Annotated in this window: 50 protein-coding genes (2 of these 50 only partly in view); 16 read left to right on the top strand and 34 right to left on the bottom strand. The window is 72.7% G+C overall.

The window, feature by feature from the left end; genetic code table 11:
* The 4 genes from ACZ6Z8_RS09320 to ACZ6Z8_RS09335 all read left to right on the top strand — a co-directional run.
* On the top strand, positions 1 to 30 hold the 3' end of the coding sequence (locus ACZ6Z8_RS09320; protein WP_465607803.1) for a hypothetical protein. The gene continues 510 nt to the left of window position 1, outside the view; 30 of the gene's 540 nt are visible here — the last part of the coding sequence; its start codon lies beyond the left edge, outside the window; it ends in the stop codon at positions 28 to 30.
* Between the two features lie 129 nt (positions 31 to 159).
* The gene (locus tag ACZ6Z8_RS09325; protein ID WP_465607805.1) at positions 160 to 1,446 is read left to right on the top strand and encodes a magnesium transporter MgtE N-terminal domain-containing protein; all 1,287 of its coding nucleotides are present in this window, start codon (positions 160 to 162) and stop codon (positions 1,444 to 1,446) included.
* A 49-nt stretch (positions 1,447 to 1,495) separates the two neighbouring features.
* The gene (locus ACZ6Z8_RS09330; RefSeq protein ID WP_465608421.1) at positions 1,496 to 2,074 is read left to right on the top strand and encodes a DUF1003 domain-containing protein; all 579 of its coding nucleotides are present in this window, start codon (positions 1,496 to 1,498) and stop codon (positions 2,072 to 2,074) included.
* 56 nt (positions 2,075 to 2,130) lie between these two features.
* On the top strand, positions 2,131 to 3,291 hold the full coding sequence (locus tag ACZ6Z8_RS09335; protein ID WP_465607807.1) for an Mrp/NBP35 family ATP-binding protein: 1,161 nt from the start codon (positions 2,131 to 2,133) through the stop codon (positions 3,289 to 3,291).
* Positions 3,292 to 3,369: 78 nt separating this feature from the next.
* Here ACZ6Z8_RS09335 and ACZ6Z8_RS09340 read toward each other — a convergent pair whose 3' ends face one another.
* The 4 genes from ACZ6Z8_RS09340 to sigE all read right to left on the bottom strand — a co-directional run bounded on the left by ACZ6Z8_RS09340 (position 3,370) and on the right by sigE (position 6,667).
* Complete coding sequence (locus ACZ6Z8_RS09340; protein WP_465607809.1) at positions 3,370 to 4,044, bottom strand: hypothetical protein; 675 nt, start codon at positions 4,042 to 4,044, stop codon at positions 3,370 to 3,372.
* A gap of 213 nt (positions 4,045 to 4,257) precedes the next feature.
* Positions 4,258 to 4,692, bottom strand: a complete 435-nt coding sequence (locus tag ACZ6Z8_RS09345) for a sec-independent translocase (protein WP_465607810.1) — start codon at positions 4,690 to 4,692, stop codon at positions 4,258 to 4,260.
* A gap of 122 nt (positions 4,693 to 4,814) precedes the next feature.
* Positions 4,815 to 5,828 carry a zf-HC2 domain-containing protein gene (locus ACZ6Z8_RS09350; RefSeq protein WP_465607812.1) on the bottom strand — a complete coding sequence of 338 codons (1,014 nt, stop codon included), beginning with the start codon at positions 5,826 to 5,828 and terminating at the stop codon, positions 4,815 to 4,817.
* Complete coding sequence (gene sigE, locus ACZ6Z8_RS09355; protein WP_223886262.1) at positions 5,825 to 6,667, bottom strand: RNA polymerase sigma factor SigE; 843 nt, start codon at positions 6,665 to 6,667, stop codon at positions 5,825 to 5,827. The genes ACZ6Z8_RS09350 and sigE overlap by 4 nt, the downstream gene beginning before the upstream one ends.
* A 174-nt stretch (positions 6,668 to 6,841) precedes the next feature.
* On the opposite strand from sigE, the gene ACZ6Z8_RS09360 reads away from it, so the two are divergent.
* The gene (locus ACZ6Z8_RS09360) at positions 6,842 to 7,474 is read left to right on the top strand and encodes an O-methyltransferase (protein ID WP_207809516.1); all 633 of its coding nucleotides are present in this window, start codon (positions 6,842 to 6,844) and stop codon (positions 7,472 to 7,474) included.
* A gap of 106 nt (positions 7,475 to 7,580) precedes the next feature.
* Here ACZ6Z8_RS09360 and ACZ6Z8_RS09365 read toward each other — a convergent pair whose 3' ends face one another.
* On the bottom strand, positions 7,581 to 7,748 hold the full coding sequence (locus ACZ6Z8_RS09365) for a DUF3117 domain-containing protein (RefSeq protein WP_070043274.1): 168 nt from the start codon (positions 7,746 to 7,748) through the stop codon (positions 7,581 to 7,583).
* A gap of 296 nt (positions 7,749 to 8,044) precedes the next feature.
* On the opposite strand from ACZ6Z8_RS09365, the gene ACZ6Z8_RS09370 reads away from it, so the two are divergent.
* Positions 8,045 to 8,845, top strand: a complete 801-nt coding sequence (locus ACZ6Z8_RS09370; RefSeq protein WP_465607813.1) for an enoyl-CoA hydratase-related protein — start codon at positions 8,045 to 8,047, stop codon at positions 8,843 to 8,845.
* Between the two features lie 24 nt (positions 8,846 to 8,869).
* Here the strand turns inward: ACZ6Z8_RS09370 and ACZ6Z8_RS09375 are convergent, their stop codons facing one another.
* Entirely contained in the window at positions 8,870 to 9,466 is a 597-nt protein-coding gene (locus ACZ6Z8_RS09375) for a DNA-3-methyladenine glycosylase I (RefSeq protein ID WP_465607815.1), read from the bottom strand.
* Positions 9,463 to 9,891, bottom strand: coding sequence for a DivIVA domain-containing protein (locus ACZ6Z8_RS09380; protein ID WP_465607816.1), 429 nt, complete (start codon positions 9,889 to 9,891; stop codon positions 9,463 to 9,465). The genes ACZ6Z8_RS09375 and ACZ6Z8_RS09380 overlap by 4 nt, the downstream gene beginning before the upstream one ends.
* Before the next feature lie 180 nt (positions 9,892 to 10,071).
* On the opposite strand from ACZ6Z8_RS09380, the gene folP reads away from it, so the two are divergent.
* On the top strand, positions 10,072 to 10,884 hold the full coding sequence (gene folP, locus ACZ6Z8_RS09385) for a dihydropteroate synthase (protein WP_465608424.1): 813 nt from the start codon (positions 10,072 to 10,074) through the stop codon (positions 10,882 to 10,884).
* 44 nt (positions 10,885 to 10,928) lie between these two features.
* On the opposite strand, the gene ACZ6Z8_RS09390 is transcribed toward folP, so the two are convergent.
* Both ACZ6Z8_RS09390 and dapE read right to left on the bottom strand, forming a co-directional pair.
* Positions 10,929 to 11,738 (bottom strand): LOG family protein, encoded by an 810-nt coding sequence (locus ACZ6Z8_RS09390; RefSeq protein WP_465607818.1) that lies wholly within the window; start codon positions 11,736 to 11,738, stop codon positions 10,929 to 10,931.
* A 112-nt stretch (positions 11,739 to 11,850) separates the two neighbouring features.
* Positions 11,851 to 12,927 (bottom strand): succinyl-diaminopimelate desuccinylase, encoded by a 1,077-nt coding sequence (gene dapE / locus ACZ6Z8_RS09395; protein ID WP_402812305.1) that lies wholly within the window; start codon positions 12,925 to 12,927, stop codon positions 11,851 to 11,853.
* A 145-nt stretch (positions 12,928 to 13,072) separates the two neighbouring features.
* On the opposite strand from dapE, the gene ACZ6Z8_RS09400 reads away from it, so the two are divergent.
* Positions 13,073 to 14,140: a VldE C-terminal domain-containing protein gene (locus ACZ6Z8_RS09400; RefSeq protein ID WP_465607820.1), complete on the top strand. Its 1,068-nt coding sequence runs from the start codon at positions 13,073 to 13,075 to the stop codon at positions 14,138 to 14,140.
* A 309-nt stretch (positions 14,141 to 14,449) separates the two neighbouring features.
* The gene (locus ACZ6Z8_RS09405) at positions 14,450 to 15,256 is read left to right on the top strand and encodes a hypothetical protein (protein ID WP_465607822.1); all 807 of its coding nucleotides are present in this window, start codon (positions 14,450 to 14,452) and stop codon (positions 15,254 to 15,256) included.
* A 56-nt stretch (positions 15,257 to 15,312) separates the two neighbouring features.
* Here the strand turns inward: ACZ6Z8_RS09405 and dapC are convergent, their stop codons facing one another.
* Entirely contained in the window at positions 15,313 to 16,461 is a 1,149-nt protein-coding gene (gene dapC, locus ACZ6Z8_RS09410; RefSeq protein WP_465607824.1) for a succinyldiaminopimelate transaminase, read from the bottom strand.
* A gap of 20 nt (positions 16,462 to 16,481) precedes the next feature.
* The gene (fdxA, locus tag ACZ6Z8_RS09415) at positions 16,482 to 16,808 is read right to left on the bottom strand and encodes a ferredoxin (RefSeq protein WP_030287402.1); all 327 of its coding nucleotides are present in this window, start codon (positions 16,806 to 16,808) and stop codon (positions 16,482 to 16,484) included.
* A gap of 133 nt (positions 16,809 to 16,941) precedes the next feature.
* On the opposite strand from fdxA, the gene ACZ6Z8_RS09420 reads away from it, so the two are divergent.
* Together ACZ6Z8_RS09420 and ACZ6Z8_RS09425 are read left to right on the top strand one after the other, a co-directional pair.
* Positions 16,942 to 17,952 carry a GNAT family N-acetyltransferase gene (locus ACZ6Z8_RS09420; RefSeq protein ID WP_465607826.1) on the top strand — a complete coding sequence of 337 codons (1,011 nt, stop codon included), beginning with the start codon at positions 16,942 to 16,944 and terminating at the stop codon, positions 17,950 to 17,952.
* A gap of 31 nt (positions 17,953 to 17,983) precedes the next feature.
* Positions 17,984 to 18,892: a SirB1 family protein gene (locus ACZ6Z8_RS09425; protein ID WP_465607828.1), complete on the top strand. Its 909-nt coding sequence runs from the start codon at positions 17,984 to 17,986 to the stop codon at positions 18,890 to 18,892.
* Positions 18,893 to 18,903: 11 nt separating this feature from the next.
* On the opposite strand, the gene ACZ6Z8_RS09430 is transcribed toward ACZ6Z8_RS09425, so the two are convergent.
* From ACZ6Z8_RS09430 to ACZ6Z8_RS09450, 5 genes are all read right to left on the bottom strand, one after another.
* Positions 18,904 to 19,533, bottom strand: a complete 630-nt coding sequence (locus ACZ6Z8_RS09430; protein WP_465607830.1) for a response regulator — start codon at positions 19,531 to 19,533, stop codon at positions 18,904 to 18,906.
* Between the two features lie 92 nt (positions 19,534 to 19,625).
* Positions 19,626 to 20,885 carry a sensor histidine kinase gene (locus ACZ6Z8_RS09435; protein ID WP_465607832.1) on the bottom strand — a complete coding sequence of 420 codons (1,260 nt, stop codon included), beginning with the start codon at positions 20,883 to 20,885 and terminating at the stop codon, positions 19,626 to 19,628.
* Positions 20,886 to 20,893: 8 nt separating this feature from the next.
* On the bottom strand, positions 20,894 to 21,616 hold the full coding sequence (locus ACZ6Z8_RS09440) for an ABC transporter permease (RefSeq protein ID WP_465607834.1): 723 nt from the start codon (positions 21,614 to 21,616) through the stop codon (positions 20,894 to 20,896).
* Entirely contained in the window at positions 21,613 to 22,575 is a 963-nt protein-coding gene (locus tag ACZ6Z8_RS09445) for an ABC transporter ATP-binding protein (protein WP_465607836.1), read from the bottom strand. Before ACZ6Z8_RS09445 ends, ACZ6Z8_RS09440 begins: the two co-directional genes overlap by 4 nt.
* Positions 22,576 to 22,758: 183 nt before the next feature.
* A complete protein-coding gene (locus ACZ6Z8_RS09450) occupies positions 22,759 to 24,912 on the bottom strand; it encodes a S9 family peptidase (RefSeq protein WP_465607838.1) in 2,154 nt (717 codons plus the stop codon).
* A gap of 313 nt (positions 24,913 to 25,225) precedes the next feature.
* Between ACZ6Z8_RS09450 and ACZ6Z8_RS09455 the strand changes: the two genes are divergently transcribed.
* The 5 genes from ACZ6Z8_RS09455 (at position 25,226) to ACZ6Z8_RS09475 (ending at position 31,350) form a co-directional block, all read left to right on the top strand.
* Positions 25,226 to 25,420: a DUF2304 domain-containing protein gene (locus tag ACZ6Z8_RS09455; protein WP_465607839.1), complete on the top strand. Its 195-nt coding sequence runs from the start codon at positions 25,226 to 25,228 to the stop codon at positions 25,418 to 25,420.
* Positions 25,421 to 25,451: 31 nt separating this feature from the next.
* Positions 25,452 to 26,363, top strand: coding sequence for an N-acetyl-1-D-myo-inositol-2-amino-2-deoxy-alpha-D-glucopyranoside deacetylase (mshB, locus tag ACZ6Z8_RS09460; protein WP_465607840.1), 912 nt, complete (start codon positions 25,452 to 25,454; stop codon positions 26,361 to 26,363).
* Positions 26,360 to 26,818 carry a DUF6113 family protein gene (locus ACZ6Z8_RS09465; RefSeq protein ID WP_465607842.1) on the top strand — a complete coding sequence of 153 codons (459 nt, stop codon included), beginning with the start codon at positions 26,360 to 26,362 and terminating at the stop codon, positions 26,816 to 26,818. Before mshB ends, ACZ6Z8_RS09465 begins: the two co-directional genes overlap by 4 nt.
* A gap of 239 nt (positions 26,819 to 27,057) precedes the next feature.
* The gene (locus tag ACZ6Z8_RS09470; RefSeq protein WP_465607844.1) at positions 27,058 to 29,493 is read left to right on the top strand and encodes a peptidoglycan binding domain-containing protein; all 2,436 of its coding nucleotides are present in this window, start codon (positions 27,058 to 27,060) and stop codon (positions 29,491 to 29,493) included.
* 135 nt (positions 29,494 to 29,628) lie between these two features.
* Positions 29,629 to 31,350, top strand: coding sequence for an ABC transporter family substrate-binding protein (locus ACZ6Z8_RS09475; protein ID WP_465607846.1), 1,722 nt, complete (start codon positions 29,629 to 29,631; stop codon positions 31,348 to 31,350).
* A gap of 37 nt (positions 31,351 to 31,387) precedes the next feature.
* Here ACZ6Z8_RS09475 and ACZ6Z8_RS09480 read toward each other — a convergent pair whose 3' ends face one another.
* The 18 genes from ACZ6Z8_RS09480 to ACZ6Z8_RS09565 form a co-directional block, all read right to left on the bottom strand.
* On the bottom strand, positions 31,388 to 32,437 hold the full coding sequence (locus ACZ6Z8_RS09480; RefSeq protein ID WP_465607848.1) for an ABC transporter ATP-binding protein: 1,050 nt from the start codon (positions 32,435 to 32,437) through the stop codon (positions 31,388 to 31,390).
* A 152-nt stretch (positions 32,438 to 32,589) separates the two neighbouring features.
* A complete protein-coding gene (locus ACZ6Z8_RS09485) occupies positions 32,590 to 33,693 on the bottom strand; it encodes an ABC transporter ATP-binding protein (protein ID WP_465607850.1) in 1,104 nt (367 codons plus the stop codon).
* Positions 33,683 to 34,735, bottom strand: coding sequence for an ABC transporter ATP-binding protein (locus ACZ6Z8_RS09490; RefSeq protein ID WP_465607852.1), 1,053 nt, complete (start codon positions 34,733 to 34,735; stop codon positions 33,683 to 33,685). The genes ACZ6Z8_RS09485 and ACZ6Z8_RS09490 overlap by 11 nt, the downstream gene beginning before the upstream one ends.
* A gap of 16 nt (positions 34,736 to 34,751) precedes the next feature.
* A complete protein-coding gene (locus ACZ6Z8_RS09495) occupies positions 34,752 to 35,666 on the bottom strand; it encodes an ABC transporter permease (RefSeq protein ID WP_465608426.1) in 915 nt (304 codons plus the stop codon).
* Positions 35,667 to 35,742: 76 nt separating this feature from the next.
* The gene (locus ACZ6Z8_RS09500) at positions 35,743 to 36,669 is read right to left on the bottom strand and encodes an ABC transporter permease (protein WP_465607854.1); all 927 of its coding nucleotides are present in this window, start codon (positions 36,667 to 36,669) and stop codon (positions 35,743 to 35,745) included.
* Positions 36,670 to 36,802: 133 nt separating this feature from the next.
* A complete protein-coding gene (locus tag ACZ6Z8_RS09505; RefSeq protein WP_465607857.1) occupies positions 36,803 to 38,428 on the bottom strand; it encodes a peptide ABC transporter substrate-binding protein in 1,626 nt (541 codons plus the stop codon).
* A 189-nt stretch (positions 38,429 to 38,617) separates the two neighbouring features.
* Complete coding sequence (locus ACZ6Z8_RS09510; RefSeq protein WP_465607858.1) at positions 38,618 to 39,634, bottom strand: ABC transporter ATP-binding protein; 1,017 nt, start codon at positions 39,632 to 39,634, stop codon at positions 38,618 to 38,620.
* Complete coding sequence (locus tag ACZ6Z8_RS09515; RefSeq protein ID WP_465607860.1) at positions 39,627 to 40,679, bottom strand: ABC transporter ATP-binding protein; 1,053 nt, start codon at positions 40,677 to 40,679, stop codon at positions 39,627 to 39,629. Before ACZ6Z8_RS09515 ends, ACZ6Z8_RS09510 begins: the two co-directional genes overlap by 8 nt.
* Positions 40,680 to 40,698: 19 nt before the next feature.
* Positions 40,699 to 41,634, bottom strand: a complete 936-nt coding sequence (locus tag ACZ6Z8_RS09520; RefSeq protein ID WP_465607862.1) for an ABC transporter permease — start codon at positions 41,632 to 41,634, stop codon at positions 40,699 to 40,701.
* Complete coding sequence (locus ACZ6Z8_RS09525; RefSeq protein ID WP_465607864.1) at positions 41,627 to 42,553, bottom strand: ABC transporter permease; 927 nt, start codon at positions 42,551 to 42,553, stop codon at positions 41,627 to 41,629. Before ACZ6Z8_RS09525 ends, ACZ6Z8_RS09520 begins: the two co-directional genes overlap by 8 nt.
* A gap of 141 nt (positions 42,554 to 42,694) precedes the next feature.
* On the bottom strand, positions 42,695 to 44,338 hold the full coding sequence (locus ACZ6Z8_RS09530; protein ID WP_465607866.1) for a peptide ABC transporter substrate-binding protein: 1,644 nt from the start codon (positions 44,336 to 44,338) through the stop codon (positions 42,695 to 42,697).
* Between the two features lie 431 nt (positions 44,339 to 44,769).
* Positions 44,770 to 46,674, bottom strand: coding sequence for a translational GTPase TypA (gene typA, locus ACZ6Z8_RS09535; protein ID WP_465607867.1), 1,905 nt, complete (start codon positions 46,672 to 46,674; stop codon positions 44,770 to 44,772).
* 298 nt (positions 46,675 to 46,972) lie between these two features.
* The gene (locus ACZ6Z8_RS09540) at positions 46,973 to 48,787 is read right to left on the bottom strand and encodes an ABC transporter family substrate-binding protein (protein WP_465607869.1); all 1,815 of its coding nucleotides are present in this window, start codon (positions 48,785 to 48,787) and stop codon (positions 46,973 to 46,975) included.
* Positions 48,788 to 48,881: 94 nt separating this feature from the next.
* Positions 48,882 to 51,497: a SpoIIE family protein phosphatase gene (locus ACZ6Z8_RS09545; RefSeq protein ID WP_465607871.1), complete on the bottom strand. Its 2,616-nt coding sequence runs from the start codon at positions 51,495 to 51,497 to the stop codon at positions 48,882 to 48,884.
* Positions 51,498 to 51,729: 232 nt separating this feature from the next.
* Positions 51,730 to 54,471: a SpoIIE family protein phosphatase gene (locus ACZ6Z8_RS09550; protein WP_465607873.1), complete on the bottom strand. Its 2,742-nt coding sequence runs from the start codon at positions 54,469 to 54,471 to the stop codon at positions 51,730 to 51,732.
* 138 nt (positions 54,472 to 54,609) lie between these two features.
* On the bottom strand, positions 54,610 to 55,056 hold the full coding sequence (locus tag ACZ6Z8_RS09555; protein ID WP_402812237.1) for an NUDIX domain-containing protein: 447 nt from the start codon (positions 55,054 to 55,056) through the stop codon (positions 54,610 to 54,612).
* A 9-nt stretch (positions 55,057 to 55,065) separates the two neighbouring features.
* Positions 55,066 to 55,230 (bottom strand): SPOR domain-containing protein, encoded by a 165-nt coding sequence (locus tag ACZ6Z8_RS09560; RefSeq protein ID WP_402812235.1) that lies wholly within the window; start codon positions 55,228 to 55,230, stop codon positions 55,066 to 55,068.
* Between the two features lie 177 nt (positions 55,231 to 55,407).
* Positions 55,408 to 56,110, bottom strand: partial view of a DUF4190 domain-containing protein gene (locus ACZ6Z8_RS09565; RefSeq protein ID WP_465607875.1) — the final stretch only. Its footprint extends 734 nt past the window's final position; only the last 703 of its 1,437 coding nucleotides appear in the window; the start codon falls outside the window, past its right edge; its stop codon occupies positions 55,408 to 55,410.

Here is a 56,110-nt window from a genome sequence, read left to right on the forward strand (position 1 = left end):
CTGCCCAAACTGCTCTTCAAGCGCCGCTAAAGGTTCACGCCCGGGACGCCTGCCGCCGCTAACGTGCCCCACCGGGCCGGGAGTACCCCGCGCGGGTAGCCTTGGCCGAACGTGCGCCCCGGCGCATGCCGGACGGAGTCGAGCGAGTCGAGGGAGTTCATGGCAGGGCCAGGCACCCGGGTCTTCATCTCCCATCTCTCCGCCGTCGCGGTCTTCGACCCGAACGGCGACCAGGTGGGGCGGGTCCGGGACGTGGTCGTCTCGCTGCGCCTGGGCGGGCGCCCGCCGCGGGTGCTCGGTCTGGTGGTCGAGGTCGTCGGCCGGCGCCGGATCTTCCTGCCGATGACCAGGGTGACCAGCCTGGAGTCCGGTCAGGTGCTCACCACCGGCCTGATCAACCTGCGCCGCTTCGAGCAGCGCCCGTCCGAGACCCTGGTGCTGGCGGAGCTGCTGGACCGCACCGTCACCTGGACCAAGACCGGCGAGGACGTCACCGTGCTGGACGTCGGCATGGTGCAGACCCGGCTGCGCGAGTGGGAGGTCAGCAAGGTCTTCGTCCAGGTCGGCCGGGCCTCCCGGCTGCGCAAGGGCAAGGGCGAGCGGCTCACCCTCGACTGGCAGGACGTCACCGGCTTCTCGCTGCCCGAGCAGGACCAGGGCGCGGCCAACCTCCTCGCCACCTTCGAACAGCTGCGCCCGGCCGACCTCGCCAGCGTGATGCACCACCTGTCCGCCAAGCGCCGCGCCGAGGTGGCCGCCGCGCTGCCCGACGAGCGGCTCGCGGACGTCCTGGAGGAGCTGCCCGAGGACGACCAGGTCGAGATCATCGGCAAGCTCCAGGAGGAGCGGGCGGCGGACGTCCTGGAGGCGATGGACCCGGACGACGCCGCCGACCTGCTCTCCGAGCTGCCCGGCGACGAGGCCGAGCGGCTGCTCGGGCTGATGGAGCCCGAGGAGGCCGCGCCGGTCCGCCGCCTGCTGTCCTACGAGGAGGACACCGCCGGCGGTCTGATGACCACCGAGCCGATCGTCCTGGAGCCGGACGCGACGGTCGCCGAGGCGCTGGCCCGGATCCGGATCCGCGACCACAAGCCCGCGCTGGCCGCCCAGGTGTACGTCTGCCGGCCGCCGAACGAGACCCCGACCGGCAAGTACCTGGGCGCGGTGCACTTCCAGCGGCTGCTGCGCGAGCCCCCGTACGTCCTGGTCGGCGAGCTGGTGGACGACGACCTGGACGCGCTGCCGCCGGACACCCCGCTGTCGCTGGTCACCAGCTACCTGGCGACGTACAACCTGGTGGCCGCGCCGGTCGTGGACGAGGCCGACCACCTGCTCGGCGCGGTGACCGTCGACGACGTGCTCGACCACCTGCTGCCCGACGACTGGCGCGACGCCGCGCTGCAGGCCGGGGACGACGACGGAGAGGAGCTGCACGGTGGACGGTGACCGCAACGCACGGCCGAGCGACTCCGCGCGCCGGCGCCTGCAGGGCGAACTGCGGGAGCTGCGCCAGCTGCGCGAACTGCGCGCCCGCGAGCGCGGCGGCGGCCGGGACCGCCTGGAGACCTCCCCCATCACCGGCTCCAACCGCGCCCGGCTCGACCAGCCGCGCACCGCCCGCCCCGGCCTGATCACCCTGCCGTCCTACGACCCCGAGGCCTTCGGCGTGCTGTCGGAGCGGATCGCCCGCTTCCTCGGCACCGGGCGGTTCATCGTCTGGATGACGGTGTTCGTCGTCGTCTGGATAGGGTGGAACACCCTGCTGCCGGCCGGTGTGCGCTTCGACGAGTACCCGTTCATCTTCCTCACCCTGGCGCTGTCGCTGCAGGCCTCGTACGCGGCGCCGCTGATCCTGCTGGCGCAGAACCGGCAGGACAACCGGGACCGCGTCAACATGGAGCAGGACCGGGCCCGCAGCGACCGCAACATCGCCGACACCGAGTACCTGGCTCGCGAGGTCGCCGCCCTGCGGCACGGGCTCGGCGAGGTGGCGACCCGCGACTTCATCCGCTCCGAGCTCCAGTCGCTGCTCAAGGAGATCGACGAACGACGGGACGCCTCCGAGTCCTTGTGACCGGCGGCACGCTACCGACCGGTTAAGCAGTTCGCCCGGCGCCGTACCATCAAGGCATGGCCAACGAGACAGAGGTCGCGGCCGGCGTCACGGAGGACTCCGTACGCCAGGCGCTGGCGACCGTCAACGACCCGGAGATCAACCGCCCGATCACCGAGATCGGCATGGTGAAATCGGTCGAGATCGCCGAGGACGGCGCGGTGCGCGTCGCGGTCTACCTGACCGTCTCCGGCTGTCCGATGCGCGACACCATCGTCACCCGGGTCCGCGAGGCGGTCGGCAAGGTCGCCGGCGTGACCGGCGTCGAGGTCGAACTCGACGTGATGAGCGACGAGCAGCGCAAGGAGCTCTCCCAGCTGCTGCGCGGCGGCGCCCCCGAGCGGGAGATCCCGTTCGCCAAGCCGGGCACGCTGACCCGGGTCTACGCCGTCGCCTCCGGCAAGGGCGGTGTCGGCAAGTCCTCGGTGACGGTCAACCTGGCGGCCGCGATGGCCGCGGACGGGCTGAAGGTCGCCGTCGTGGACGCCGACATCTACGGCCACAGCGTGCCCCGCATGCTGGGCGTCGAGGGCCGGCCCACCCAGGTCCAGGACATGATCATGCCGCCGCAGGCGAACGGCGTGAAGGTCATCTCGATCGGCATGTTCACCCCGGGCAACGCCCCGGTGGTCTGGCGCGGCCCGATGCTGCACCGCGCGCTCCAGCAGTTCCTCGCCGACGTGTGGTGGGGCGACCTGGACGTGCTGCTGCTGGACCTGCCGCCCGGCACCGGCGACATCGCGATCTCGGTGGCGCAGCTGGTCCCCAACGCGGAGATCCTGATCGTCACCACCCCGCAGATGGCCGCCGCCGAGGTGGCCGAGCGGGCCGGCACCATCGCGGTGCAGACCCACCAGAAGATCGTCGGCGTGATCGAGAACATGTCCGGCATGCCGTGCCCGCACTGCGACGAGATGATCGACGTGTTCGGCACCGGCGGCGGCCAGACCGTCGCGGACGCGCTGACCCGCACCGTCGGCGCGACCGTGCCGGTGCTCGGCTCGATCCCGATCGACGTCCGGCTGCGCGAGGGCGGCGACGACGGCCGTCCGGTCGTGCTCGCCGCCCCGGACTCCCCGGCCGGCGCCGCCCTGCGCGCCGTGGCCGGCAAGCTCGGCGGCCGCCAGCGCGGGCTGTCGGGGATGTCGCTCGGGCTGACGCCCAAGAACAAGTTCTGACGGACGCGCCGAGGGGCCGGGTGGTGACCACCCGGCCCCTCGGCGCGTCCGCAGGCGGCAGGGCGCGTCGGGCACGCCCTACGGCCGGGTGTAGCCGCCCAGGTCCGGGACGGTGGAGAAGCCGATGCCGTAGGCGCTGACGCCCCGGCCGTAGGCACCGAGCAGCACGCCGGGGGCCTCGCCCGCGAGCACCCAGCCGTACTCGGACTCGCGGTAGCGGAAGGGCTGCGGCAGGCCGTTGACCGGCAGGCTGAGGGTGGACCAGCCGGGGCCGGCCAGGTCGTCCGCGAGGTCCCACGCGAGGGTGCTCTGCTGGTCCAGCCAGTCCTGGCGCAGCGTCCGGTCCAGTTGGCCGGGCCAGGTCGCGGCGAGCAGGCCGGAGCCGGCCAGCCAGGCGGCGGAGGAGGCGGAGGTCGCCTCCAGGGTGCCGGTGTTGTCGGCGCTGCGGCGGCTGTCCCGGCGGGCCACGGTGACCACGACGGCGAACTTCCGCACGTCGCGCGGCTCGAACTGCTTGGCCGGCTCGTCGCCGTGGCCGAGGGTGCCGTAGTCGACGCCGGCCGCCCCGGCGCGGGGGCCGCCGACGCCGGCCTGCATCAGGAAGCGGCGGCCGGTCCAGCCCTCGTCCAGTCCGTACCAGGGGAAATCGGCGGACAGGTAGGGCAGCAGCGGGTCCGCCGGGCCGGCCTGCCCGCCGACCACCGGGCCGCCGGCCGTGGCCGTCGCCCCTCCCGCCTGACTCGTCGCGTCCATCCCCGGGCCTCCTCAAACGCACGTGTGCCTGCCGTGGCGCGCTCCCATGGTGGCGCACCTCGGCGTTCCCGGGGGCCGTTCCTGGTCCGCGCGGACGCGGATGTGACGGACGGCTCAGCGGGAACAATCAGCACAATAGCGGCGCACACGCCGCCGCCCCGCTCAGCCGGGCGGCCGGGCGGGGCGGCGGCGTCGGGTGCGCACCCGGTGCGCTCAGGTGGCGTCGGGATCGAACGGGGGCCGCTCGCCGGGCTGGAGGGGGGCGCCGGCGGAGGCGGGCGCCGGGGCGGCCTTGTCGAAACTCACGCTGCCCGCACGGCCGTTCACCGGCGCCGCGGGCTTGTCGTCCAGGACGGAGCGGATGTCGAGCGACTCCTTCATGCCCTTCAGGCCCAGCGGGTCCTGCTCGTCACCCATCAGCTGCTTGCGAACGAAGGTCTTGGGGTTGAGGTCCTCGAACTCGAAGTCCTTGAACTCCGGGCCCAGCTCGCTGCGGATGTCCTCCTTCGCGTTGTCGGCGAAGGAACGGACCTTCCGGATGAAGCCCATGGTGTCCTGGATCAGCTTCGGCAGCTTGTCGGGGCCGAAGATGATGATCGCCATCACGATCAGGGTCAGGATCTCCAGCCCACCTACATCGCTGAACAACCTCTGCTCCCTAGCTCGTCGGACGACGGTTCCTACAGGGTAATGGCCACCGGCGGGTCCCTGGTCCACGGCGGGATGAAACCGTGGTAAAGACCGGCCGATGGCCCGGGGCGGAAGCTGTTCTAGCGGATCTGCTGGCGCAGGGCGGCGACCTCGCCCGGGAAGCGCTCCGGCGAGGAGGACGGGTTCGCCGCGCGGGTGGCGGCCACCGGACGGGCCGGGAAGTCCACCGGGATCGGCGCGGTCATCGGGACCAGGCCGGCGCGGCCGCTGGTGCCGCTGCCGCCGACCGGGCTGACCGTGGTGCCGTGCTGCTCCTCGCCCTGGGTGAGGCCGCCGACGCCGCCGAGGGTCACCGCGGCGACCGAGAAGGCGCCCGCGGCGGCGAACACCAGCCGGCGCCCGCGGGCCGCCGAGGGGCGGACGGCGGCCACGGCGGGCTGCGGCCGCGCCGTGGCCTCGGGACGGGCGGTGCGCCGCCCCATCAGCGGCCGCAGCACCGAGCCGCGGCCGAAGGCGCGCGGGTCCACCCCGGGCACCGGGGCGTCGGCGCCGAGCGCGCCCGCGCCGAACGAGGCGCCGGCCCCGCGGCCGAAGGAGCCGCCGGTGAGCCGGCTGCCGCCGAAGGTGCCGGCGGAGGGGACCCCGCCGCCGGGCAGGTCGTCGTCGTCGCGGCCGCGCCGGGGCGGCCAGCCGGCGTCCGCCGGGGCGTCCTCGGGCAGGTTGCCGACGGCCATCAGCCGGGCCATCAGCGCGGAGGAGGGGCCGGGGGTCTCGGTGCGGGTCAGCAGGTGCTTGACGGACCGGCCCTCGTCGGCCTCGGCCTTGCACTGCGGACAGGTCGCCAGGTGGGCCAGCACCCGCTCGCGGGAGTCGTGGCCGAGTTCGCCGTCCAGGAAGGAGGACAGCCGGTCGCCGAGGTGGTGCTCCTCGGCCGGGGGTTCGGCGGGCCGTACGGGCACCGGGCGCAGTGCCGTGTCGGCGGGCAGCGGGACGGCGGGCAGCACGGGGTCACCGGGTTCACCGTCCGCCGGTTCCCCGGCGCCGCGGCGGCCCGGCAGGGCCCAGCCCCGCCAGGTCGAGGACCGTTCGGACGCATCCGAACGGTCCGGACCGGACCGGCTGGTTCCGCTCACGATCGCCTCCGTCCGCGCCCGCCCGGTGCGGCCGCGACCTCGGCGACGGCGCCCACCGGCACCGGCTCCTCCGAGCCGCCGCGGCGCTCGCGGCCCGGCGCCGAGCCGGGGGCCCGGTGCTTGAGCGCGGCGCGCAGGTGGGAGCGGCCGCGGTGGATGCGGCTGCGGACGGTGCCGAGCTTGACGCCCAGCGTGGCGGCGATCTCCTCGTAGGACAGGCCCTCGATGTCGCAGAGCACCACGGCGGCGCGGAACTCCGGGGCGAGGGTGTCCAGGGCCTGCTGCACGTCGGCGTCGAAGTGGGTGTCGCTGAAGTGCTGGGCCGGGCTGGGCTCGCGGGAGGCGAGCCGCTCGGCCGCGTCCTCGCCGAGCGCGTCGAAGCGGATGCGCTGGCGGCGGCGGACCATGTCCAGGAACAGGTTGGTGGTGATCCGGTGCAGCCAGCCCTCGAACGTGCCGGGGGTGTAGGTGGACAGCGAACGGAACACCCGGACGAAGACCTCCTGGGTGAGGTCCTCGGCGTCGTGCTGATTGCCCGTCAGTCGGTAGGCGAGGCGGTAGACGCGGGCGCTGTGGGCCTCGACGATCTCCTCCCACGTGGGAGGGGTCCAGGTCTGCGCGTCGGGACCCTCGGCGAAGGTCGCGAGGACAGGGGCCTCGGTGGTACCGGCGGCCGGCGTCTCGGCGGCGGGCTGGTCCAGGTCGGAGTGCGCAGGCTGGTTCATCACGGGCTTCGGCGTACGGGCCGACGAGGTGCCGCGGAAGTGCCGCCGCACAGGGACGTCGCCCTCGGCCACACCTCCTCGGTCGGCTCTTCTGCCCAGCAGGGCCACCACCATATCCACCTCACCCGTCAAGCCCGGATAAAAGTGCCCGGGAGGCCTTGTGCACCCGGTCCTCAGTGACAACGGCCCGCCGCCGTACGCGGTTCCCGCCCGGCCAGTAATCTGTGGCAGGAAATATCGACATCCCTCCGCGCCGGGCCGCCGCCCGGGGCTCCGAAAGAGGCAGCCATCAGCGAGTTCGGGCCCGCGCGCGCGGCCCTCGCCGACACCTACGTGGGCGAGGACGCGGTGCTGACCTACGCCCGGGCGCAGTCCGCGCGCACCGGCATACGGGCCATCGGGCCGAGCGGCGGGGCGTGCCTGCGGCTGCTGGCCGCGGCGCTGGACGCCAAGGCGGTGGCCGAGATCGGCACCGGCACCGGGGTGTCCGGGGTCTACCTGCTGCGCGGGATGCGGCCCGACGGCGTGCTCACCACGGTGGACTCGGAGCCGGTGCGCCAGCAGCTGGCCCGCGAGGCGTACCAGGCGGCCGGGTTCGCGGCCAACCGCTCGCGGTTCATACCGGGCCGGGCCCTGGAGGTGCTCCCCCGGCTCGCCGACGGCCAGTACGACCTGGTGTTCTGCGACGGGGACCCGGCCGAGTCCCGCGAGTACCTGCTGGAGTCGCTGCGGCTGCTGCGGCCCGGCGGGATGGTCTGCTTCGAGGGGGTCTTCCAGGAGGGCCGCCTCGCCGAGCCGGAGCTGCAGGACCCGCAGACCGGCGCCGTGCGGGACCTGGTCCGGGACGTGCGGGAGAGCGAGGCGCTGCTGCCCGCGCTGCTGCCGGTCTCGGACGGGCTGCTCTGCGCCGTCAAGCGCTAGGACAGGCCCTGGCCGCACCGTCCGCGGAGAACGCGCGGGCCCGGGCCGACATGACGTCGTACCCGGGCCCGGCGGTACGTCTCCAGGAGACGAGCACCCGCTGCGGTCAGCCGGTGACCTCCATCAGGGCATCGCCCAGGGCTTTGGCCTCGTCAGGCGTGAGCTCCACCACGAGGCGTCCGCCGCCTTCGAGCGGAACGCGCATGATGATGCCCCGCCCCTCTTTGGTGACTTCGAGCGGGCCGTCACCCGTCCGCGGCTTCATGGCCGCCATGCTCGTTCCCCTTCCTGCAACCGCTCAGCTACGCACCGGCAGTCCGTCCACCGCCGGTATCGAACGCATTGATCGGAAGCCATTATCCCGCATGCCACGGCCTGATGACCAACATCACTCTCGGTGCAACCACGGCCGGACCGGCCGCAACCACCGCAATTGGCGTCATAAGCCCCGGCGTGGCGGCGGTCCGGGCGAGGCCGGAGGGTGCGATACCTCACACTCCCCACGCCGCCCCGGACTCCGGCATCCTGGCACCACCACCCACGCGACGATCACCGAGGGAGCCCTCGCGCATGTCGGATTCCGTGCTGTACGAGCTGGACGGCGGCCTGGCCGTCATCACCATCAACCGACCGGAGGCGATGAACGCCCTCGACGTCGCCACCAAGGTGGCGCTGCGCGACACCGTGATCGAGGCGGCCGGGGACCCGGCGGTGCGCGCGGTGCTGCTGACCGGCGCGGGCGAGCGGGCCTTCTGCGTCGGGCAGGACCTCAACGAGCACCTGGCGCTGCTGAAGCGCTTCGAGGAGACCGGCGAGGGCGCGCTGCGCACGGTCGCCGAGCACTACAACCCGCTGACCCGCGCGCTGGCCGGGATGCGCAAGCCGACCGTCGCCGCGGTCGGCGGGGTGGCGGCCGGGGCGGGCGCCTCGCTCGCCTTCGCCTGCGACTTCCGGATCCTCTCCGACCGGGCCGGCTTCAACACCGCCTTCACCGGCATCGGCCTGACCGCCGACTCGGGCGCGTCCTGGACGCTGCCCCGGCTGGTCGGGCACGCCAAGGCCACCGAGCTGCTGATGCTGCCCCGGACGGTCAAGGCCGTCGAGGCGATGGAGCTGGGCCTGGCCACCAAGGTCGTGCCGGCCGACGAACTCGCCGCCACCGCACGGGCCTTCGCCCGCGAGCTGGCCGAGGGCCCGACGGTGGCCTACGGCGCCGTCAAGGAGTCGCTGGCGTACGGCGCTTCGCACTCGCTGGACGAACTGCTCGACAAGGAGGACGAGTTGCAGACCCTGGCCGGGGAGAGCGAGGACCACCGGATCGCGGTGCGCGCCTTCATCGCCAAGGAGAAGCCGAAGTACGTCGGGCGCTGACGCCGCCCCGGCGCCCGGCGCCTCCTACCGCTTCCCGCCGCCGGTGCGGACGTGGCAGTCCGCCAGGTGGTCGTCGACCAGGCCGCAGGCCTGCATCAGGGCGTACGCGGTGGTCGGGCCGACGAAGCGGAAGCCCGCCTTCTTCAGCTCCTTCGCGAGCGCCGTCGACTCGGGGGTGACGGCCGGCACCTCGCCCAGCGTGCGCGGGGCCGGCCGGTCCGGGTCGGCGGCGAACCGCCAGATCAGCGCGTCCAGTCCGCCGTCCAGGTCGCGGGCGGCCCTGGCGTTGGCGATCGCCGCCTCGATCTTGGCCCGGTTGCGGATGATGCCGGTGTCGGCGAGCAGCCGCTCCTTGTCGGCCTCGCCGAACTCGGCGACCTCGCCGATCTCGAAGCCGGCGAACGCGGCCCGGAAGCCCTCCCGGCGGCGCAGGATGGTCAGCCAGGACAGGCCGGACTGGAAGGCCTCCAGGCAGACCCGCTCGAACAGGGCGTCGTCGCCGTGCACCGGGCGGCCCCACTCGGTGTCGTGGTAGACGCGGTAGTCGTCGGTGGAGTCGCCCCAGCCGCAGCGGCGCAGGCCGTCCGCGCCGAGCACGGCGCCTCCGGGGGCCTCGGTCACCGGTCCTCCACCGGCTTCGCGTCCTCGGGGGCCGGCTCCTTGCCGAGCACCACGGTCGGCTTGACCACCTCGGCGAAGGACTCCAGGCCGGGCAGCGGTTCGGCGGCCGGGTCGGGGGCGGTGGTGGCCTCGACCGCGCCGCGCAGGTGGGCGGCGGCCTCCAGCTCGGCGATCCGCGAGTCGCGGTAGGCGAGCTCGGCGCCGAGGCGGTCCAGGACGTCGTCCACCTCGTCCATCCGGTAGCCGCGCACCGCCATCGGCAGGCGCAGCTCGTCGACGTCCGCCTTGTTCAGCGGGCGGTCCTGCGGCAGCCGCGCGGCGATGCGGTCCGGCACCGCCTCCGGCATCGAGCCGCCCCCGCCGAGCGCCACCAGCGCGGCGCCGCCGACCACCACGGCCATGGCGACCACGATCACCCAGAACACGAGCTGTCCTCCCGAACTCCCGGTCGGCCTCCTCCGAGGTGCCAGGGAACCGGGCCGATCATGACAGCATGGTCCCTGGTGAGGCCGGGGGCCATCATCGCACCCGTAGGAGCTGTGGAGGAGACATCGGTGGCACTGCGCCTGGGACCGCGGGAATTCGGTGACGACGAGCTGGTGATCATGGCGATCGTGAACCGGACCCCGGACTCGTTCTTCGACCGGGGCGCGACCTTCGCCGACGAGGCCGCGTTCGCCGCCGCCGACCGCGCGATGGCCGAGGGCGCGGCGATCCTGGACATCGGCGGGGTGAAGGCCGGCCCGGGCGACGAGGTCACGGTCGAGGAGGAGCTGCGGCGCACCGTGCCCTTCGTGGCCGAGCTGCGCAAGCGCCACCCCGAGGCGGTGATCAGCGTGGACACCTGGCGGCACGAGGTCGGCGAGGCGGTCTGCGAGGTGGGCGCGGACCTGCTGAACGACGCCTGGGGCGGGGTGGACCCGAAGCTCGCCGAGGTGGCCGCCCGCCACGGCGTCGGGCTGGTCTGCACCCACGCGGGCGGCGCCGAGCCGCGCACCCGGCCGCACCGGGCCGGGTACGAGGACGTGATGGCGGACATCCTGCGGGTCACCGTGGGGCTCGCCGAGCGGGCGGTGGAGCTGGGCGTCCGCCGGGACGCGGTGATCATCGACCCGGGGCACGACTTCGGCAAGAACACCCGGCACTCGTTGGAGGCCACCCGGCGGCTGCCGGAGATGACCGCGACCGGCTTCCCGGTGCTGGTCTCGCTCTCCAACAAGGACTTCGTCGGCGAGACCCTGGACCGCCCGGTGGACGAGCGGCTGCTCGGCACCCTGGCCACCACCGCGGTCTCGGCCTGGCTGGGCGCCCGGGTCTACCGGGTGCACCAGGTCGAAGAGACCCGCCAGGTGCTGGACATGGTCGCCTCGATCCGGGGCACCCGCCCCCCGGCGGTCGCCCGCCGGGGGCTGGCGTAGCGCGCGCCTCCCGACGGCGCTCGGCCCGCCCCCGGGGCGCCCGGCTAGATCCCGTTCGCGGGCCGGCGGGCTTCGGCGAGGATCTTCAGGACCTCGTCGATCTCGTCGGTGATGTGGAACAGTTCCAGGTCGTGCGCGGCCGCTTTGCCCTGCGCGACGAGGGTGTTCTTCAGCCACTCGTAGAGGCCGCCCCAGTAGGCGCTGCCGTAGAGGATCACCGGGAAGCGGGTGACCTTCTTCGTCTGCACCAGGGTGAGCGCCTCGAACAGCTCGTCCAGCGTGCCGAGTCCGCCGGGCAGGACGACGAAGCCCTGCGCGTACTTGACGAACATCGTCTTGCGGACGAAGAAGTAACGGAAGTTCAGCCCGAGGTCGACGAACTCGTTGAGGCCCTGTTCGAAGGGCAGCTCGATGCCGAGTCCGACGCTGAGGCCGCCGGCCTCCGAGGCGCCCCGGTTGGCGGCCTCCATCGCGCCCGGGCCGCCGCCGGTGATCACCGCGTAGCCGGCCTCGGCGAGGGCCCGGCCGATGGCGGTCCCGGCCTCGTACTCGGGGGAGCCGACCGGGGTCCGGGCCGAGCCGAAGACGCTGATCGCGGGCGGGAGTTCGGCGAGGGCGCCGAAGCCCTCGACGAACTCGGAGGTGATCCGCAGCACCCGCCAGGGATCGGTGTGCAGCCAGTCGGTGGGGCCCGTGGTGTCCAGCAGGCGCTGGTCCGTGGTGCTGGTTCCGACCTGGTCCCGGCGCACCAGCACCGGGCCCTTCTGCTTCTCGGGCCAGGCCTTCTTCTTCCGCGGCACGCCGACCTGCTCGGGGCCGTGTCCGTAGTGCTTGTCGTCTCCTGTGCCTGTCATGACGAAACCCTACGCCCGCCTTCCCCCGTTTTCAGGCAACGGGGGAAGGTCGGTCTGGCAACCGGAAGGTGGAGTTCGACCGCCGGTTCGACCGGCCCTGAACGTCCCCGACTCAGCTGGTCAGCCAGGCGCGCAGCCGGTCCTCGGTCTCGGCGATGGCGGTCAGCGAGCAGTGCTCGTCCCGCTTGTGGGCGAAGTTCGGGTCGCCGGGGCCGTAGTTGACCGCCGGGATGCCGAGGGCGCTGAACCGGGCGACGTCGGTCCAGCCGAACTTGGCGCGGGCCCGGCCGCCGGTGGCCGCCAGGAAGGCCTTGGCGGCGGGCTGGGAGAGGCCGGGGAGGGCGCCGGGGGCGAAGTCGGTGACGGTCAGCTCGAAGCCGTCGAAGACCTCGCGGACGTGCTTCTCCGCGTCGGCCTCGCTGCGGTCGGGCGCGTAGCGGAAGTTGACGGTGATCACGCACTCGTCCGGGATCACGTTGCCGGCCACGCCGCCGTCGATCCGCACCGCGTTGAGGCCCTCCCGGTACTCCAGGCCGTCGATCTCCACCCGGCGGGGCTCGTACGCCGCGAGCCGGGTGAGCACCTCGGCGGCGCGGTGGATGGCGTTGTCGCCGAGCCAGCTGCGGGCCGCGTGGGCGCGCACGCCGGTGAGTCGGATCTGCGCCCGCAGGGTGCCCTGGCAGCCGCCCTCGACCATGGCGTCGCTGGGCTCCATCAGCACCGCGAAGTCGGCGGCCAGCCACTCCGGGCGGTCCTTGGCGAGGTGGCCGAGGCCGTTGCGGTGGGCCTCCACCTCCTCGCAGTCGTAGAACACGTAGGTGAGGTCGCGGTTGGGCTCGGTCAGGGTGGCGGCGAGCCGCAGCGCGACGGCCACGCCGGACTTCATGTCCGAGGTGCCGCAGCCGTAGAGCAGGTCACCCTCGACGTACGACGGCAGGTTGTCGGCGATCGGTACGGTGTCCAGGTGCCCGGCCAGTACGACGCGCTCGGCGCGGCCCAGGTTCGTCCGGGCCACCACGTTGTTGCCGTAGCGGTCCACGGTCAGGTGCGGGTAGCCGCGCAGGGCGGCCTCGACGGCGTCGGCGAGCGCCTGCTCGTCGCCGCTCACCGAGGGGAAGTCGACGAGGCGGGCGGTCAGCGCGCCACCGTCGAGGGTCAGGTCCAGGGGCGTCGGGTTCGGGCTGCTCATGGCGTCAGCCTAGCCGGGCGGCCGTGTGCCCTGGGTGGTCGCGCTGTGACAGGGAACGCCTCCGGTTCGGCAACCGGAGTGCGCCGTACACCCGTCCGAGTGGGTACGGTGTCGGATCAAGACGGCGGGCGCGAGAGGGGCGAGGGTGGCCAGGAGAAGGCGCGGCGAGGAGCTGGGCGAGGAGCAGGGCGACGAAGTGGCGCCCCGCCGCCGCGGTCCGGTGCGCGCGCTGCTGCTCGTACTGGTCGGACTGCTCGGTCTGGCGATGGTCGCGGGCCTGGCGGTGGTCGGGATCTGGTGGTTCGGGTTCCGGCAGGGCGCCTCGGAGGAGTGCACGGTGAAGACCGCGGCGGGCAGCGGCACGCTGGAGCTGCCGCAGGCCGCCAACGCCGCGACGATCGCCGCGGTGGCGCGCTCGCGCGGGCTGCCGGACCGGGCGACCGCGATCTCGCTGGCGACCGCGATGCAGGAGTCCAAGCTGCGCAACCTCGCGGGCGGCGACCGGGACTCGATCGGCCTGTTCCAGCAGCGGCCCTCGATGGGCTGGGGCACCCCGGAGCAGATCGCGGACCCGGTGTACGCGACCAACAAGTTCCTGGACGGCCTGGTCAAGGTCCCGGGCTACACCCGGATGCCGCTGACCGACGCGGCCCAGTCGGTGCAGAAGAGCGGCTACCCGCAGGCGTACGCCAAGCACGAGACCAAGGCGACGCTGCTCACCTCGGCGCTGGCCGGCCGTGAGCCCGCCTCGTTCAGCTGCGTGGTGCACGACTACGCCAAGCCGGACCCGGCCGACTCGCCGTCGCCGACCGCGGGCGCCTCGGCGACCCCGGTCGCGCTGCCGGACCGCACCCAGGTGCTGTCGGACCGGGTGCGCCGGGAGTTCGGCCGGACCGTCACCCCGGCCGCCGGCTACGCCTCGACGATCAAGGGCGCCGAGAACGCCGTCGCGCTGACCCCGGACCCGGCCACCGCCGCACTGACCTCCTCGGCGGACTCCGGGTCCGACGCCGGGGCGAGCGCCGAGCGGGCCAGCGGCTGGGAGGTGGCCCACTGGGCGGTCGCCCAGGCGCAGCAGCTGGGCATCGCGACGGTCGCCTACGACGGGAAGATCTGGCGCAAGTCCGAGTCCGAGGACGGCTGGCAGACCCAGACCTCGGGGACGTCGACCAAGCTCGTCCAGGTCACCCTGGCGCCGTCCGGGAAGGGCTGACGTACAGTCGTTCGGGTTGCCGCCGGACGGGTGATTCCGGTCAACTCCGGTGGACCGACCGCCCGTTCCGGCGAACCCGGGTGGCGAACCGTCACTCCCCTTGTCCCGGACCGGTTCGGCGGTGCCCGGCGGGGCCCGGCAAGCACCCTCGCTGCGGTCGTACGATCCGATGATCGGTCGGGCACTTTCCCGCCCAGGCCGAAACCTTCCGGCTCCTCAAGCGGTAACAACATCGTCCGCCAGGTCCCGTCCGCGCTCGGATCGTCCACCCGGCGGACGGGACGGACCCAGACCCCTTCGAGGAGCCCCATGTCTCACCCCCTCACGCGCCGGATCGCCCAGGCCGCGCTCGTCGTGGCGGCCGGAGCGACCCCGCTGGTCGCGGCCGGCTCCGCGTCCGCCCTGGGCGGGGACGCCCTGCTTCCCAAGAGCGACCTCGCGGCGCCGCTGGGCCAGCTGACCAACACCGACACCGGTTCCACCCTGCAGCACACCACCCACCAGCTCGGCCAGGCCGCCGGCACCACCGGCGCGGCCACCGTCGCCGCGGGCGTGCCGGCCTCCGCCGACGCCGCGGGCAACATCGTCGCCCACCAGCTCCCCGAGGCGAACGAGAAGGCCAGCTCGCTGACCGCGCCGGTCGACCAGACCGCCGCCACCACCGGCCAGCTCTCCGCCGTCACCCCGAAGGTCGCCTCGACCCTGGCCGGCAAGCTCGGCGAGGCCGTTACCGGGAAGGGCATGGGCACCCGCAGCGCCACCGCCGGCACCGGCCCGGTCGCCGGGCTCCCCCAGACCGGCGCCCTCACCCAGGCCCTGCCCGGCGGCGACCGGCTCTCCGGCGCCGTCCCCGGCACCAACGCCGTCACCGACGCGCTGCCGACCAGCGCGGTGCAGCGCGCCCTGCCGCTCGGCCCGGTCGAGCACGCGGTGCCCGGCGGCGTGCCCGCCACCGACGTGCTGGGCCTCGCGGAGCACGGCTCGGCCAACCGGCTCGGCGGCGCCGACCTCGGCCCGAACAACCCGCTGGCCGGCCTGACCGGCGCCCTCGGCCCGGTCGGCGGCCTGCTGAACGGCGTCAACGGCGGCAACCTCGGCGGCGGCCTGCCGCTGTAACCCCCGGGTACGTCGAAGGGGCCGGCGCCTCGGGCACCGGCCCCTTCGACGCGTCGTCAGCGCGCCGCGGTCAACCGCTCCACGGCCGCGGCGACCCGCTCGTCGGTCGCGGTGAACGCGACCCGCACGAAGCGGTCGCCGGACGGCCCGTAGAAGTCACCGGGCGCCACCAGGACGCCCAGCGAGGCCAGTTCGGCCACGGTCTCCCAGCACGGGCGGTCCTGGGTCGCCCACAGGTACAGGCTCGCCTCGGAGTGCTCGATCCGGAAGCCGTACGCCTCCAGCGCCGCCCGCAGCGCCGAGCGCCGGGCCGCGTACCGCTCCCGCTGCTCGGCCACGTGGGCGTCGTCGGTCAGCGCCGCGATCGTCGCCGCCTGGACCGGCGCCGGCACGATCATGCCGCCGTGCTTGCGCAGCCCCAGCAGCTCCGCCACCACGACCGGGTCGCCCGCCACGAAGGAGGCGCGGTAGCCGGCCAGGTTGGAGCGCTTGGAGAGCGAGTGGACGGCCAGCAGGCCCTCGTGGTCGCCCCCGCAGACGTCCGGGTGCAGCACGGAGACCGGCTCGGCCTCCCAGCCCAGCTCGAAGTAGCACTCGTCGCTGACCAGCAGCACCCGGTGCTCCCGGGCCCACTCGACGGCGCGGCGCAGCTCGTCCGCGCCGAGCACCCGGCCGGTCGGGTTGGACGGCGAGTTCACCCAGAGCAGGCGCACCCGGGAGCCGTCCAGCTCGTCCACCGAGTCGTACTCGACCGGCTCGGCGCCGCACAGCCGTGCGCCCACCTCGTAGGTCGGGTAGGCCAGCCGGGGGTAGGCGACCTGGTCGCCGGGGCCGAGGCCGAGCTGGGTGGGCAGCGAGGCCACCAGCTCCTTGGAACCGACGGTCGGCAGGACGGCCCGGGGGCCGATCTCGGCGCCGCAGCGGCGGTGCAGCCAGCCGGCGATCGCCTCGCGCAGCTCCAGCGGGCCCCAGACGGTCGGGTAGCCGGGGGTGTCGGTGTGGGCGGCCAGCGCCTTCTGGATCACCTCGGGGACCGGGTCGACGGGGGTGCCGACGGAGAAGTCGCAGAGGCCACCCGGGTGGGCGAGGGCGGTGGCCTTGTAGGGCTCCAGCTTGTCCCACGGGAAGACGGGCAGCCGGTCGGAAACGCGGCGCGCCGCCCCCGGGTGACCCGGGAACGGCGCGCGCGTGCTGTTCGTGCTCACAGCTCAGTAGCCACCGATCGTCAGTGGTCGGCGTTCTGCGGCGGCAGGGCCGCGATGAACGGGTGGTCCCGCTCGATCAGGCCGAGCTTCGAGGCGCCACCGGGCGAACCCAGGTCGTCGAAGAACTCGACGTTCGCCTTGTAGTAGTCCTTCCACTCCTCCGGAGTGTCGTCCTCGTAGAAGATCGCCTCGACCGGGCAGACCGGCTCGCAAGCGCCACAGTCGACACACTCATCCGGGTGGATGTAGAGGGAACGCTGGCCCTCGTAGATGCAGTCAACCGGGCACTCTTCGATGCACGCCTTGTCCTTCACGTCGACACAAGGCTGCGCGATGACGTAGGTCACGCTGTCGTTCCTCCTCGGAAGGGCCTGGCGGCCCGTTCTGTTCTGCTCGCGTGCGCGGTGAGCGCGGCGTCGTCGATGCCCGCCCCTAGTATCGCGGGTCGGGGACCGCAAATGCACAGGAGGTGGCCGGATCATGACCCGAGACGCGCTGGAGAGCCGTCCAGAAGTCCGGATAGATCGCTCTGACGTGGGACTTCGCGTGTCCGTCCGACGCCTCTCCGAGTTCGTCGACGACCGGCCGGTGTTCCGCGATGTGATCGGCGTTCTCACATCGTGGGACGACGAGGGCCTGGTGGTCGAGCCGCGCTCGGGCGGGCCGGTCGCCTTCCCGGAGAAGCTGCTGGTCGCGGGCAAGGTCGTGCCGCCGTTCCCGGCCCGGCGGGCGCCGCTGCCCGCCGCCACTCCGGTCGAGCTGCAGCGGATCTCCGCGCTCGGCTGGCCGGCCGTCGAGCAGGAGCCGCTCGGCGAGTGGACGCTGCGCGCCTCGGCCGGATTCACCCGGCGGGCCAACTCCGCCCAGGCGCTCGGCGACCCGGGACTGCCGCTGCCTCAGGCGCTGGCCGCCCTGCGGGCCTGGTACGCCGCGCGGGGACTGCCCGCCTACGTCGAGGTGATCACCCCCGGCTCGCCCGGGGACCTGCGCGCCGAACTCGACCGGCTGGGCGCCGGCTACGCGCCCACCCTGGTGCTGACCGCGCCGCTGGCCGCGGCCGCCCGGGCCGGCACCGGGCGCGAGCGGGTACGGCTCTCCCGGACGGCGGACGCCGGCTGGATGTCGCTGTACCGCCGGGTGGGCGCCGACCCGGCCGTGGAGGAGGCCGCCCGGCAGGTCCTGCACGGCGGCCCCTCGGTCTGGTTCGCCACCGTCCCCGGCGCCGAGGGGCAGCCCCCGCTGGCGATCGGACGATGCGTCGTGGACGGCCCGTGGGCCTGCTTCGGCGCGATCGAGGTCCAGCCGTACGCCCGGCGGGCCGGACTGGCGACGGCGGTCATGGCGGTGCTCGCCGCCCGCGCGGCGGAGGAGGGGGCGAGCGGCGCGTACCTGCAGGTCGAGGCGGAGAACGACGGTGCGATCGCGCTCTATGACGGACTCGGCTTCACGACCAGTCACACTTACCACTACGCGCTCCTTCCCCAGGAGTAGCCGCCCGACCGTTCCGCCCTGGTATGTCCGCTTGTCCGTCCGTCGTACGAAGGCCGCCGCCGTCACCGTGACCGAGCAGAGCAGAGACCGCTTCCGGACCGCCGCCCGCGCCGAGCAGCCCGACCCGGTGCTGCTCTGCCTGCTCGCCGCCGCCGAGCACGACCCCGTCCTCGACCCGGGCGATCCGGGCGAGCCGCCCGGCGTGGACGCCCTGCTGGCCGCCTGCTCGGCCGCCTTCGACCGGCACGCGACGGCCGTCCGGGTCGCCGTCGCCGAACGCTCGCCCTCCGGGCCGGAGGAGACCGCCGCCCTGCTCGCCGCCGTGCTCGGCGGGCGGGAGCGGTTCCACGGGCGCCAGTCCGACTACCGGCGGCTGGAGTCCTCGCTGCTGCCCGACGTGCTGCGGCGTCGGCGCGGACTGCCGATCACGCTCTCGCTGGTGTGGATGGAGGTCGGGCGGCGCGCCGGGCTCACCGTCCACGGCATCGCGCTGCCCGGCCACTTCATCGTCGCGGTCGGCGGCCCGGCCGGCGGCGAGGAGTACGTCCTCGCCGACCCCTTCCACGGCGGACGGCTGCTCGACCCGGCCGACGTCGAGCACCTGGTCGCCGCCGCCGGGCACGACTTCACCCCGGCCCTGCTCACCCCGGCCCAGCCGCTGGACATCGTGCTGCGGGTGCTCGGCAACATCCGGGTCTGGGCCGCCGACCGGCCCGAGCACGCCCGCACCCAGCTGTGGGCCACCGAACTCGCCCTGCTGCTCCCGCGCCACCCGGCCCAGCTCCGGCTGGAACGGGCCGAACTCCTGGTGCGGATGGGCGACTTCCTCCGCGGCTCGGCGGAGATGGACTCCTACGCCCAGATCCTGGACGCCTTCGACCCGGACACCGCCGCCAAGGTCCGCCAGGAGGCCCGGGCGGCCCGCCACCGGCTCAACTGAGGACCCGGGGCCTAGAGCCAGCCCTTCTCGCGGGCGATCCGGACCGCCTCGGTGCGGTTGCGCGCCTCGGTCTTCTGGATCGCCATCGAGAGGTAGTTGCGGACCGTCCCCTCCGACAGGTGCAGCCGCCTGGCGATGTCCGCGTTCACCGCGCCGTCCGCGGCCGCGCCCAGCACGTCCCGCTCGCGCGCGGTCAGCGGGTTGGCACCCTCGGCCAGCGCGGCCGCCGCCAGCACCGGGTCGATCACCCGCTCCCCGCGCAGCACCCGGCGGATCGCCTCGGCCAGCTCGGACGCGGGCGCGTCCTTCACCAGGAAGGCGTCCGCCCCGGACTCCATCGCCCGGCGCAGGTAGCCCGGGCGCCCGAAGGTCGTCGCGATGACCACCTTCGTCCCGGACGCCTGCCGGTGCAGCTCGGCGGCCGCCTCGATGCCCGTCATGCCCGGCATCTCGATGTCCAGCACGGCGACCTGCACGTCGTTCGCCAGCACCGCCGCCACCACCTCGTCCCCGCGGCCCACCTGCGCGACGACGTCGATGTCCCCCTCCAGCCCGAGCAGCGCCGCCAGCGCCTCCCGGACCATCCCCTGGTCCTCGGCGAGCAGCACGCGGATCGAGGGGCTGTTCTCTGCGTTAGCCATGGCCACGACCTTAGAGGTGAGCCGACCTGACCCTCCGCCAGGGGCAGGAGCCGCCGCTCCGCCCGCCGCGGACCGCGGTCGAGCGGTCAGCGTCAGGAGACCACCTTGGGCGGCTCGGTGGGCACCGGGGCCGTTCGCAGCGGGACGGAGGCCCGGAGGCGGAAGCCCTTGCCGCGTTCGCCCGGCCCGGTCTCCAGGCGGCCGCCGACCAGGGCGAGGCGCTCCTCCAGGCCCGAGAGGCCGTTGCCCGGCTGGGACTTGCCCGGTCCGCGCCCGTTGTCGGTGATCTCCAGGACGGCGTAGCGCTCGCCGCTGCCCTCCCAGGTCTCGTCCGCCGTCACCGTGCAGACGGTGGCGCCCTCGCCGTGCCGGACGATGTTGGTGACGGCCTCGCGCAGCGCCCAGGCCAGCGCGCCCGCCTCCTCGTTGGCCAGCGACGGCCAGGCGTCCACCAGCTCCGGCGCGGCCTCCAGCCGGACCTGCGCGGCGGACAGGGCGGTCCGGGCGGCGGCGAGCTCGACCGGCAGGGTGGGGCGGCGGAAGCCGGTCACGGCCTCCCGCACGTCGATCAGCGACTGCCGGGCGACCTGCTCGATGTCGGCGACCTGGGCCCGCGCCGCCTCGTCCTTGCCGGCGTCCATGAACCGCCCGGCCAGCTCGCTCTTCAGGGTGATCAGCGAGAGCGAGTGCCCGAGCAGGTCGTGCAGGTCGCGGGCGAGCCGCAGCCGCTCCTCGGAGGCGGCCAGGTGGGCCACCGCGGCCCGGGCCTCGCGCAGTTCCTTCATGGTGGCGACCAGCCGCTGCAGGCCGGTCATCGCGACGCCGGAGAGGAAGGCGCTGAGCGCGAAGGTGGAGATGTTGTCGTTCCCGGCGTGGATCAGCAGCCCGGTCGCGGCGGTCAGCGCGGCCATACCGATCAGCGCGCGCAGTGCGATGTTCGGCGGGCTGATGACCGCGAGGCACACCGAGGCGTAGATGAACATGGTCAGGAACGCGGGGCCGAGCAGGAACGAGGAGGCCACGGCGAGCACGATCATCGTCCCGACGATCACCTGGCAGGCCCGCGGCCTCATCCCCGCCTGCGAGCGGAAGATCACCAGCAGGACGTACGAGACCACGAAGACCGCCAGGCAGGCCCAGCCGAGCACCTGGCCGGTCAGGCTGTGGCCGCCGTTGACCAGGTCACCCGCCGGGTAGGCCAGGTAGGTCATCCACAGCAGCATCCAGGCGACCTTGACCAGCAGCTGACGCCGGGTCTCCACCGGACCGCCCGGGACGTTCATGAACTGCGCGCGCGCCACACCCGTCTCCGGCTGCTCGTCGGATCGGCGGGTCTGGCGCGCGTCACTCATACGGATCATCATGCCTGTCGGGTGTCGCGCCGGTACAGCGCCGCTGCGGCGGTGGCGAACACCGCGAAGAAGGCGGCCAGACCGGCGACCGCGACCAGGTCCAGGGAGTGCCCGGGCTGGGTGAAGGTGGCCAGCTTGTTGTACAGGAACACCGGGTTGAACCGGGCGAACTTCTCCAGCGACCCGCTCACCGGGAACCAGGTGCCGCCGAGCAGCGCCATCGCCATGTAGGTGATCATCACGATCGGCTGCACCGCGTCCGGTGCCGCCGCGTAGCCGAGGGCCACCCCGAGCGCGGCGAAGACGAAGCTGCCCAGCCACAGCGCGGCCGCCAGCCCGATCCACTGCGGCACACTCAGCGAGACGCCCTGGGTGGCACCGACCACGAAGACCACCAGGATCGCCGGCAGCGTGGTCACCGCCGTCGACGCGATCTTGCCGACGGTGTACGCCCGGCCGGGCAGCGCGGTCAGCCGCAGCTGCCGCACCCAGCCGCTCCTGCGCTCCAGCGAGATCCGCTGGGCGCTGCCGGAGAGCACCGCGCCGACCGCGCCGAAGGTGGCCATCGAGACCATGAAGTAGGTCTTCACGGGCAGCCCGCCGGCCTGGTTGCCGGAGCCGTAGGCGTTGATGAAGAAGACGTACATCAGCGCCGGGTAGACGACGGTGAAGAACAGGTAGCGCCGGTTGCGGAGGGTCCGCAGGATCTCCAGCTTGATCAGGGTGGTCATCGCGCGCTCTCCTCCGCCCGGTCCTGCTTGTCCAGTTCGCCGGTGATGGTCAGGAAGGCCTGCTCCAGGCCGACCCCGGTGACCTCCAGGCCGCGCGGGTAGAGGCCCGCCCGGTAGATCCCGGCCACGCCCGCGTCGGCGTCCGCGGTCCTGATCCGCACCGTCCGCACCCCCGGGACGCGGGCGGTGACGTCCAGCGACTGCACGCCCGGCAGGGCGCGCAGCACGGCCTCGTCGAACCGGACGGCGGCCGGGGAGAGGTCGGCGTCGTGGATCTCGAAGGCGATCCGGCGGGCCCCGGCCCGCGCCTTGATCTCCGCGGAGCTGCCGTCGGCGATCAGCCGGCCCCGGTGCAGCACCAGGACCCGGTCGGCGATCGAGTCGGCCTCCTCCAGGTAGTGGGTGGCGAACAGGACCGTGCGGCCGGCGTCGGCCTGGGCGCGCATGCTCGCCCAGAACCCCTGCCGGACGCTGACGTCCATACCGGTGGTGGGCTCGTCCAGCACGATCAGGTCGCTGTCGCCGGCGACCGCCAGGGCGAACCGGACCCGCTGCTCCTGGCCGCCGGACAGCTTGTCCACCCGGCGTTCGGCGATCTCGGTGATCCCGGCGTCGGTCAGCACCCCCGTGACCGACCGACCGCGCGGGTGCACCTTGCAGGCGAGCTCGACCAGCTCGCGGACCTTGACGTCGGTCATCAGCCCGCCGCTCTGCAGCATCGCGCCGACCCGCCCGTCCGCGATCGCCGCCCGCGGGGTGCCGCCGAACAGCGTGACGCTGCCCCGGTCGGGCTCGCGCAGGCCGAGCAGCAGGTCCAGGCTGGTGGACTTCCCGGCGCCGTTCGGGCCGAGCAGGGCGACGGTCTCGCCCGGCCGCAGCACCAGGTCCAGGCCGTCCACGGCGCGCACCCGCCCGTAGCTCTTGCCGACGCCGCGGAAGGCGGCCACCTCGGAAGCCATCGCCCGGCCCCTCTCCTCTGACGGTTGTCGCGTGCGGTCCTGTCCGCACCACCTCAGAGTCCCGCGCGGGCGGCGACCGGCGGCAGTGTCGGCCGTCGTGCCTTCGGTATGACGGATGTCATGCCGGCGGCCGGCACCCCGCCCAGGGGGTACCGGCCGCCGGTCGCGCCGGGCAGGAGGCTGCTACAGGCCCAGCGAGCGCTTCACGAAGTCAACCTGGAGCAGCAGCAGGTTCTCCGCGACCTCCTCCTGCGGGGTCATGTGGGTGACGCCGGACAGCGGCAGCACGGTGTGCGGGCGCCCGGCGGCCAGCAGGGCCGAGGAGAGCCGCAGGGTGTGGGCGGCCACCACGTTGTCGTCCGCGAGCCCGTGGATGATCATCAGCGGGCGCTCCAGCCCGGCCGCGTAGCCGGTCAGCGAGTTGGCCTCGTACACCTCGGGCCGCTCGGCCGGGTGGCCCAGGTAGCGCTCGGTGTAGTGGGTGTCGTACAGCTCCCACTCGGTCACCGGTGCCCCGGCCACCGCCGCGTGGAACACGTCGGGGCGGCGCAGCACGGCGAGCGCGGCGAGGTAGCCGCCGTACGACCAGCCGCGGATGGCGACCCGGTCGAGGTCCAGGGGGAACTCCTCGGCGAGCGCCCGCAGCGCCTCCACCTGGTCGTCCAGGGTGGCCCCGGCGAAGTCGAAGGCGATGGACTTCTCCCAGGCCGGCCCGCGCCCGGGGGTGCCGCGCCCGTCGGCGACGACCACCGCGAAGCCCTGGTCGGCGAACCACTGCGAGTTGAGGTGCGGGTTGTGCGCCTGGACGACGCGCTGGCCGTGCGGGCCGCCGTACGGGTCCATCAGGACGGGCAGCAGGCCGTCGCGCTCGCGGTCGTAGCCGGTGGGCAGGAAGACCGCGGAGGGGATGCGGCGCTCGCCAGCGAAGCGGAAGACCGGGCGGGCGGTGATGACCGGGGTCTCGGCGTACGAGGCGATGGTGGCGACGTCGTCGACCACCACGCCCTCCGGCAGGTCGCGGGCGACCTGCACCAGGGTGCCGGGCAGGGTGTGCTCGGCGGTGGCCCGGACGGTGATGCCGCCCGCGTGCACCGCGCTGGTGACGGAGGTGAACGGGCGGCCGTTGGCGGACTCCCAGGCCAGTTGCTTGCCGTCGTGGCTGATCCGGCCGACGGCGATCCAGCCGGGCTCGGGGTCGGTCTCCCCGGCGCCGCCGGAGGCGCTGAAGAACACCTCCCGCTCGGTGACCGCGACGACCGAGCGGACGTGCAGGTCGGCCCCGGTGACGGTCTGGTCGCCGACCACCAGGGCCCGCACCCCTCCCTCGTCGGAGATCCGCACCAGCTTGCCGTCCGGGGTCCAGGCCGGCACGCCGGGGAAGGCCTCCAGCCAGACCTCGTCGCGCTCCTCGAACAGCACCTCGGTGCCGCCGGTGGCCACGTCCACGCCGAGCACCTGCTGGGCGCGCTGGTCGCGGGACTGGACCAGCAGCAGCGGCACGCCGCCCTGGGACCAGTGCACCCGGGCCAGGTACGGGAAGGCCTCGTGGTCCCAGGAGACCTCGGTGCGTCCGCCGTGCAGGTCGATCAGCCAGAGGCCGACCTCGGCGTTGGCGGTGCCGGCGGCCGGGTAGGCGACCTCGGCGGGCTCGCGGTCCGGGTTGGCCGGGTCGGCGATCCACCAGCGGCGCACCGGGCTGTCGTCGGCGCGCTCGACCAGCAGCCGCTCGCCGTCCGGGGACCACCAGAAGCCGCGGTCGCGGTCGATCTCCTCCTGGGCGATGAACTCGGCCTGCCCCCAGGTGACATCGGGGCCGTCCGGCTCGGCGAGCGCCCGGTCCTCGGTGCCGTCGGTACGGGTCAGCCGCAGTTCGCCGGCGGTGTTGGCGTAGGCGACGTGGGTGCCGTCCGGGGAGAGCCGCGGGTCCAGCAGCGGGCCCCGGGCCGGGAGTTCGCGGGCGTCGCCGGTCAGCAGGTCGGCGGTGAACAGCCGGCCGGACAGCGCGAAGGCGGCCAGCCGGCCCTCCGCGTCGAGGGCGTAGCCGACGATGCCGGCCGAGCCCTCCCGGCTGCGCTCGCGGCGGGCCTTCTCGGCCGGGGAGAGGTCCTCCTCGCCACCGCCGAGCAGGACGGCCGGGTCGGCGGCGATCCGCTCCTCGCCGGTGGCGGTGTCGAGGGTCCAGAGCAGGTTGGCCCGGTCGCCGCCGGAGCGCGAGCGGAGGAAGACGACCCGCGAGCCGTCCGGTGCGACGGAGAAGGAGCGGGGGGCGCCGACCGTGTAACGCAGGGTCCGCGCGTACTGCCGGGGGAAGGTGTCCGCAGGGGTGTGGGAGGTCATGGCACCAGACCCTACGACGGCGGACTCCGACTGCCGGGTGACTGACGATCACTCGTTCGGAGCACCGCCCCCAGGTACGCCCCAAAGGAGTCCAAACCCCCTCCGACCGGCCCATGCGCCCCTCCGGTGCCCCGGTGCCGCGGCACGCGGGGACTCACTGAATGTAATGCTCCCCTTACCCATCGGGTATGACTGGTCAGGCGAGTGATCGTCGGACCCCGTCCCGGGCCCCCGGTCACCCGACCCCGGTTCCCGTTCGCTCCCACCGCCGCCCTCCCCAAGGGGCGGCGCCCGAGAAGGGGTATGAGCCGACATGGCCATGAACATCTCCGCAGCCGTGCTGATGCTCGTCATCGTGGTGGTGCTGATCCGCCGCTCCGGCCTCAAGCTCTCGCACGCCATCGTCTGCGGGTTGCTCGGCTTCTACCTGGCCTCCAGTTCGATCGCCCCGTCGATCAGCCAGGTCACCAGCAACCTCGCCGGGATGATCAACGGCCTGAAGCTCTGAGGCCCCGGCCGCGGTCGTTAGGCTTCCTCCCATGACCGCGACTACCGGCCGCCGCCTCCTCCTGGTGCACGCCCACCCCGACGACGAGTCGATCGGCAACGGCGCCACCATGGCCCGGTACGCCGCCGAGGGCGCCCTGGTCACGCTGGTGACCTGCACCCTCGGCGAGGGCGGCGAGGTGATCCCGCCCGAGCTGGCCCACCTGACGGCCGATCGGGACGACACCCTCGGCGCGCACCGGATCGGCGAGCTGACCGAGGCGATGCGCGCCCTCGGCGTCACCGACTTCCGCTTCCTCGGCGGCCCGGGGCGCTACCGCGACTCCGGGATGATGGGCGTGCCCGACAACGACGCCCCCGGCTGCTTCTGGCGGGCCGACGTGGACGAGGCGGCGGACCACCTGGTCGCGGTGGTCCGCGAGGTGCGGCCGCAGGTGCTGGTCACGTACGACGAGAACGGCGGCTACGGGCACCCGGACCACATCCAGGCGCACCGGGTCGCGATGCGCGCGTACGAGCTGGCCGCCGACCCGGCGCACCGTCCGGAGCTGGGCGCCCCCTGGCGGATCGCCAAGGTGTACTGGAACCGGATGCCGCGCTCGGTGCTCGACGCCGGGCTGGCCGCGACCGCCGCCGAGGCGGCCTTCCCGGGCACCGCCCAACCCTCCGACGTGCCGGGGGTGGTGACCGACGAGGTGGTCACCACCGTGGTGGACGGCACCGCCCACGCCGGGCGCAAGGCCGCCGCGATGGCCGCGCACGCCACCCAGATCACCGTGGACGGCTCCTCCTTCGCGCTGTCCAACCACCTCGGCCAGCCGCTGTTCGCCACCGAGTACTACCAGCTGGTGCACGGCCAGGCCGGGCCCGAGCGGCCCGAACGCGACCTGTTCGCGGGCCTCGACACCACCGACCCGACTCCCAGCGAGGGGAACGCCCGATGACCGCGCCCGCCGCCAAGCCGAAGCGCCGTTCGATCGCGGTGACCGCCCTCGGCACCCGCGAGCAGCGCCTGGCCGAGCCCCAACCCCCGCGCGCCGCCCGGATCACGGCGTATGTCCTGTTCTTCCTGCTGGGCATCGTGGTGTCCGTCTGCGGATCCTTTGTGCAGGCCCTGTGGCCGCCCGTGGGAGTTCTGCTGGCGCTCGCCGCCACCGCCGCGACCTTCTACGCGGGCCTGCGGGTCACCGGCACCCGACTGGGCGCCGCGCTGCCCGCGGCCGGCTGGTTCCTGGCGATGCTGCTGCTGATGGTGCCCCGGCCGGAGGGCGACAACGTGCTGTGGTCCAACGCCACCTCGCTGGCCTGGCTGTTCGTCGGCTCGATCCTGGGCGTGATCTGCGCCACCCTGCCCACCCGCACCAGCTGGTTCCCCGGGGTGCCCAACCCCCCTCGCTGACCCCGGTGGGCAGCCGCGTACGGTAGCGCACACAACGCGCAGTCAGGACCACTCCGCCGTACTCTCATACCGGAGGAACCGGACGTATCAGGATCTGTCCGAAGCCGTTCACCGCTCAGTTCTTCCCAGTATGGTGGTCCCGCAGTACGTCGTACCCGACCGCCGTTTGCCCCAGGCCCGGCGACCACGAACCGCGGTCGCGCCGCACGGCCCGCCCGCGAACCCGGAGCAGAGCAGCATTGAGCAGCCGCGAATCTGACAACGCCAACCCGACGCCCCGGCGCACGGGTCCGGACGCCTACCCGTCGGGCACGCCGCCCTACGGCACCCCGGGCCTCCCCGGCGGCGACCGGGCCGGCACCGACGCCGGGTCGGGCGGCGAGGACGACGGTCCGAAGACCGAGACCACGCTGACCACCCGGGTCCGGATCAACATCCCCGGTTCGCGCCCGATCCCGCCGGTCGTGGTCCGCAGCGCCGTCAAGAACGAGACCGCCAGGGCCGACGAGGGGCCGGCCGAGCAGGCGCCCGCCGAGCCGGGCGGCTCCCGGCACCGCTCCGCGGCCGCCTCGCCCGTCCTCGGCGTGATGGAGGGCGGCCCCCGCTCGGCCACCCCGCCGGACCTGCCGCCGGAGTGGCAGATCCCGCCGATCCCGGCGGCCACCTCGGAGTCCGAGTCCACCGGTGCCTGGTTCCGGCCGCGGCAGAAGAAGGCCCCGGCCGCCGAGCCCGCCCCGGCCGCGGTGCCGGCCGGCGCCCCGAGCGCGCCGGAGGTCGCGGCCGTGCCCGGCAACGCCGCCGAGGCCCGTCCGCAGGCCGCCCCGAACGGCGCCCGCCCGGCAGCGGCCGGCGGCGCGGCCCGCCCCAACGGCCGTCCGGTGCCCGCCCAGGGCAAGGCGCCCAACCAGGGCGCCGCGCCCTCCCCCGCTTCGCCGTACGGCGCCGGGAACCCGGGCGACGAGCCCGGGGTGTACGAGGCAGCCGACCCGTTCGCGCCCACCTTCGACCCGTTCGCACCGGCTGCCGACCCGTTCGCCTCGGCCGGCCCCGACACCGGTGCCCGCGGTCCGCGCGGCAACCGCCCGCAGCGGCAGGCGCCGCAGCAGGGCGCGCCCCGTACGAACGACGCCCGCCCGAACGGCGCCCGTCCGAACGGCCCGCAGCAGGGCGGGCTCCCGGCCGCCCCGCAGTCCGGGTCGAACCCGGAGGACACCTCGGTGGACGGCTTCGCGCCGATCCGCGAGAACACCCCGCCGTCGGCCGCCATACCCGGCACGCCCCGGAACGGCGCCCCGCGCGGCGCCGACGACCGTCCGCAGCCGGGCCTGTTCGCCTCGGCCCCGACCGGTGCCGACCCGTTCGCCACCCAGCGCCCGGGCTCCCAGCGCCCGGCCGCCCCCGGTCAGGACCCCTTCGCCACCCCGGCGGCCCCCGGCGGGCTCTTCCCGGGCGCGCCCCAGCCCGCCCCGCAGCCGGGCGCGCGGCCCGTCGCCGGCGGGCCCCGGCAGGCCGGCGACCCCGAGGCCACCGAGGTCACCCCGCTGCCGACGCCCCCCGGCCCCGGCTCCCAGGCCGCTCCCGGCGCCCCGGGTGCGCCGGGCGTCCCCGGCGGTCCCGCCGCCCAGTCCGGCCCCGGCCCCGGCCCCGGGCCCGTTCCCGCGCCCGGCCCGGCCCCCGCGAAGGGGAAGACCGAGCCCGCCGCCCCGGCCAAGGCCAAGCGCGGCGGCGCCAAGAAGCTCGTCAAGCTGGGCGTCTACGCCTTCGGCGGCGTGCTGTTCCTCGGCGCCGCCGCGTACGGCACCGGCCTGATGCTCAACCAGTCGGACGTCCCCAAGGGCACCGTGGTGCTCGGCACGGACATCGGCGGCAACAGCCGCGACCAGGCGATCCACGCGCTGGACGCGTCGGTCGGCAAGGCCGGGCAGCAGCCGCTGAAGCTGAAGATCGGCGACCAGACGGTCGACCTCGACCCGACGGTCGCCGGGCTGACCTTCGACACCACCGCCACCGTGGACGGCCTCGCCGCCCACGACTACGACCCGGTCGCCGTGATCAAGTCGATCCAGGGCGGCACCAAGGCCGTCGCCCCGGAGGTCCGGGTCGACCGCGCCAAGCTCAAGGCCGCGCTGGACTCCCTGGCGGCCGGCTCGGGCCAGGGCCTCCAGGAGGGCTACGTCAAGTTCGCCGACAACGGCGACCCGGTCGTCGTCCCCGGCAAGGCCGGCCAGGCGGTGGACTCCAACGCCGCCCTGGACGTGGTCGAGCAGGCCTACCGGGACCGCGCCGCGGGCAAGCCCGACCAGCCGGTCGCGCTCGCCGTCACGGCCGCCCAGCCGAAGGTCTCCACCCAGGCCCTGCAGGCCGCCGCGGACAGCCTCGGCAAGCAGGTGACCAACGGGAAGATCCACATCGTGGCCGGCGCCAAGTCCTGGGACTTCGGCCCGAAGACCGCCGCCAAGACGCTCACGCTGACCCCGGACGCCTCCGGCAAGATCGCGCCCAAGTGGGACCTCGACGTGCTGGGCTCCCAGCTGAACGGCCTGTTCGACAAGGTGAAGGTCAAGAAGAACGGCCAGACCTCGACGATCACCCCGCAGGACGTCGCGGACGCCGTCGGCTCGCTGTTCGACAAGACCGGCGACAAGGAACGCACCTACAAGTTCACCGTGGCCTGACGAACCGGGCACGAACGAGGGGGCGGGCCCCGCACCGAACGGATGCGGCGGTCCCGCCCCCTCGACAACTCCCCCTCCCGGTCAGCAAGATGTGACGCCACACCATCCGCCACAGTCACCCCGGGAGCCACGCCGATGGGCCGCCGCCTCCAGCACCACCGGACGGCGCTGCTCGCCGGTCTCACCGTCCTGACGCTCTCCCTCACGCTCTGCTCCTGCGCCTCAGGGCAGGACGGCGCCGCCTCGGACGCGCTGCCGAGCGCCGCCGCCGGGGTGCCCAAGCTCACCTCGGTCGACATCAACGCCCACGACCGCGGCCAGCTGCGCCAGGGCGGCACCCTGAACCTGGCGATCGCCCAGTTCCCCCACCAGTGGTCGCCGATCCACACCGACGGCACCGAGTCCTCCACCGTCGCGGTCGGCAAGCCGCTGCTGCCGACCTTCTTCCGCTCGGACGCGGCCGGCACCCAGACCGTCAACCCGGCCTACCTCCAGGAGGCCCACGCCGAGGTCAGGGACGGCCACCAGGTGGTCACCTGGACGCTCAACCCGAAGGCCCACTGGTCCGACGGCACCCCGATCACCTGGCGCGACATCGAGGCCGACTGGCGTGCCCTGAACGGCAAGGACCCGGCCTACCGGCCGTCCAGCACCTCCGGTTTCGAGCTGGTCACCTCGGTCGAGCGCGGCAAGGACGACTTCCAGGCCGTGATGACCTTCGACCGGCCGTTCTCCGAATGGCAGTCGATGTTCAACGGCGCCGCCAACGCCCCGCTGCTGCCCGCGAGCAAGGTCTCCACCCCGGACCTGTTCAACACGGCCTACCTGGACGCGATCCCGCTCACCGCCGGCCCGTTCAAGGTCGAGCGGCTGGACCCGGCCGCGCAGACCGTCACCCTGGTCGCCGACCCGACCTGGTGGGGCGACAAGCCGATGCTGGACCGGATCGTCTTCCACGCCATGCTGCCCGACCAGATGGGCGCCGCCTTCGCCAAGGGCCAGATCGACCTCCTCAACAACGGCCCGGACCTGGCCGGCTACCAGGTCATCAAGAACACCAAGGGCGCGGCCGTCCGCCGGGCCGGCGGACCGGACTTCCGGCAGCTCACCCTGAACGCCCGCAGCCCGCTGCTCAGCGACGCGACCGTCCGCCAGGCCGTGTTCCAGGCGATCGACCGGGACACCCTGATCCGCGCCGACCTCAACGGCCTGGACTGGCCCGCCGTCCCCCTCAACAACCACCTGCTGGCCGCCAACCAGAACGGCTACCGCGACAACTCCCTCGGCCTGTCCCGCTTCGACCCGGCCGAGGCCGCCCGCAAGCTGGACTCGGCCGGCTGGAAGCTCGACGGCGACGTGCGGAAGAAGGACGGCCACGAGCTGAACCTGCGGATGGTCGTCCCGGCCGGGGTCGCCGTGGCCCAGGGCGAGACGGCGTCCGTCTCCAAGATGCTCAAGGACGTCGGCATCAAGGTCACCCCGGTGACGGCCGCCCCCAACGAGTTCTTCGACAAGTACGTCAACCACAACGACTTCGACATCGCCGTCTACGCCCTGCTCGGCACCCCGTTCCCGGCCAGCGGCAGCCGCGCCTCGTACGCCCAGAACAGCGCCACCAACCGCGCCGGCGCGGGCAGCGCGGCGGTGGACGCCGCTCTCGACCGGGCGGGCGCCGCGTCCGACGCCGGCTCCGCCTCCGAGGCGATCAACCAGGCCGACGCAGAACTCTGGAAGGTGGCCGGCGTGCTGCCGCTCTACCAGCGCCCGCAGCTGTACGGCGCGCGCGCCGACCTCGCCAACATCGGCGCCCAGGGCCTGTCCGACATCGTCTGGGAGAACGTGGGCTTCACCAAGTAGGCGTCCGAGCCCGGCCGTTGGGGCGTGTCCGACACGCCTAGCCGTGCAGGGTCTCCCGCCAGTAGTGGCAGGCGCTGCGGCGGCCCGGCAGTTCGGCGCCCTCCTCGTCCGCCACCGGCACCAGCGGCGGGAGTTCGGTCCGGCAGACGTCCTGCACCCGGTCGCAGCGGGGGTTGAACGCGCAACCCCCGGGGATCCGCAGCAGGTTGGGCGGCAGGCCCTTGATGGCGTGCAGGTCCTGGCCCTTCTGGTCCAGCCGCGGGATCGAGTCCAGCAGGCCGCGGGTGTACGGGTGGGCCGGGCGCGCGTACAACTCGTGCACGGGTGCGGTCTCGACGATCCGGCCCGCGTACATCACCGCGATCTTGTCCGCGACGTCGGCGACCACACCGAGGTCGTGGGTGATCAGGATCAGCCCCATGTTGAACTCGGCCTGCAGCTCCGCCAGCAGGTCCATCACCTGGGCCTGGACGGTCACGTCCAGCGCGGTGGTCGGCTCGTCCGCGATGATCAGGTCCGGCTCCAGGGCCAACGCCATGGCGATCATGATGCGCTGGCGCATCCCGCCGGAGAACTGGTGCGGGAAGTCGCCGACGCGCTGCTCGGCCGCCGGGATGCGCACCCGCTCCATCAGCTCCACGGCCCGCTTCCTGGCCTCCGCCCGGGAGAGCCCCTGGTGGACCCGGAACATCTCGCCGAGCTGGTAGCCCACGCTGAGCACCGGATTGAGGGCGGACAACGCGTCCTGGAAGATCATCGCGATCCTCCGGCCGCGGACCGTCCGCCGCAGCTTGGGGCTCATGGTCAGCAGGTCCTCGCCGCGGAACAGGATCCGTCCGGCGGTGATCTTCCCGGGCGGCATGTCCAGGATGCCCATGACCGCCTGCGCGGTCACCGACTTCCCGGAGCCGGACTCACCCAGCACCGCCAGCGTCTCCCCCGCCGCCACCGAGTAGCTCACCCCGTTGACGGCCTTGGCGACGCCGTCCTGGGTGTGGAACTCGATGTGCAGGTCCTCGACCTCCAGCAGCGGGGTCCCGGGCACCAGGTTCTCCCGACCGCCGCCGGTCACCTCCACCATGTCCATCCGGGCAGCCCTCCTCGGCACAGCGGCGAGCATCGACAGGCGCAGTGCAACTATCAAGGAACGGCGTGCACTTGGGGAGTGCGTGGGAGATCTCGGTTCCATCACGGCGAAGGGCGCGCCCCGCGGGGCGCGCCCTGACCGCGGAGCGACCGCTACGACGGGCCGCCGGCGCCCTGCTCGTCACCCCGCTCGGCCGCGAAGTGACAGGCGGAGTCGTGGAACGCCGGCCCGCTCAGCCAGCTCGGCGAGGCCAGCAGCGGCACCTCCACCGCGCACCGCTCCTGCGCCTTCCAGCAGCGGGTGCGGAACCGGCACCCGGAGGGCGGGTTGGCCGGCGAGGGCACGTCGCCGGTGAGCACGATCCGGTCCCGCGACTCGCGCGCCGTCGGGTCCGGCACCGGCACCGCCGAGAGCAGCGCCTGGGTGTACGGATGGGTCGCGTGGTCGTAGATCTGCTCGTCGGAGCCGATCTCGACCATCTTGCCCAGGTACATCACCCCCACCCGGTCGGAGATGTGGCGGACGATGGAGAGGTCGTGGGCGATGAACATGTACGACAGGTTGAACTCGCCCTGCAGCTGCTCCAGCAGGTTGATCACCTGGGCCTGCACCGACACGTCCAGCGCCGAGACCGGCTCGTCGCAGATGATGATCTCCGGCTTGAGCGCGAGGCCGCGGGCGATGCCGATGCGCTGGCGCTGACCTCCGGAGAACTGGTGCGGGTACCGGTTGATGTACTCCGGGTTGAGCCCGACCACGTCCAGCAGGTCCTGGACGGCCTTGCGGCGGTCGCCCCTGGGCGCCACCTCGGGGTGGATCTCGAAGGGCTCCCCGATGATGTCGCCGACCGTCATCCGCGGGTTCAGCGAGGTGTACGGATCCTGGAACACCATCTGGATGTTGCGGCGGACGGCCTTGAGCGCACCCCCGGACAGCCGGGAGATCTCCTCCCCCTTGTAGCGGACGGACCCCCCGGTCGCCGGTTCCAGGTTCATCAGCACCTTGGCCAGCGTGGACTTGCCACAGCCGGACTCGCCGACGATGCCCAGCGTCTCGCCCTGCATCAGGTCGAAGCTGACCCCGTCCACCGCCTTGACCGCGCCGACCTGCTTCTTGAACAGGACGCCCTGGGTGAGCGGGAAGTGCTTGACCAGGTCCCGGACCTCCAGGATCGGCTCGCCGCGCGGCACCTCCTGGTCGAACGCGGCCTCCTCCGGCACCGCCGCGCCCGTCGCGCTGGCCCCGTCAGCGGTCATGGAGGGTCTCCTTCCAGAAGAAGCAGGCGCTGCCGCGCCCCTCCAGCGGCGTGCCGTCGTCCTCGGTGACCTGGAACAGTTCCGGCACCTCGGCCCGGCAGACGTCCCGCGCCCGGGGACAGCGCGGGTTGAAGGCGCAGCCCGGGGGGATCCGCAGCAGGTTGGGCGGCAGGCCCTTGATCGCGTAGAGCTCCTGGCCCTTCTGGTCCAGCCGCGGGATGGAGTCCAGCAGGCCCCGGGTGTACGGGTGGGCCGGGCGCGCGTACAGCTCGTGCACGGGTGCGGTCTCGACGATCCGGCCCGCGTACATCACCGCGATCTTGTCGGCGACGTCGGCGACCACGCCGAGGTCGTGGGTGATCAGAATGAGCCCCATGTTGAACTCGGCCTGCAGCTCGGCCAGCAGGTCCATCACCTGGGCCTGGACGGTCACGTCCAGCGCGGTGGTCGGCTCGTCCGCGATGATCAGGTCCGGCTCCAGGGCCAGCGCCATGGCGATCATGATGCGCTGGCGCATCCCGCCGGAGAACTGGTGCGGGTAGTCGTTCACCCGCTGCTCGGCCGCCGGGATGCGCACCCGGTCCATCAGCTCCACGGCCCGCTTCCTGGCCTCCGCCCGGGAGAGCCCCTGGTGGACCCGGAACATCTCGCCGAGCTGGAAGCCGACGGTGAGCACCGGATTGAGCGCGGACAGCGCGTCCTGAAAGATCATCGCGATCTTCCGGCCACGGATCCTCCGCCGCTCGTCCTTGCCCATCTTCAGCATGTCCCGGCCGCGGAAGCGGATCTCCCCGCGCGGGATCCGGGCCGGCGGCATGTCCAGGATGCCCATGACCGCCTGCGCCGTCACCGACTTCCCGGAGCCGGACTCACCCAGCACGGCCAGCGTCTCGCCCGCCCGGACGCTGTAGTTGACCCCGTTGACGGCCTTGGCCACGCCGTCCCGGGTGACGAACTCGACGTGCAGGTCCCGTACGTCGAGCAGCGGCCCCTGGTACGGCGTCCCCGCCTCGCGCCCGGCCCTGTCCACAGCGGTGTTCACGTTGCGCTCCCCTCGCTCAGCGAAGCTTCGGGTCGAGGGCGTCGCGCACCGCGTCGCCCAGCATGATGAAGGCCAGTACGGTGACGGAGAGCGCCGCGGCCGGGAAGAACAGCACGTACGGCGCCGTCCGGATCACCTTCTGGGCCGAGGAGATGTCGATGCCCCAGGAGATGGTCGGGTCCTGCAGACCGATGCCGAGGAAGCTCAGCGTCGCCTCGGTGGCGATGTAGCCGCCGAGGGCGATGGTGGCGACGACGATCACCGGGGCGATCGCGTTCGGCAGGATGTGCCGGAACATCAGCCGTCCCGTCCCGGCGCCGAGGGCCCGGCCGGCCACCACGTAGTCGGACTGCTTGACGGTCAGCACCGCGCCGCGCATGACGCGGGCGATCTGGGTCCAGCCGAGGACGGCCAGCGCCAGCACCACGGTCCACACCGTGCGGACGGTGAAGGCGTTCAGCAGCACCAGGGCGCCGAGCAGCAGCGGGATGCCGAAGAAGATGTCCACGATCCGGGAGATCACCGCGTCGACGGCCCCGCCGTAGTACCCGGCGACCATGCCGGTCAGCCCGCCGAGCACGGTGACCGCGGCGGTCACGAAGACGCCCACGGTGATCGAGGCGCGGGCGCCGTAGACGACCCGGGCGTAGATGGACCGGCCCTGGGCGTCGTAGCCGAACCAGCCCGCGCCGAAGAAGTCCGTCCAGTCCGGCCGCTTGAGGTAGTCGTGCACCAGGTCGGCCTTGCGCGGGTTGGCATCGGTGAACGCCCAGGGGAAGACCGCCATCACCACCAGCAGCACGATCAGCACCGCCGACAGCAGGAAGATCGGCCGCCGGCGCAGGTCCCGCCAGGCGTCGCCCCAGAGACTGCGGGCCTCCTCCCGCTTCTCCACGTCGCGTTCGACCAAGGTCTCCTGCTCGACCGCCATGCCCTGCTCCCCGGCGTAGTCCAGGCGCGAGACACCGGGCTTCGGGTGCGGTTCGTACGAGTCCTCGTCATGGATGTCAGGCATAGCGGATCCTCGGGTCCAGGACCGCGTAGAGCAGGTCGACGAGCAGGCTGGCGACCAGGTAGATGATCACCAGGACGGTCACGATGCCGACCACGGTCGGGCCTTCCTTCTGGTTGATCGCCCGGTACAGGACGTTGCCGATGCCCTGCACGTTGAAGATGCCCTCGGTGACGATCGCCCCGCCCATCAGTGCGCCGAGGTCGGTGCCGAGGAAGGTGACCACGGGGATGAGCGAGTTGCGCAGCAGATGACGGGAGGTGACTGTCCGCCGGGGAAGCCCCTTGGCGGTCGCGGTACGGATGTAGTCGGCCCGCAGGTTCTCGCCGATGGAGGTCCGGGTGAGCCGCGCGACGTACGCGAGTGAGAGCGAACCCAGGACGACCGCCGGAAGGATCAGCTGCGAGAGGTCGTAGCTGTCCTGCACCGTCGGCGTGACCCAGCCGAGGTTGGTGGCGAACACGGTCTGCGCGATGTAGGCCAGCACGAAGACCGGGATCGAGATCACCACCAGGGTGAGGACCAGCACCAGGGTGTCCGACATGCTGCCGCGCTTGAGTCCGGAGAGCACCCCGAGTGCCAGGCCCAGCACCATCTCGAACACGAAGGCCAGCAACGCGAGCCGGATGGTGACCGGGAAGGCGTCGGCCATGATGTCCGAGACCGGCCGGCCGGTGAAGCTGGTGCCGAAGTCGCCCTGGAACAGGTTGCCCATGTAGTGCAGGTACTGCTTCCAGAGCGGCTGGTCCAGGAAGTACTTGTGCTTGATGCTGGCCACCACCGCGGGGTCGGCCGCCTTCTCGCCGAACAGCGCCGTCACCGGGTCGCCCGGCAGCGTGTAGACCATCACGAAGATCAGCAGCGTGGTGCCGAAGAACACCGGGATCATCTGCAGCACCCGCCGAAGCACGTAACTGCCCATCCGAGCCTCCTTCCAGGGCGTGACCGACCGGGGCCGGTCGGCCGAGAGGACCGGGCCCCGCCCTCCGTGCGGGAAGGGCGGGGCCGGTGTGGGGGGCTGGGCCCCTCCTGCCCTATGGCGGGCGAGGAGGGCGTCAGCCCTTGACCTCGACCTGGGTCCAGGCCGGGTTGCCGAAGGAGTCGAACTTCACGTTCTGCACCTTGGTCGAGTAGCCCGAGTTGGTGCGGTAGTACCAGAGCGGGATGGCCGGCATGCCGCTCGGCAGCACGGCCTCGGCCTGCTGGTAGCCGGTCACCGTGTCGGCCACGCTGGGGGCCCCGTCGGCCTTGGTGGCCGCGTCGTCGAACTGCGGGTTGCTGTAGCCGAAGTCGTTGGAGGCCGCACCGGTGCGGTACACGTCGGACAGGAAGTTGGCGTTCAGCGGGTAGTCCTGCACCCAGCCGGTGCGGAAGGCGCCGTTGAGCTGGTGGCTGGTGATCGCCGCGCGGGCGGTCTTGAAGTCGGGCTTCGGGTCGCCCAGGCAGTCGACGCCGGTGTTCTGCCGGATCGAGTTGCAGACCGCGTCCACCCACTCCTTGTGGCCGCCGTCCGCGTTGTAGGTGATCAGCAGCTTGTTGCCGGGGACGCCGCCGCCGTCCTGGATCAGCTGCTTGGCCTTGGCCGGGTCGAACTTGCAGAAGTCGCCGCAGGCGCCGTCCTTGTAGCCCTCGACGCCCTCGGCGACCCAGGCGGTGGCCGGCTTGCGGGAGCCCTGCAGCACGGTCTTGGTGATGATGTCGCGGTCGATCGCCATCGACAGGCCCTGGCGCACCTTGGCCTTGTCCGGCGAGGACCAGTCGCCCTGGTAGAGCGTGAAGCCGATGTTCTGGATCGCGCCCTGCGGGGCGTCGACCGCCCGGTCGCCGAGGTCGTTCTTGTAGTTGGCCAGCGCGGACGGCGGCACCTGGTCCATCACGTCCAGGTTGCTGGACTGCAGGTCCGCGTAGGCGGCCTCGGACGTGGTGTACATCTTGAAGACCACGCCGCCGTTCTTCGGCTTGTCCACGCCCTGGTAGTCCGGGAAGGTCTTGGTGACCACCTCGGTGTTGTGCGACCAGCTGACGAACTGGTACGGGCCGTTGCCCACCGGCTTCTGCCCGTACCCGGCCGGGTCCTTGAAGAAGCCGTCCGGCAGCGGCGAGAAGGCGATGTAGCCGAGCTTGTACTCGAAGTACGAGACCTTGTGGCTCAGCTTGACCGTGAAGTGCAGGTCGTCCGTGACGGTCAGTCCGGACATCTTGTCCGTGGTGGGCTTCCCGCCGGCCGGGTGGACGTCCTGGTAGCCCTCGATGTCGGAGAACCAGGAGCTGTTGATCTGGTTGTTGGCCGGGTTGGCGCCCCAGTTCCAGGCGTCCACGAAGTTCTTGGCGTGCACCGGGGTGCCGTCGTGGAACTTCCAGCCGTCCTTCAGCGTGACGTTGAAGGTCTGCGAGTCGCTGGTTTCGATCTTGTCCGCGACCTGCATGCGGATCTTGGCGTTGCCGGGGTCGTAGTCCACCAGCCCCTTGAAGAGGTTCTGGATGATGCGACCGCCGCCGACCTCGTTCGCGTTGGCGGGCTGCAGCGGGTTCTGCGGCTCGCTGCTCTGGTAGCTGAAGGGCTTGCCGGCGTCCGACGAGCCACCGCCGCCTCCTCCGCCGCTGCTGCTGCACCCGGTGGCCACCAGGACCACGGACGTCGCAGCGGCGAGGACCAGGCGGGCGCGGGCGGCTACGGGCATGGAGGTCCCTCCTCAGGGGGTGTGTGTCGCATCACACCCCATGAGAAGCGCGCCCCGGCGACGGCGCGAGCCGGGTACACCCGGACGGGTGCGCGGACCCGCCGCGGAGTTGACGCGGCGCCGGTTCCCGGAAACGCCGGAAGGGCCCGTGGCGGGAAGCCACGGGCCCTTCCGGGTGCGTACGGGGCGTCAGGCCGCGGCCGACTCCCGGACCTCGGCGAAGTGGCAGGCCGACTCGTGCGCGGCCGGGCCCTCCAGCGTGGTCGGGATCGCCAGCAGCGGGATCTCCTCCGCGCAGCGGGCCTCCGCCTTCCAGCAGCGGGTGCGGAAGCGGCAGCCGGACGGCGGGTTGGCCGGCGAAGGGATGTCCCCGCTGAGGATGATCCGCTCGCGGGACTCGCGCGCCGTCGGGTCCGGCACCGGCACCGCGGACAGCAGCGCCTGGGTGTACGGGTGGGTGGCGTTGTCGTAGATCTGCTCGTCGGAGCCGATCTCGACCATCTTGCCCAGGTACATCACGCCGACGCGGTCGGAGATGTGCCGGACGATGGAGAGGTCGTGCGCGATGAACATGTACGACAGGCCGAACTCGCCCTGCAGCTGCTCCAGCAAGTTGATCACCTGCGCCTGGACGGACACGTCCAGGGCGGAGACCGGCTCGTCGCAGATGATGATCTCCGGCTTGAGCGCGAGGCCGCGGGCGATGCCGATGCGCTGGCGCTGGCCGCCGGAGAACTGGTGCGGGTACCGGTTGATGTACTCCGGGTTCAGACCCACGACGTCCAGCAGGTCCTGGACGGCCTTGCGGCGGTCGCCCTTGGGCGCCACCTCGGGGTGGATCTCGAACGGCTCCCCGATGATGTCGCCGACCGTCATGCGCGGGTTCAGCGAGGTGTACGGGTCCTGGAACACCATCTGGATGTTGCGGCGGACGGCCTTGAGCGCGCTGCCGGACAGCTGGGAGATGTCCTCGCCCTTGAACAGCACCTGGCCCGAGGTGGCCCGCTCCAGGTTCATCAGCACCTTGGCCAGCGTGGACTTGCCACAGCCGGACTCGCCGACGATGCCGAGGGTCTCACCCTTCTTCAGCTCGAAGGAGATGCCGTCGACGGCCTTGACGGCGCCGACCTGCTTCTTGAACAGGACGCCCTGGGTCAGCGGGTAGTGCTTGACCAGGTCCTTGACCTCCAGGATGTTCTCAGCCATGGAGGGTCTCCTTCCAGAGGTGGCACGCGCTGCGGCGGCCGGTGAGCTCCTTGCCGTCCTTGTCCGTCACGTGGTGCAGCTCCGGGATGTCCGTGCGGCACAGGTCGGTGGCGACATCGCAGCGGGGGTTGAACGCGCAGCCGGCCGGAACCTTCAGCAGGTTCGGGGGCAGGCCCTTGATCGCGTACAGCTCCTGGCCCTTCTGGTCCAGGCGCGGGATCGAGCGCAGCAGGCCCTTGGTGTACGGGTGCGCGGGGTTCGCGTACAGGTCGTGCACCGGGGCGGTCTCGACGATCCGGCCCGCGTACATCACGGCGATCTTGTCCGCGACGTCGGCGACCACACCGAGGTCGTGGGTGATCAGGATCAGGCCCATGTTGTACTCGGCCTGGAGCTCCGCCAGCAGGTCCATCACCTGGGCCTGGACGGTCACGTCCAGGGCGGTGGTGGGCTCGTCGGCGATGATCAGGTCGGGCTGCAGCGACAGCGCCATGGCGATCATGATGCGCTGGCGCATGCCGCCGGAGAACTGGTGCGGGTAGTCGTTGACCCGCTCCTTGGCGGCGGGGATGCGCACCCGGTCCATCAGCTCGATGGCCTTGGCCTTGGCCTCGGCCTTGGAGGCGCCCTGGTGCACCCGGAACATCTCGCCGAGCTGGTAGCCCACGCTGAGCACCGGGTTGAGGGAGGACAGCGCGTCCTGGAAGATCATCGCGATCTTCCGGCCACGGATCTTGCGCCGCTCCTCGTTGCTCATCTTGAGCATGTCCTGGCCGCGGTACAGGATCTCGCCCTGGGTCACCTTGCCCGGGGGCATGTCCAGGATGCCCATGATGGTCTGGGCCGTCACGGACTTGCCGGAGCCGGACTCGCCGAGCACGGCGAGGGTCTCGCCGGCCGCGACGGAGTAGTTGACGCCGTTCACGGCCTTGGCGACGCCGTCCCGGGTGTGGAACTCCACGTGGAGGTCCTTGACCTCCAGGAGCGGGGTTCCGACTTCGAGACGGTCGCTCTTCTGGTTGTTGTTCTCGATCACGGTGGTCATCGGGTCGTCACCTCTTCTCTCAGCGGAGCTTCGGGTCGAGGGCGTCGCGCACCGCGTCGCCGAGCATGATGAACGCGAGCACCGTGATGCTCAGCATTCCGGCCGGGAAGAACAGGGCGAACGGAGCCGTACGGATCACCTTCTGGGCCGAGTTGATGTCGATGCCCCAGGAGATGGTCGGGTCCTGCAGACCGATGCCGAGGAAGCTCAGCGTCGCCTCGGTGGCGATGTAGCCGCCGAGGGCGATGGTGGCGACCACGATCACCGGGGCGATCGCGTTCGGCAGGATGTGCTTGAACATGATCCGGCCGGTGCCGGCGCCGAGCGCCTTGGCGGCGGTCACGAAGTCGGACTGCTTGACCGTGATCACCGAGCCGCGCATGACACGGGTCATCTGGGTCCAGCCCAGGGCGACCAGGGCGAAGACCACGCTCCAGATGGTGCGCGAGGTGAAGGCGTTGAGGATCACCAGCGAGCCGAGCAGCAGCGGGATGCCGAAGAAGATGTCGGTGACCCGGGAGACGATCGTGTCGATCCAGCCGCCGAAGTAGCCGGCGACCATGCCGGCGATGCCGCCGAGGATGGTCACGCCGAGGGTGACGCAGATGCCGACCACGACCGAGGCACGGGCGCCGTAGATGGTGCGGGCGTAGATGCTGCGGCCCTGGAGGTCGTAACCGAACCAGTCCGCCTCGAAGAAGTGGCTGTAGTTCGGCTTCCCCAGGTAGTGCAGGCGCAGGTCGCCGGCCCGCGGGTCCACCGAGGTGAACAGGCCCGGGGCGATCGCGATGACGACCAGCAGCACGATGAGCAGCGCGGAGATCACGAAGATCGGCTTGCGGCGCAGGTCGTGCCACGCGTCGGAGCCGAGGCTGCGGGCCTTCTCGGGCTTGGCGGCTGCCGGGACGGCGGCCGGGGCCGGGGTCTCCTCGGCCATCTTGGTCAGATCAGGCATAACGGATCCTCGGGTCCAGGACCGCGTAAAGCAGGTCGACGATCAGGCCGGCGGCCAGGTACACGATCACGAGGAAGGCGACGAAGCCGGAGACGGTCGCGCCCTCCTTCATGTTGATCGCGTGGTACAGCGCGTTACCGACACCCTTGACGTTGAAGATGCCCTCGGTGACGATCGCGCCGCCCATCAGGGCTCCGAGGTCGGTGCCGAGGAAGGTGACCACCGGGATCATCGAGTTGCGCAGCAGGTGGGTGCCGATGACCTTCCGGCGCGGCAGGCCCTTGGCCACCGCGGTGCGGACGTAGTCGGCCTTGATGTTCTCGGCTATGGAGGTGCGGGTGAGACGCGCGACGTAGGCCAGCGACAGCGAACCGAGGACGAAGGCCGGCAGCACCAGCTGGGTGATGTCGTTCGAGTCCTGGACCGTCGGGGTGACCCACTTGAGGTTGTCCGCGAAGATCGTCTGGAAGATGAAGCCCAGAACCGGGACCGGGATCGAGATCAGCAGCAGGGTGAGGACCAGCGCGCCCTTGTCGAACGACTTGCCGCGACGCAGACCGGCGAACAGACCGATCGCGATGCCCAGCACGACCTCGATGCCGAACGCGAACAGCGCCAGCCGGACCGTGACCGGCAGCGCCTCGGTGATCTTGTCGATCACGGGCCGGCCGTCCAGCGCGGTGCCGAAGTCACCGGTGACCAGCTTCCCCATGTAGTCGAGGTACTGCTGGACCAGCGGCTTGTCGAATCCCTGCTGGTGCCTCAGGGCGGCGAGCTGGACCGGGTCCGGCGCCTTGTCGCCCCACATCGCCGCCACCGGGTCACCCGGCAGCGCGTGCACCATGAAAAAGATGAGTGCGGTCGTTCCGAGGAACACCGGGATCATCTGGAGCAGTCGCCTCGCGACAAAGCGCCCCATCGTGCCTCCATGTATGGCTCTGCCGGGCCCGTCAACCCGGCAAGAGATAAGTCGGCGTGCCAACGGCCGGTGCCAGTCCTCGCCCTCGTGGGGATGGGACGGGCACCGGCCGTTGTCACCGGGTCAGGCGGTGCCGACCGATTACTTCTTCTTGACCTCGACGTCGGTGTAGACCGGGTTGCCGAAGGAGTCGAACTTCACGTTCTGGACGTTGTTCGAGTAGCCCGAGTTGGTCTTGTAGTACCAGAGCGGAATGGCCGGCATGTCCTTGGCCAGGACGGCCTCGGCCTGCTGGTACAGGTCGGCGGTCTTCTCGACCGAGGTGGCCGCGTCGGCCGCGTGCGCCAGCTTGTCGAACTCGGGGCTGGAGTAGCCGGCGTCGTTCGCGGCGGCACCGGTGCCGTAGACGTCACGCAGGAAGTTGGCGTTCAGCGGGTAGTCCTGCACCCAGCCGGTCCGCATCATGCTCGGGACCTGCTTCTTCGTGATGATGTCACGAGAGGTCTTGAAGTCCGGCTTCGGGTCGCCGAGGCACTCGACGCCGGTGGCCTGGCGGATCGAGTTGCAGACCGCGTCCACCCACTCCTTGTGACCGCCGTCGGAGTTGTAGAGGATGGTGATCTTGTTGCCCGGAACGCCGCCGCCCTCCTGGACGAGCTGCTTGGCCTTGGCCGGGTCGTACTTGCACGCGTCGCCGCAGGTGCCGGCCTTGTAGCCCATGACGCCCGGCGCCACGAACGCGTCGGCGGGCTGACGGCTGTTGTTCAGCACGGTCTTGGTGATGGTGTCGCGGTCGATCGCCATCGACAGACCCTGGCGGACCTTGGCCTTGGCCGGGTCGTTCCAGTCCGTGTTGTACATCGCGAAGGAGATGTTCTGGATGGCGCCCTGCGACTGGTCGATCGCGCGCTTGCCCAGGTCGTCCTTGTACTTCGGCAGGTCGGTCGAGTCGACCTGGTCCAGCACGTCCAGCGTGTCGGACATCAGGTCCTTGTACGCGGCCTCGGACGAGGTGTAGTTGCGGAAGACGATTCCGCCGTTCTTCGCCTTGTTGCTGCCGGTGTACTTGTCGTAGGCCTTGAGCGTGATGGCCTTGTTGTGCTCCCACGAGACGAACTGGTAGGGGCCGTTGCCGACCGGCTTCTCGCCGTAGCCCTTCGGGTCCGCGAAGAACCCGGTGGGCAGCGGGTAGAAGGCCGAGTAGCCCAGCTTGTACGTGAAGTACGAGACGGGGGCGGTCAGTTCGATCGTGAAGTGGGTGTCGTCGACGACCTTGAGGCCGGACATCTCCTTGGCGGTCGGGTCGCCCTTGTCCGGGTGGACGGCGTCGTAGCCGGCGATGTCCGAGAACCAGTCGGAGTTGATCTGGTTGTTGGCCGGGTTGGCGGACCAGTTCCAGGAGTCCACGAAGGACTTGGCGGTGACCGGGGTGCCGTCGTGGAAGGTCCAGCCGGACTTCAGCGTGACGGTGTAGTTCTTGGCGTCGGTGGTCTCGATCTTGTCGGCCACCTGGTTGCGCAGGGCACCGGTCGCGGGGTCGTAGTCGACGAGGCCCATGAAGAGCTGCTTGACGATGCGGCCGCCCTGGTTCTCCATGGCGTTGGCCGGCTGCAGCGGGCGCTGCGGCTCACCGCTCTGGAAGCTGAACGTGCCCGCCGGGTCGGCCGCGGCGCTGTTCGAGCTCCCACCGGAGGAGTCGCTGCTGCCACCACTGCTACAAGCAGTCGCGGCGAGCGCGACAGCGACAGCTGCGACAACCCACTTGGCCTGGCTCACACCACGCATCGGTGTGCCTCCTGAATTCGACGTTACGACGAGGAAGGCACCACGGAACGGTTGTCACCGGGCCCGCAATGCCGTCCGCGCTCGTGGTTTCGGCGCGCACCCCTGCGCGTTAACCCTTGACCCGAGCCTGACTGGCTCCACTATCCGTCACGCACGGACACGAAAGTGACCAGTGACGATCTCAATTAGGTCACATGAACAGTCGGTAAGTTTCGAAAACCGGACATTTGAGACATAGCCAGACAGGCACCAAACGGACAGTCGTCACGGATGACGAACTGTCACGTTCGCTCAGCGGACACCCGGGTGTGATGAGCGCTATTCCGTTAATAGCGGCTCCGACAACTTGGAGTAGTTGAAAAAGTTCGCCCCCCTCTCCATCGGAAAGGGGGGCGAAGCATTCCGGCCAAAGGCCGATCAAGCCGTCCGGATCACGCCTTCTTGGCGCGCGAGGCAGTGCGTCCGCGGTCCTTCTGGTCCAGGACGACCTTACGGATGCGAACCGTCTCCGGGGTCACCTCGATGCACTCGTCCTCGCGGCAGAACTCCAGCGACTGCTCCAGCGAGAGCTTGCGCGGCGGGACGATCGACTCGGCCACATCGGCGGTCGAGGACCGCATGTTGGTGAGCTTCTTCTCCTTGGTGATGTTCACGTCCATGTCGTCGGAGCGCGAGTTCTCGCCGACGATCATGCCCTCGTACACCTCGGTGCCCGGCTCGACGAACAGCACGCCGCGCTCCTGCAGGTTGGTCATCGCGAAGGCGGTGACCACACCGGCCCGGTCGGCGACCAGCGAGCCGTTGTTGCGGGTGGTCAGGTTGCCGAACCACGGCTCGTGGCCCTCGTGGATCGAGTGGGCGATGCCGGTGCCGCGGGTGTTGGTGAGGAACTCGGTGCGGAAGCCGATCAGGCCGCGGGACGGCACGACGAACTCCATCCGGACCCAGCCCGAGCCGTGGTTGGACATGTTGTCCATCCGGCCCTTGCGGACGCCCATGAGCTGGGTGACGGCACCCATGTGCTCCTCCGGCACGTCCACCGTGAGGCGCTCGACCGGCTCGTGGACCTTGCCGTTGACCTCCTTGGTGACCACCTGCGGCTTGCCGACGGTCAGCTCGAAGCCCTCGCGGCGCATGGTCTCGATCAGGATGGCCAGCGCCAGCTCACCGCGGCCCTGCACCTCCCAGGCGTCCGGGCGCTCGGTGTCCAGCACGCGCAGCGACACGTTACCGATCAGCTCGCGGTCCAGGCGGTCCTTCACCTGGCGGGCGGTGACCTTGCGGTCCACCTTGGCGCCGGACTTGGCGTCCGCGCCCTTGCCGCTGCCGCCGCGGCCGACCAGCGGGGAGGTGTTGGTGCCGATGGTCATCGAGATGGCCGGCTCGTCCACCGTGATCAGCGGCAGGGCGATCGGGTTCTCCGGGTCGGCCAGGGTCTCGCCGATCATGATGTCGGAGATGCCGGCGACGGCGCAGATGTCACCGGGGCCCGCCACCTCGGCCGGCTTGCGGGTGAGCGCCTCGGTCATCAGCAGCTCGGAGATGCGGACGTTCTGGATCGAGCCGTCACGCCTGATCCAGGCCACGGTCTGGCCCTTGCGCAGCTCGCCCTGCTCGACGCGCAGCAGCGCGATGCGGCCGAGGAAGTTGTCGGCGTCCAGGTTGGTGACGTGGGCCTGGAGCGGCGCCTCCTCGTCGTAGCTGGGGGCCGGGACGTGCTCCAGCAGGGTGGAGAAGAACGGCTCCAGGTTGGTGCTGTCCGCGGGAACGGTGCCGTTCTCCGGCTTGGTCAGCGAGGCGACGCCGTCACGGGCGCAGGCGTAGACGATCGGGAACTCGATCTGGTCCTCGTCCGCGTCCAGGTCCAGGAACAGGTCGTAGGTCTCGTTGATGACCTCGTCGATCCGGGAGTCCGGACGGTCCGTCTTGTTGATGCACAGGATGACGGGCAGCCGGGCGCTGAGCGCCTTGCGCAGCACGAAGCGGGTCTGCGGCAGCGGGCCCTCGGAGGCGTCGACCAGCAGGACGACCGCGTCCACCATCGACAGACCGCGCTCGACCTCGCCACCGAAGTCGGCGTGGCCCGGGGTGTCGATGATGTTGATCGTGATCGGCGCGCCACCGTCCTTCGGGTGGTACTTGACCGCGGTGTTCTTCGCGAGAATGGTGATGCCCTTCTCGCGCTCCAGGTCGTTCGAGTCCATCATGCGGTCGTCGAGCTGCTGGTGGGCGGCGAAGGCGCCGGCCTGCTTCAGCATGGCGTCGACCAGCGTGGTCTTGCCGTGGTCGACGTGGGCGACGATGGCGACGTTACGGATGTCGTTGCGCGTGGGCATGCCTAGCGGATTCTCCCGGAATCGTGGGTTACGGCGGGCCCGGCCGCGAGACGCGCATCCGCGGCCCTCGGCCGCCGTCACTCGTTCCGCCTGCTACTACCGGTCCACCCGCCGGGCATCTGGACATGCCTCGGCTTTTCCCTATGGTACGGGGAAGCGCCCAAGGGGGCAGAAACGAGCAGGTCGGGCGGGACCAAGATCACAGGTGGGTCACACCCGCGGCAGGCCGCTGTCCCTCACCTGTCGCCCGGAAGGAGGCCCGGGCGGCACTCGCCCGGGCCCGCGCGCAGTGCGCCGGCTAGCGCGTCCAGCCCAGGTCCTGGAAGCGCGGCCATCCGAACCCGAACGCCCCGGCCCCGGCGACTCCGGTCCGGACGGCGACCAGCTCGGGCCGCTGGTAGAGCGGAACGGAGTGGCCGAGCTGCCAGATCCGTACGTCCGCCTCCTGGAGCAGGTCCAGCCGGGCGGCCGGGTCGAGTTCGGCGGCCGCCCGGTCGAACAGCCGGTCGATCTCCTCGGTGCCGCTGCGCCCGTAGTTGCCGTCGGAGGCGAGCGCGCCGTCGGCGTCCGGCCGGGGCTTGGCGTACGCGGCGCGCTGTTCGGCGGCCGGGCTGGGGCCGGCCGGCCAGGAGAAGAGCGCCAGGTCGTAGTCCCCGACGGCCAGGTGGGCCTGGACGAAGGACTCGGCGGGCACGGTCTGCGGCTTCACCGCGATGCCGGACTCGGCGAGCTCCGCGGTGAGCGCGTCGGCGGTGCGCTGGGCCGTCGCCGAGCCGGCCGGGAGGAGCAGGGTGAGGGCGAGCTCCTTGCCGTCCTTGGTCCGGGTGCCGCCGTCCAGCCGCTTCCAGCCGGCCCGGTCCAGCAGCTGCCCGGCGTCGGCCGGTCCGGCCGCGCCGCTGTCGTCGCGGTAGCCCTCCTGGTCCCCGGCGAGCAGGTGGCTGCCGAGCGGGGCGCCGGGCAGCCCGAGCGGGCCGAGCGCGGCCTCGGCGATCCGCCGCCGGTCGACCGCCCGGCCGACCGCCCGCCGGACCTCCGGGTCGGTGAGCGGGCTCCGCCCGGCGTTGAGGGTGAGCTGGGTGAGCGAGGCGGCGGCCGCCCGGTGCACGGTGATCCCGGGCAGCGACTCGGCCCGCCGCAGGGCGAGTTCGGCCGCGGCGGCGGGCGGCGCGGCGGGATGGGCGGCGGACTGGGCAGTGGGTGACGCGCCGCCCGCCGAGGCACTGGCCGTGGGTGCGGGCGTCACCGCCCGGTCGACCGCCGCGGTGAGCGCCGCGACGTCCAGCCGGCCCTGGTCCAGCGCGTCCAGCCGACGCTCGGGCGGTGTGGCCAGGAAGTCGATCCGGTCGGTCTTGGGGAAGTCCCCCCACCAGAGCGGGTTGCGTTCCAGGGTGACCCGCCCGCCCTCGGCGTCGTACCCGGTGAGGGCGTACGGCCCGGCGCTCAGGTGGCCGGTGCCGGTCAGCGCCCGGTTGAAGGCGGTCGCCCCGCCCGTCTCGGCGGCCGGGTAGAGCGGCCCGAACAGCGCGCGCCACTCGCCGTACGGCCGCCGGAAGGTCACCTTGACCTCGTGCGGGTCGGCGCCCTGGGTGATCGCGTCCACGGCGTCGTAGCCCGCCGCCCGGGTGCCCTGGTAGGCCGGGTCCAGCCCGGACAGGGCGGCCCGCTGGGCGGCCAGGTCGGCGGCCGACAGCGGGGTGCCGTCGCTCCAGACGGCGTGCGGGTTCAGCCGGTAGGTGACCACCTGGGGCTGCTGCCCGGGCGGGGTGGACTCCGCGTCGACCAGGTAGTCCGGGTCGGGGACGAGCCGGCCGTGCTCGTCGGGCCGGAACAGCGAGGGGTACAGCGCGTGCGCGAGCAGCGCCGAGTCGGCGTTCGCCGCGCGCTGGTAGACGTTGAGCGTGGCCGGGACGCCGTCCAGCGCCCAGCGCAGTGTGCCGCCGTCCTGGACGTCGTCCCGGTCCACCGGCCGGACGTCGCCGGTGCCGGCGGTGGGGGCGGCCGGGGCCGGGGCGGGCTCGGGGCCGCGGGCCGGGTCCGGGTCGTCGGAACAGCCGCCGAGACCGGCGGCGAGCAGCAGCGCGACGGCTGCGGCGGTGAGCTGGCGGACGCGCATGGCGGCCATCGAACGCCGCCCGCCCACCCCGCGCCCCGCCGACACGGCGGGCCGCCGGGCTAGTGCACCCGTACGGCCCAGGCCCCGGTCGCGGCTACAGGCCGAGCTCGAACCAGACGATCTTGCCCTTGGGCGTGCGCCGGCTGCCCCAGCGCTCCGCCAGCAGACTGACCAGCTGCAGGCCGCGCCCGCCCTCGTCGGTCTCCTGGGCGCGCCGCTGCCGGGGCTGGGCGTAGCCGTCGTCCCAGACCTCGCAGACCATGCTGCGCTCGCGCAGCAGCCGCAGCCGGATCTCGCCCCGCCCGTGCTTGAGCGCGTTCGTGACCAGCTCGCTGACCAGCAGCTCGGTGGTGTCGACCAGCTCCTCCAGGCCCCGGGAGAGCAGCCAGCTGCAGGCCAGCTCGCGGGCCTTGGCGACGGAGGTGGGCTCGGGCGGCAGGAACCAGTTGCCGACGGCGTCCTCGGGGAAGGCGTGCACCTTGGCCATCAGCAGCGCGATGTCGTCCTCGCCGTGGTGCGGGTCGAGCTCGCCGAGGACGTGGTCGCAGAGGTCCTCCAGGCCCTTGCCCCGGTCGGCGAGCGCGGCCCGGAAGGCGCGCAGGCCCTCGTCCAGCTGGTGCTTGCGGCTCTCCACCAGGCCGTCGGTGTAGAGGCCGAGCACGGCGCCGTCCGGGAGGGTCAGCTCGACCTCCTCGAAGGGCTCCCCGCCGACGCCGAGCGGCAGGCCGGGCGGCACGTCGAGCATCCGGGCGGGCTCGCCCGGGCTGAGCAGGACGGGCGGCAGGTGGCCGGCGTTGGCGAAGACGCAGCGGCGGGTGACGGCGTCGTAGACGGCGTAGACGCAGGTGGCGAGGTAGACCTCGCGGGCCTCCTCGTCGGCCGTCGAGGTGAGCCGGCCGTACGGGGTGGGCGGGCCGACCGGGACGGAGTCGTCGCCGAGGCCGCGGGCGATCTCGTCCAGCGCGCCGAGCACCTCGGCCGGGTCCAGGTCGAGCATCGCCAGGGTCCGTACCGCGGTGCGCAGCTGGCCCATGGCGACGGCGGCGCGCAGACCGCGGCCCATCACGTCGCCGATGACCAGCGCGGTGCGGTTGCCGGGCAGCGGGATGACGTCGAACCAGTCGCCGCCGACCTCGGTGTTGTTGTTGCTGGGCAGGTAGCGGCAGGCGATCTCCAGACCGCTGGCCGCCGGGTTGCCCGGGGGCAGCAGGCTGCGCTGGAGGATCAGCGCCCGCTCGTGCTCGCGGCGGTAGAGCCGGGCGTTGTCGATGCAGACGGCGGCCCGGGCGACGAGTTCCTCGGCGATGGCCACGTCGCGGGCGTCGAAGGGCTCGCTGCCGATCGCCCGGGAGAGCTGGACCAGGCCGAGCACCTGGTCGCGGGCGACCAGCGGGACGATCAGGGTGGAGCGCAGCAGCGGGTCGCGGCCGGGCTCGGGGACGACACTGCGGCCGGTGCGCAGCGCCCGGGCGTGCGGGGAGCGGCGGGGGTAACAGAGGGTGCCGCCGGCCTCGGCGATGGGCAGGCCGGTGACCGAGCCGAGCACCGAGGAGGCGCCGCCGATCACGCTGGAGACGGCGACCCGGCGCAGTTCCCCGCTGCCGTCGGTGAGCACGGTGTCGCCGAGCCGGCCGGCGCTGGGGACGGTCTCGCCGGAGAGCAGCGCGGTGTACAGGTCGACGGTGGCGAGGTCGCAGAACGGCGGGACGACGACGTCGAGGAGTTCCTTGGCGGTGGTCTCCAGGTCGAGGGTGGAGCCGATGTGGGCGCTGGCCTCGTTGAGCAGGGCGAGGTTGCGGCGCACGCCGTCGGCCTCGCGCTCGGCGACGTGCCGGCTGGTGACGTCGGAGACCTGGCCGGCCACGCCCATCGGCTGTCCGGCCGTGCCGTTGAGCCGGTACAGCGAGACGGCCCACAGCCGGTTGCCCTCACGGGTCGGCACGACGCCGTGGAAGCGCAGGTCGAAGACGGGTTCGCCGGTGGCGAGGACCTTGCGCAGGGCGGCGCTGAGCCGGTCGGCCTCGGAGGACGGGAAGAGGTCGTGCGGGGTGAGGCCCTCCAGGTCGGTGGGGACGAGGCCCATGCCGGAGGCGAAGGCGTCGTTGACCCGCTGGAGCCGCAGCCGGTCGTCGAAGAGCACGAAGCCGGTGGGCGTCTGGCCGAAGACGGCCTCGGAGGCGGCGAGGTCGGTCTCGATCCGGCGCAGTCGGCCGAGGTCGACGGCCAGGCAGGTGGCGCCCGCGGTGGGCAGTGCGCTGTCGGGCATCAGGTAGAGCTCGGCGAGGCCCTCGCCGCCGCCGGCGTCCCGGTAGGGGGTGGTGCCGACCCACTCCTCACCGGCCAGGGTGCGCTCCAGCCGGGTGCGGCCGCGCTGCCAGAGCTCCCGGGGGACGAAGGTGGTGATCGGGTCGGCGCCGACGGCCTCGACGGCGGGGACGCCGAAGAACTCGGCGGCCCGCTCGCTCCACTGGCTGATCCGCCCGTCGGGGCCGATCGCGAAGGTGGCGACCCGGATGTAGTCGTAGATCGAGCCCGGGTCGCCGGCACCCCACGGCCTGGCCGCGGCGTCCGGGTGGGCGCCGCGGACCGTCCCCGCGGGCCCGGTGCCCGGCGGGGCCGCCGCTGCGGGCAGGTGCGGGGAACCGGCCTGCCCGGGTACAGCGGCATGACCGCTGCTGCTCGGCGCGTTCCGCGCCGGAGTGCTGTTCAACGGACCGACCCCTCCAACCCGCGACCGTCCGGATGTCGAGAAGACCGAGTATTCATCATCGAGGGGTGCGTTCACACGCCCTCAACATCACAACATCAGATCGGGCGAAGGTTTTTGTCCTACCGCCCGCGCAACCACAATGCCACGCCCGCGCCCCCTGCCGGAGCGCGCGCTCCCCCGGAGCGCCCGTTGGCATATGCAGCACGGTCCTCCTGCGGCTCTACTCGCGTCGCTACTCGCCAGCGTCATTACCCGACAGCGACAGCTCGAACCAGACGACCTTGCCGATCCCCTCGGCCCGGGCGCCCCAGTGCAGCGCCAGCCGGTGGACCAGCTCCAGTCCCCGGCCGCCCTCGTCGGCCTCGGCCGCGTGGCGCTCCCGGGGCGGGTCCGGCAGCGGGTCGGAGATCTCGACCAGCAGCGTCTCGCCGAGGGTCAGCCGGACCCCGATCGGGGCGCTGGCGTACCGGACGGCGTTCGTGACCAGCTCGCTGACCAGCAGCTCGGCGGTGTCGGTGAGTTCTTCGACGCCCCACTCGGCGAGCGTGCCGCGGACCAGCCGGCGGGCCCGGGAGACGGCGGTGGGCTCGGCCGGCAGCGTCCAGCCGGCCGTCGGGGTGCCGGCCTGGCCGTGCCCGAGCCGGGCCAGCAGCAGGGCGACGTCGTCCGGCTCGCGGCCCTGCTCCATGGTGTCGAGCACCGCCTCGCAGGCGGCCTGGATCGAGGCGTGCGGCTCCTGGAGCACGGTGATCAGCCGGCCGAGGCCGACGTCGAGGTCCTTGTCCCGGGACTCCACCAGCCCGTCGGTGCACAGCGCGAGCAGGCTGCCCTCGGGGATCTTCAGTTCGACGGATTCGAACGGAACTCCGCCCACGCCGAGCGGGGCGCCGGAGGGCAGGTCGAGGATCCGGCCGGCGCCGCCGGGCAGCGGGCCGCCGGTACGGGTCGGCTCCCCGGTCTCCTCGCCCGGCACCACCAGCACCGGCGGGATGTGCCCGGCCTTGGCCACCGTCAGCTTCGCCGTGCCCGGGTCGAAGACCGCGTAGACGCAGGTGGCGAGCAGCGCCTCGTCCGGGCCCTGGGCGAGGTCGTCGGCCAGCTCGTGGACGTGCCGCAGCAGGACGTCCGGCGGCAGGTCGAGGGCGGCCAGCACCCGGACGGCGGTGCGCAGCCGGCCCATGGTGGCGGCGGCCCGCAGGCCGTGGCCCATCACGTCGCCGACCACCAGCGCGGTGCGGTCGCCGGGCAGCGGGATGACGTCGAACCAGTCGCCGCCGACCTCGGTGCCGCTGCTGCCGGGCACGTACCGGTAGGCGACCTCCACGCCGGTGGGCTGCGGGACCTGCTGCGGGAGCAGGGTGCGCTGGAGGGTGAGCGCGGCGGTGCGCTCGCGGGCGTACAGCCGGGCGTTGTCCAGCGAGCTGCCGGCCCGGTCGGCGAGTTCGACGGTGAAGGCGAGGTCGTCGCGGTCGAAGCCCTCGCGGTAGCCGGCCCGGCTGACCAGCAGCAGGCCGATCACGATGCCGCGGGCGCGCAGCGGGACGACCAGCATCGAGTGCACGCCCAGGTCGTGGGCGGCCTGCATCTTGGGGTCGCCGGGGTAGGTGACGTCCTCCAGCTGGTCGGCGCCGGAGAGCAGCTCGGGCACGCCGGTGCGCAGCACCCGGCCGCAGGCGGAGTCCTCGGCGAAGGTGATCCGGGCGCCGCGCCGGAGCATCACCTCGACCTCGGGGCCGTCCTGGACGGAGGCGGTGCCGAGCTGGAGCAGCGAGGTGCGCCGGTCGTGGCCGTGCCGGGGCAGGTCGTCGCCGTGGGCGACGGCCTGGAGCAGGATCACCGCGGAGTGGTCGGTGAGCCGGGGGACGACGGAGCTGGCGAGTTCCTGGGCGATCCGGGCGGCGTCCAGCAGGTCGCCGACCCGGGAGCCGAACTCGTTGAGCAGCGAGAGCCGACGCCGGGCGTGCTCGACCTTGGCCACCGCCCGGTAACGCTCCGTCACGTCCATCACGGTGCCGGAGATGCCGAGCACCCGGCCGGAGCGGTCGGTCATCCGGCTGTAGGAGATCGAGCGGTAGCCGGGCCGGGTGGTGACCGGGGAGGCGAGGGTGACGTCGATGACCGGCTCGCCGGTGGCCAGCACCTGGCGCTGGATCGCGGTGATCTCGTCGGCGGCCCGCTCGGGCAGGGTCTCGCCGGTGGTGCGGCCGACGTGGTCCTCCAGGGCGACGCCGTTCATCTCGGCCAGGGTCTGGTTGACGGCGGTGTAGCGCAGGTCGCCGTCCAGGATGGCGATGCCCAGCGGGGACTGCTCGAACAGCGCGTCGCGCACGGCGAGGTCCCGCTCGACGGCCCGGACGGCGGCCGCCTCGGCCAGGTTGACCTGGAGGAACGGGGTGCCGTCGCCGTCCACCAGGAGGGAGATCCGGGCGTCCACGGCGACCGGCAGGCCGTCCCGGTCGCGCAGCTCGGCGTTCCCGGCCCAGCGGCCGTTGCGCAGGGTGTCCTGGACCGCGGCCCGGATCCGGGCGACCTGCTCCTGGTCCGGGATCAGCTCGTCGATCCGGCGGCCGACCAGCAGCTCGCTCGGCCAGCCGAGCAGTTCCTCGGCGGCCGGGCTCCACAGCACCACCCGGCCCGAGGTGTCCAGGATCGCGATGGCGACCCTGAGCATGTCCAGCAGGCTGCCCTCGGGCGGCGCGGCGAGCCCGGGCCCGGCGTCGGCCGGGCCGCCGGGGAAGGGCCGGCCGGGGCGGCTGCGCAGCCCGGCCTGGACGCCGGACGCGGGGGTGGCCAGGGTCGGCGCCGGCTGGACGGGCTGTGCGGACCCGGGATCGGCGGGGCCGCCGCGCCGGCGGCCGGACGCCGGCTGCGGGGCGGCCGCCGGGGCGGCGCGGCGCAGCCGGGCGCGGGCGGCGGCGCCTCCCGCGGTGCCTGTCCGCCGCGCTCCCCCGCCGCCGTTCCCGGTAGTCGACACCGACGGGGCCTCCGGCTCTGGTCGGGATCGGCGGCGCCGGCTGGGGCGGCTCACCGATGGTGACGAATAGTGCCGAAAAGTGACATACCCAGCAGGACCCAGGCTATCCCGGTCGGCGGGTCGTCTTGTCCGATTGACCTATCCGGCGGCTTGCGCGTCGTCCGCCGGCGCGAGCAGCCCGGCGACGTGCGGCAGCACCTCGCGGTCGTGCTCGATCCAGTCCACCGAGTCCAGCTCCGCCGCGCCCAGCCAGCGCAGCTCGTCGTGGTCCGCCAGCGGGCTCGGCTCACCGGCCAGCAGTTCGGCGGCCCAGAAGCGCAGCTCAAGCCCCGGGCGCACGGTCCACGCGCCGGGCAGCCGCCGCAGCGCCCGCGCCCGTACGCCCAGTTCCTCCAGCAGTTCGCGCTCCAGCGCCTGCGCCTCGGTCTCCCCGGGCTCGGCCTTGCCGCCGGGGAACTCCCAGCGGCCGGCCACCGGGGCGGGCGCGCTGCGCCGGGCGGCGAGCACCCGGCCGTCGCGGACCAGCGCGCCGCCGACGACGATCCGCGGCGGGGTGGCATCGGGGGTCCGGGCGGTCTGTTCCATGCCGCGACCCTACGGGGCGGGGTCGGCGGACTCGGACTCGACCCAGTACAGCTGTTTGTGGCCGCGCGCCTCGAACTCGGCGGCCAGGCGTCGCGCCTCGGCCTCGGCCAGGCCCTTGGCGACCAGGAAGCGGTTGCCGTTGTCGTCCTGTCGCATCACCCGGAAGGTGCCCATGCGCGGAGCGTACCGGGCGGCCCGCCGACCTCGGGTGCCCGGCCGGTGTCCCCGGCCGGCGTGGGGGTCGGGCCGGGGACACCAGGTCACCGTAGGGGCCGTACGCTACCGGCAGGTACGGTCGGTGTTAACGCTGCGTAACCGACCCAGGGGCTCAGACCGGGGTCGAGGACGGGCTCAGGCCCGGAGGTCGGGCACCTGCTCGCCGGTGGACAGGCCGAGCGAGCGCCGGATCTCCACGCTGATCGGTACCGTCTTGGCGTTCAGCGCCCGGGCCCGGCGCAGGTCGCCCGACACGTCGTCACCGGAGGCCGCCGCGTCCCAGGCGGTGGCCGCCTGGGTCTGGGTCGCGGCCAGCTTGTCGACCTTCGGCTGGATGTCGGTCGGCCACTCGGCGGTCGGCTTGGCCAGCGCGGCGGCCTCGGCCCGGGAGGCGGCGGCCATCCGCCGGGCCCAGGACCGGTACTCGGCCTCGGCGACGGCCACGTCCTTCTTCGGCTCGTCCGCGGAGACCGCGCCGAAGCCCCGGACGGCGTCCAGGTAGGCCAGCTGGACCGAGGTCAGGGTGCGGCGGTCGGTGCGGACCGTCCCCAGGTGCTGGTCGTCGCGGTCCTCGAAGGCGCAGGTGACGAACCGTTCGCCGGCCGCCCAGTTGCCCGCGCTCGGGTAGAGGTACACGTCGTCCATGCCGTCCGGGACGGCCCACTGGTCCAGCGCGTAGTCGTCGAGCACCGTGCGGCACAACGTGGTGGCGCGCTCCCGGACGACGGTCGCACCCGGGTACGGGCCACTGCCGTCGGGGATCCTGGCGGTGCCGGCCACCTCGCCGTGGTGCGGGTCCGAACAGGCCACCCGGCGCACCCAGTAGACCGTCTCGTCG

It is taken from the genome of Kitasatospora sp. NPDC101108, assembly GCF_055584725.1.

Excerpts from the sequence above, each read along its gene's own strand:
- ACZ6Z8_RS09325 (WP_465607805.1), top strand. The coding sequence starts at position 160 with ATGGCAGGGCCAGGCACCCGGGTCTTCATCTCCCATCTCTCCGCCGTC.
- ACZ6Z8_RS09480 (WP_465607848.1), bottom strand. The coding sequence starts at position 32,437 with ATGGACATGGTGGAGGTGACCGGCGGCGGTCGGGAGAACCTGGTGCCC.
- ACZ6Z8_RS09505 (WP_465607857.1), bottom strand. The coding sequence starts at position 38,428 with ATGCCCGTAGCCGCCCGCGCCCGCCTGGTCCTCGCCGCTGCGACGTCC.
- mshB (WP_465607840.1), top strand. The coding sequence starts at position 25,452 with ATGACCGCGACTACCGGCCGCCGCCTCCTCCTGGTGCACGCCCACCCC.
- ACZ6Z8_RS09370 (WP_465607813.1), top strand. The coding sequence starts at position 8,045 with ATGTCGGATTCCGTGCTGTACGAGCTGGACGGCGGCCTGGCCGTCATC.
- ACZ6Z8_RS09455 (WP_465607839.1), top strand. The coding sequence starts at position 25,226 with ATGGCCATGAACATCTCCGCAGCCGTGCTGATGCTCGTCATCGTGGTG.
- ACZ6Z8_RS09405 (WP_465607822.1), top strand. The coding sequence starts at position 14,450 with ATGTCTCACCCCCTCACGCGCCGGATCGCCCAGGCCGCGCTCGTCGTG.
- ACZ6Z8_RS09510 (WP_465607858.1), bottom strand. The coding sequence starts at position 39,634 with ATGGCTGAGAACATCCTGGAGGTCAAGGACCTGGTCAAGCACTACCCG.
- ACZ6Z8_RS09525 (WP_465607864.1), bottom strand. The coding sequence starts at position 42,553 with ATGGGGCGCTTTGTCGCGAGGCGACTGCTCCAGATGATCCCGGTGTTC.
- ACZ6Z8_RS09475 (WP_465607846.1), top strand. The coding sequence starts at position 29,629 with ATGGGCCGCCGCCTCCAGCACCACCGGACGGCGCTGCTCGCCGGTCTC.
- ACZ6Z8_RS09450 (WP_465607838.1), bottom strand. The coding sequence starts at position 24,912 with ATGACCTCCCACACCCCTGCGGACACCTTCCCCCGGCAGTACGCGCGG.
- ACZ6Z8_RS09515 (WP_465607860.1), bottom strand. The coding sequence starts at position 40,679 with ATGACCACCGTGATCGAGAACAACAACCAGAAGAGCGACCGTCTCGAA.
- ACZ6Z8_RS09530 (WP_465607866.1), bottom strand. The coding sequence starts at position 44,338 with ATGCGTGGTGTGAGCCAGGCCAAGTGGGTTGTCGCAGCTGTCGCTGTC.
- typA (WP_465607867.1), bottom strand. The coding sequence starts at position 46,674 with ATGCCCACGCGCAACGACATCCGTAACGTCGCCATCGTCGCCCACGTC.
- ACZ6Z8_RS09335 (WP_465607807.1), top strand. The coding sequence starts at position 2,131 with ATGGCCAACGAGACAGAGGTCGCGGCCGGCGTCACGGAGGACTCCGTA.
- ACZ6Z8_RS09540 (WP_465607869.1), bottom strand. The coding sequence starts at position 48,787 with ATGCGCGTCCGCCAGCTCACCGCCGCAGCCGTCGCGCTGCTGCTCGCC.
- ACZ6Z8_RS09435 (WP_465607832.1), bottom strand. The coding sequence starts at position 20,885 with ATGAGTGACGCGCGCCAGACCCGCCGATCCGACGAGCAGCCGGAGACG.
- dapE (WP_402812305.1), bottom strand. The coding sequence starts at position 12,927 with ATGAGCAGCCCGAACCCGACGCCCCTGGACCTGACCCTCGACGGTGGC.
- ACZ6Z8_RS09420 (WP_465607826.1), top strand. The coding sequence starts at position 16,942 with ATGACCCGAGACGCGCTGGAGAGCCGTCCAGAAGTCCGGATAGATCGC.
- sigE (WP_223886262.1), bottom strand. The coding sequence starts at position 6,667 with ATGGTGGTGGCCCTGCTGGGCAGAAGAGCCGACCGAGGAGGTGTGGCC.
- ACZ6Z8_RS09465 (WP_465607842.1), top strand. The coding sequence starts at position 26,360 with ATGACCGCGCCCGCCGCCAAGCCGAAGCGCCGTTCGATCGCGGTGACC.
- ACZ6Z8_RS09560 (WP_402812235.1), bottom strand. The coding sequence starts at position 55,230 with ATGGGCACCTTCCGGGTGATGCGACAGGACGACAACGGCAACCGCTTC.
- ACZ6Z8_RS09390 (WP_465607818.1), bottom strand. The coding sequence starts at position 11,738 with ATGACAGGCACAGGAGACGACAAGCACTACGGACACGGCCCCGAGCAG.
- ACZ6Z8_RS09445 (WP_465607836.1), bottom strand. The coding sequence starts at position 22,575 with ATGGCTTCCGAGGTGGCCGCCTTCCGCGGCGTCGGCAAGAGCTACGGG.
- ACZ6Z8_RS09500 (WP_465607854.1), bottom strand. The coding sequence starts at position 36,669 with ATGGGCAGTTACGTGCTTCGGCGGGTGCTGCAGATGATCCCGGTGTTC.
- ACZ6Z8_RS09430 (WP_465607830.1), bottom strand. The coding sequence starts at position 19,533 with ATGGCTAACGCAGAGAACAGCCCCTCGATCCGCGTGCTGCTCGCCGAG.
- ACZ6Z8_RS09440 (WP_465607834.1), bottom strand. The coding sequence starts at position 21,616 with ATGACCACCCTGATCAAGCTGGAGATCCTGCGGACCCTCCGCAACCGG.
- ACZ6Z8_RS09495 (WP_465608426.1), bottom strand. The coding sequence starts at position 35,666 with ATGGCGGTCGAGCAGGAGACCTTGGTCGAACGCGACGTGGAGAAGCGG.
- ACZ6Z8_RS09555 (WP_402812237.1), bottom strand. The coding sequence starts at position 55,056 with ATGGAACAGACCGCCCGGACCCCCGATGCCACCCCGCCGCGGATCGTC.
- ACZ6Z8_RS09485 (WP_465607850.1), bottom strand. The coding sequence starts at position 33,693 with ATGACCGCTGACGGGGCCAGCGCGACGGGCGCGGCGGTGCCGGAGGAG.
- ACZ6Z8_RS09520 (WP_465607862.1), bottom strand. The coding sequence starts at position 41,634 with ATGCCTGATCTGACCAAGATGGCCGAGGAGACCCCGGCCCCGGCCGCC.
- ACZ6Z8_RS09365 (WP_070043274.1), bottom strand. The coding sequence starts at position 7,748 with ATGGCGGCCATGAAGCCGCGGACGGGTGACGGCCCGCTCGAAGTCACC.
- ACZ6Z8_RS09340 (WP_465607809.1), bottom strand. The coding sequence starts at position 4,044 with ATGGACGCGACGAGTCAGGCGGGAGGGGCGACGGCCACGGCCGGCGGC.
- folP (WP_465608424.1), top strand. The coding sequence starts at position 10,072 with ATGGCGATCGTGAACCGGACCCCGGACTCGTTCTTCGACCGGGGCGCG.